Source organism: Marinobacter aromaticivorans (assembly GCF_002806975.1).
GTDB lineage: Bacteria > Pseudomonadota > Gammaproteobacteria > Pseudomonadales > Oleiphilaceae > Marinobacter > Marinobacter aromaticivorans.
Genome location: NZ_NIHD01000016.1, coordinates 1 through 57,671 on the forward strand (window position 1 = coordinate 1; position 57,671 = coordinate 57,671).

Sequence of the window (57,671 nt, forward strand, 5' to 3'; positions counted from 1 at the left end):
CGCCAGGTCAGAAATTGCGAGCCCGTTGGGCCAACGACACTGAATCCGGTGAAGCGTACGGTAGAAAAAGACGCGGCTTAAACACAGAAACAGTGCCAACTATCTTGAAAAACACCGCTTCAATCGAGTCTGCGGAGGTATTTTTATTGCGATTGGAGTTGCACTACCTTTGCGCGCATTATGATCACCTGAGTTTGGAGCAAACACTCTTTTGGCTCGCCCTGCGCAACCTGCTGAACTGGCCCCCGTGCTTGTACTTCTGGCTTCTCAGGCTACCAGGTCATATTCAGATCTGCTGTTCATTATTTAGCCGTTTTTCGCTGTTAACCCGTGCCAGATACCATGATTCAAAAGCCTCCCCTAACAGGGGCTCGCAAAAAAAGAAGCCTTGCGCCTGTGTAAATCCCCTGGACTGAACATAATCGAGGGCCGCAGACGTTTCGGTGCCTTCGGCGATTACTTGAAGCTCCCTTGAAAGCCCCAGTGTAAGCATCGCGTCGGTTATAGCACGACTGTCCGGGTTTGTTTTTAATTTTGAAATCAATGATTTGTCTATCTTTATCTTGTCCAGGGGCAGGCCATTAAGGGATGCGAGGCTGGATTGCCCGGTACCAAAATCATCCAGCGATACGGTGATACCCAAAGCCCTCAGGCGTGACAGTGACGCGATTGCGTGTTCGCGGTTGTGTATCACCGCAGTTTCAGTAAGTTCGAGTTCTAGTAGTGCTGGTTCCAATGAGTGCTCATGGATCAGTTGCTCAAAGCGATCAACGAACTCCCGATGTCGAAATTCGACGGCCGATACATTCACTGCGATGGGAATGGCTGGCAGTCCATTGGCGGTCCAGGCCGCAGACTGGCGCGCTGCCTCCTTCAGGACCCAACGACCTATGGGATTAATGAGGCCTGAAGCTTCTGCAACCGGGACGAACTGCTCTGGACCTAGCTCGCTGTTTTTTATACGTAACAGGGCTTCGACACTCATCAACTTACAAGTGTTGATGTCGACGATTGGCTGATAAAATAGCTGAAGCGAATTCGTATTAAGTGCCAGTTTTAGCGTTTGTTCAATACTGTTTTGTTGTTGTGTGTCGGCAGTAAGCGCTGAGGAATAGAATTGAAAATTATTTCGGCCTTCTTGTTTGGCTTCATACATCGCTGCATCAGCATGGCTCACTAACGTATCAATGTCGTCGCCATTTTCTGGAAACATACTGATGCCGATGGACGTTGAAACTGACAGCGACAATTCCCCAATCTCGTAAGGTTCACTGATGGTTTTGGTAATATTACGGGCCACATCAGCTGCAGAGGCTGAGGTATCTATATCCTGCAGGAGAACGACAAATTCGTCGCCGCCCATTCTGATTACCAGGTCTTCAGCCCGCAAGGTTCGTGAGAGTCTCCTGGATACCTCTTTGAGTACTTTGTCGCCGACATCATGCCCGTGCGTGTCGTTGATAGGCTTGAAGTCGTCCAGGTCCAGAAATAATACGGCTGCACCCTTGGAGGCGCGTTGGTTATGGGGGAGCATGTGAGAGGCATACTCAAATAGCATGGCGCGGTTCGGCAAACCTGTTAGAGGGTCATGCAATGAGGCGTGACGAATTTCTTCGTCGATCATCTTGCGCTCGGTAATATCCCGGAAAAATACTGCAAGCCCGCCATCAAGTGCGGGGTATGCCCTGATCTCCAGCCAGACCTGCTCGCCATCGGGCGGGGCATGCGATACTTCAGTCGTACTTGATTTTCGGGTTTGTCTGACCCGCACATACAGATCTTCCACCGCAGTGCCTTTAAGTTCCGGCCAGACTTCCCAGTGGTTCCTCCCGACCACATCGGAAATGGGGATTTGGGAGATGCGCGATGCTTCAGCGTTGTAATGGGTCATGGTCCAGTCGGCAGAGATGGAAGCGAAACCTTCCGTCATGCTGTCCAGAATGTATTTGCTGTAATCACGCTCACGTCGAAGTTCAGCATGGGCGCGCGCAGACTCAATGGCAGACCATGTTCGGTCCACCACGTCCTGGGCCAGGGTAATTTCTTCCTGGGACCAATGATGAACTTTGGAGTCGTGGAGCCCCAACAAAACTCGCCATGAGCCAGACTTGGTGATAGGAAGAGCCAGCACAGCCTTGATGTCTCTTTCCAGATAGGCATCGGCGTAAGCGACAGACCGTTCGTCTGTGTTAACGTCGCCAAGCGCAAAAGGCTCTCCCGCTCGTATGTGAGAAGCCACCTCTGGGCCAAAATCATCCAACAGGAGTGTTTGGCCAATCATTGATTCTGCGCCATCTCTGGTCCAGCCCGACCTTACGATCACACCATCGCCGGAGTTCGTGAAATCCCCATAAAATACCCGGGTGACGCCCAGAAAGCGACCGAGTAGCTCTGCCGCTGCTACCGCAAGTTCGTCAGGATCATCCAGCGAGCGAAGCCGGTCCGTCAGCTTCAAGCGAAAGCTTTTGCGCTGCTCAATTGCTTTCAGGCGGCGTAATGTAAAGGCCAGTTCGCTGTTGACTCGCTCCAGCTCCTCCTGAACGCGCACCTCCTCGGTAATATCGGTTCCTTCCACGAAAATGGCGTTGACCTTACCATCTGGCCCCAGCACAGGTTGGTACATGAAATTGGTTATACGCTCGGTGACCGGGGCGTCCGGAGTTAACTGTACCTTATAGCTGGCGCGTTCTGCGGTGTACGCCTTCCCGGTGGCAAAGACCCGGTCCATAATGCGCACAAAGCCCTGCTCCACGGTTTCAGGCAAGGCTTCTGCCACAAAGCGGCCAATTACAGGACGGTGCCCTACAACCTGGTCATAACTCGGGTTGAAAAACTCGACTCTGTGATTCGGCCCGCTCGTTAAAGCCATAAACGCCGAGGCTTTGTTAAACATTTGAGTCAATCGGTCACATTTTGCGCGGAGTGCTTTCACGGAGTAGGCAAGATCCGAGTTTTCAGTACACGTCACGACAACGCCCCCGATCCCGTGCGGGGCGGCCTGATCGTCTACCGGGCTGAAGCTGTATGTCCAGTTAACTTCCTCCTGGCCGCCAACGCATGTGACAATATGTGTGCGGCTTACAGGTTCAATTTTGCCTTTGCCGATGATGGCCTGCTCGAAGCTTGAACCGATCATATGCCACAGCTCTTTCCATACCTCTTTTACCGGTTGCCCAAGGGAGCCGGGGTGCTGTTTGGGGGGGAGGGAATTACGAAACGCGTCATTGTAGAGGCAGGCACCGTGTTCGCCCCACATCACCGCCATCGGTTGTGTGCTATTCAATATCAGGCTCACTATGGTGCGCAGGGATTGCGGCCATTGGTGGGGCCAGCCGATTATGCTCTTCGACCAATCGTGGTGACGCATTATTCGGCCCATCTCACCTTCATTCGGAAGAAAATCAAGGGTAGAGGTGGCTGCCAAGCCCGCTTGTTCTGACATCATCCGTTTTTATGCCTCACAATAGGTCGTAATGGCCAGTGTAGTGTTTCGGCAGGTATCAGGCCAAACACTTCGCTCCCGTGTGTGAATGAGCGGGAGCGAAAGTCTGGTGAGGCACCAGTCTGTGAGCGTGGGCAATCCCACCACGGCAACCTGTCAAACCTGAGAAAGAACCTCCAAAATGCGGGCGCAGAACGCGTCCAGGTCCTGCGGATTGCGGCTGGTGATCAGCCCGTTATCATCGCACATTTCTTCATCAACCCATTTGCCGCCGGCATTTTGAATGTCGGTTTGCAAGCTCGGAAATGAGGTCAGGGTTCTGCCTTTCACCACGTCAGCTTCAATAAGCAGCCAGGGAGCGTGGCAGATTGCTGCGACCGGCTTGTGGCTGTTAAAAAAATGCTTCACAAAAGAAACTGCATCCCTGTCCTGCCGCAGAGCGTCGGGATTGGCAACTCCACCAGGCAAGACCAGCGCGTCGTAATCATTCGCGTTGACGTCCGTCACAACTTTATCGACGGGAAAAGTATGGGCTTTATCGAGGTGATGAAACGCTTGAATGTCATCCTTTTTCAACGAGATGAGGTGTAAGTTCGCTCCCGCTCCTTGCAAGTCTTTCCAGGGGCGAGTCAACTCAATTTGTTCAACACCATCCGTTGCCAGAAAGGCAATCGTTTTACTGTTCAGTGGTGCAGCCATAATAGCGTTATCCTCTGATTCGGGTGAAACATAAGCCGTTATTCAGGATATATTCTTATAGCACCGCGATGGTGGTTGTCAAAATAACGTAATGTTAACGGAAGCCAGGAGCATTACCGATGATTCCATTCAAACGTGGATTGGAGCTATAAGCGAGGCCGATTGTTATTGCAGTATTAATTAATTTAAATGTGCTGGGTTTTATTTAGTGTATCAATCATTATTGTAATCGTAATAAAGGGGGACGCTATGCCATATTCAAAAAAATCCGAGCTTCCGGATAGTGTTACTGATAACTTGCCGAGCCACGCTCAGGAAATCTACCGGAAAGCATTTAACTCAGCCTGGGATGAATACAAAGATCCCGAAGATCGTCGCGGGAATGAAGATCGTGAGGAGACAGCTCACAAGGTGGCGTGGGCCGCTGTGAAACAGAAATACCATAAAGATGGAAATCGCTGGGTTCGAACCAAGGGGGAATGACGTCCATATCCATTACCGGAGCGTCATTTGGCCGTAGCCATGTCCTTTGTTAGTTTGAACTGTGTGACGCAGTTGAAGTGCGCCGAATCAGCGGATCCGGCTATTGATCACATATACCTACACCGCCGCTCGTAGCGGAGTTCAGCTTCGGGCGGTAGCAAAAGTAACGTAACGTGATAAAGGAGCAGGATGATGCACAAACTTATTATTCACACAGTCGGTGTCTCTCTCCTCGCAGGCGGAGCGGTTATGAGCCTTCCCGCGTTTGCAGCAGAAGGGCTATATTCCATGGACGATCTTAACGATGCGGACGTATTTGATAGCACTGGTAAAGAGATCGGCGAAGTCGAAGACATCCTGATGGGCAATGATATGTCAGTACATTCCCTGGTCATTGAGACAGGAGAAATACTTGGTACAGGTGGCAGTGTTATCGTTGCCGAGCGCGGCACCTTTACTGTTGTAACCGCCTCGGGAAAGAACAGCTTTGATGACGTTGAGTATGAGGTCCATATGGAAATGACTCAGGACGAACTCAAACAATTACCCGAGTACAACGAGGACTGGTGGAACCAAACGCGCCTTAGTTTGCAAAAGGCCTGGGAAAATACCAAGGACATCAGTGAAAGTGCCTGGGAAAATACGAAAGAGGCAACTTCTTCAGCTTGGTACAACGTCAAGCAAGGCGCTGAAAAAATGGGTGATGAAATCGAACAGGCGACTGAGTGAGCCACACTGTACGGGAGCGCCCACAGGGCGCTTCCAATATCCTCTCTGCATCCTTTCCTTTCTTAAAGGCACGACTGAATGACACCAGAGCGGTGTCGTCAGGATTTACCCCCGGCGAAACCACACCGCTTTGCCGTCAAACGTGGTTCTCATTTACTCAAGAAATTGAAGCTGATCTGTTTTATTCTGGGTATCCTTAGGGCCAATTAAGCTGATGTCCTACAAGCCCGGAGGAGCTTTTTAATGGCCAACCACATTGCCACAGACACACTGGTTATCGGGGGCGGAATTGCCGGTATCGTCACCGCGATGGAACTGCTGCGGGCTGGAAAAACCGTTACGCTGGTGGACAGGGATACGCCGGAGCGCCTGGGTGGGCTGGCATTGTGGGCATTTGGCGGGATGGCTCTGGTTGGTACACCGTTGCAACGTAAAAAGGGCATTCCGGATAGCCCTGAGCGCGCCCTGAAAGACTGGATCAGCTTTGGTGAGCTGGATACCCGTGACGAGCACTCCCTGGCCTGGGCCCGTTACTACGTAGAGAACTGCTGTAGTGAGGTGTACGACTGGCTGAAGACTGAAGGCATCAGATTTCTGCCTGCGGTGAACTGGGTTGAGCGAGGCCGGTTAGGCGAAGGCAACAGTGTACCGCGCTATCACATAGTGTACGGAACATCCCGGGAGCTTACCCGCACGCTGATTGCGGCCATGCGGGATGCCGGTAAGGACAATCGCCTCAAAATTCTTCACCGCCACAGCATTGACTCGCTGGAGTGCAGTGATGGGCGTGTTACCGGCGCCAGCGGCACCAATGACGAAACCGGTGAGCAGGTTAGTTTTACCGCCAACAGAGTAGTGGTGGCGACGGGCGGAATCAACGGCAGCCATCAACAGGCCCGCGTCAACTGGCCGAAAGACCGATCCATGCCAAAAACCATGCTGAATGGGGCCCACCCTTACGCCGATGGCAAACTGCACCACGAAGTAGCCAGCAAGGTGGGCGGGCATATCGTCAACGCAGGAGAAATGTGGAACTACGCCGCCGGTTTTCGCCACCCTTATCCGCACTTTGAAGGCCATGGCTTATCGACCATTCCTTGCAAGTCCGCCCTGTGGCTGGATCATAGAGGCAAGCGGATTGGTCCGGAACCGCTGGTAACCGGCTTTGACACGCACTGGCTTTGCCAGCGTGTTGCCGAGCAGGAACAACCCTGGACCTGGCATCTGTTGAACTGGCGCATTGCAGCCAAGGAATTTGCGATCTCCGGAGCTGAGCATAACCAGCGAATACGGGACAAGCAGTTGGTCCGCTTCGTGTTCGAGACCCTGACCGGCAACCATAACCTGGTCAAGCAGATGGCCCGTGAAAGCGATGATTTTCTCGTTGCGGATACACTCGGTGAGCTGGCCGGAAAAATGAATGCGCTGACCCGCTCCCACGATGTTGCCCCGGCCACATTACAGGCTACGGTAGATGCTTTCGATGCAAACTTTGCCGCCGGCAGCAAGCTGGAAAACGATGATCAGATCCGCCGTATACTGCATGCCCGCCAGTGGGGGCCAGACAGACTACGCACCTGCAAGCCAGCCCCCTTACAAAAGCCCGGCGCAGGGCCGTTTATCGCTATTCGCATGCAATTGATTACCCGCAAAAGCCTTGGCGGTTTGCGTACCGACCTGATGTCCCGTGTGCTTGGCGCCGACGATCAGCCTATTCCCGGGCTCTATTGTGTTGGTGAAGCCGCCGGTTTTGGTGGGGGCGGCTGCAATGGCAAACGCTCTCTGGAAGGTACTTTTTTGCCTGGCTGTATCCTGACCGCTCGGGCCGCAGCACGATCCATTTTATCCTGCATTTGATGCAGAGCAGTTACCAGTCGAACGCCGAGCTTTGTGCTCTGGCGTAACCGCTGATAAACCAATAACAAGGAGATACCCAATGAACGGCGCGCAAGCCCTGATGAAAACCCTGGTGGACGCTGGTATTGAAGTCTGTTTCAGCAATCCCGGCACCAGCGAAATGCACTTTGTAGCGGCGCTGGATGATGAGCCGAAGATGCGCGCCGTGCTGGCACTGTTTGAAGGCGTGGCAACCGGTGCGGCCGACGGTTACGCCCGAATGGCCGATAAACCTGCCGCAACTTTGTTGCACCTGGGCTGCGGGCTTGGCAATGGCCTGGCCAACTTGCACAATGCCCGCAAAGGCAAGGTTCCGGTGGTAAACATTGTTGGCGATCATGCCACAGTGCATGTGAAATATGATGCTCAGTTGCAGTCGGATATCGAAACCGTCGCCCGTAATGTGTCACCGGGTTTTGTCCGCACTTCACAAAGCACCGCCGAATTGTGCAAGGATGCCGTGGAAGCCATCACGACCGCTCGCGGTTTGCCCGGCCAGGTAGCTACTCTGATCCTGCCCGCCGATGTGTCGTGGGGAGAAGGTGGTATCCCCTGCGCCGTTCCGGCACAGGCAGAGTCTCCAGCTGCCGACGACGGCGCCATTCAGTCTGTGCTCGATGCCATTCGCTCCGGTAAAAAGACGGCGCTGCTGCTGGGTGGCCGGGCCCTGAGGGAGCCCGCCCTGATAGCTGCGGCAAAAATTGCCGCTGCCACTGGTGTGAAGCTTTTGGCTGAAACCTTCCCGACCCGTATGGAACGTGGCCAAGGTTTGCCGCCGGTTGAGCGTATTGCTTATCTTGCGGAACTGGCAAGTGTGCAACTGGCCGAAATCGATAATCTGATTCTGGTTGATAGCAAGGCCCCCGTATCCTTTTTTGCCTACCCCGGTAAAAAGAGTTATCTGGTGCCGGATGATTGCACCGTTTATACCTTGTCCCGCCCCGATCAGGACGCCCGGACCAGCCTTGCCAAGCTGGCCGATGCACTGGGCGCCGACAAAGCCCAACCCGAAATCCAGCAGCTACAGAGGCCTTCAGCACCCCGTGGTCGCCTTACGGCACCCAAAGTCTGTAAGGCCGTTGGCCACTATCTGCCCGAGAACGCCATTATTATCGATGAGGCCATCACGTCCGGGCTGATGCTGAACGCCATGACCGCAGCCGCGCCACGCCACGACATGATTACCCTGACCGGTGGCGCCATTGGCCAGGGACTGCCCAACGCTGTAGGTGCTGCGATTGCCTGCCCGGAACGGCCAGTGATTGCGCTGATCGGCGATGGCACCGCCATGTACACCATTCAGGCCCTGTGGACCATGGCGCGTGAGCAGTTGAATGTCACCAGTATTATCTTCAACAACGCCTCTTACTCAGTGCTGAACATCGAACTGGAACGTGTAGGTGCGGAAGAGGCGGGCGCCAAGGCTAAATCCCAGTTGGATCTGAATTGGCCGGTGCTGAACTTTGCCCAGCTGGCACAGGGTATGGGTGTTCATGGCGTGCGGGTGGATACCGCTGAGGCCTTTAATCATGCGCTGGAATATGCCCTGTCGCATCCGGGGCCACACTTGATTGAGGCCATGGTTCCTGAGTCACTGAGCGGATTGAAACGTAAAATCCTGCCCTGGGTGCTGCGTTCACTGCCGAGCCTGCCCGCTTCGGTCACCCGTACCCTGAAAAACAGGATCGCACCCTGACTTTTCTTAACGATTTATTTCGTTGGGTTGGTGGCCAGAATTTTCTTCAGAAAATCCTTGGTTCGGGGGTCTTTCGGGTTTTGGAACATCTCGCTGGGTGGCCCCTGTTCCACAATGCGGCCACCGTCGATAAAGATCACCCGATCGGCCACATCCCGTGCAAACGACATTTCATGGGTGACGACCATCATGGTCTGGTGTTCTGATGCCAGTTGTTTCATCAGCCCCAGTACTTCCTCCACCCATTCCGGATCCAGTGAGGATGTGGGTTCATCAAACAGGATAACCTCGGCCCCCGCGGCCATGGCGCGGCCAATGCCAACCCGTTGTTGCTGGCCACCGGACATGGAAGCGGGGTAGGCATCTGCCTTGTCGGGCAGGCCGATCTGTTCAAGGATCTCCCGAGCCCTTTGGTAAGCCTTTTCTTTAGGCCATTTATCCACCACCAGCAGGCGCTCAGCGATGTTCTGCAGTGCCGTCTTATTGGCAAACAGTGCATAGTTCTGGAACACAAAAGCGGTTTGCCGCCGCATGGCAAGGATATCTGCCCGGGTGGCCCGGTTTACATCCACCGTGAGATCCCCCACGGTCATGGTTCCGGAAGTGGGCTGTTCCAGGAAATTGATACAACGCAGCAGCGTGGATTTACCCGTTCCCGACGGGCCTATGATCACCACAATTTCGCCCTTCTCAATGGTCAGATCGATTCCATCGAGAACCACGGTCTTGCCAAAATGTTTGCTCAGTGACACCAGTTTGATCATCGGTTATAGGCCTTGTTCAGGCGGGTTTCCAGGTAGTTCTGAAGCTTGGAAAGCAGTTCGACCACGATCCAGTACATGATGGCGGCAACAATGAACGCCTCGAAGTACAGGAAACTGCCCGCCGCTTCTTTCTGGGTGGCGCCCATGAGTTCTGTAACGCCCAGGGTGAAGGCGAGCGAGGTCGCCTTGATCATGTCGATGAAGTAGTTCATCAGAGTGGGCAAGGCCACCCGGGTAGCCTGGGGCAGGACAATCCGGCGCATCAACTGGCCATTGGTCATGCCGATGGACAGGGCGGCTTCTGTCTGGCTGCGGTCGACCCCCACAATGGCAGCGCGGATGGATTCGGCCATGTAGGCGGAAAAATGCATGGTCAGGCCCATGATGGTGGCCGTGATGCCATCAATCACTGTGAGTGCGCTGAACAGCTGGGGCAGCCCGTAATAGAACAGGAACAATTGCACCAGCAATGGCGTGCCCCTGAAAAAGGAAATGAACACGATCGTCAGCTGGTTCAGCACCGGAATGCGTAGCACCCGGACAACGGCAAACAGGCAGGCAAGAATCAGAGCAAACAGCATTCCGATGCCCGCCAGTTGCAGGGTGAGGGGCAGGTACCGGAGCAGAACCGGTACCAGGCCAAGCATGTACTCGACGTTCAGCACGTCCATAGGGAATCAGGCCTCGGTGTGCCCCTCAGGGCTTGGTGATGTCCGTGCCGAACCACTTCTCGGAAATGGACGCCAGGGTGCCATTATCACGCAGGGTCTCCAGGGCCTTGTTCACTTCGTCCCGCAGGGCGCGCCCGGCTTCGGTGTCGTGGAACGGGTAGGCGTTGGTGATCTGCGAGAAAGTGGGGCCTGCCAGTTCAAGAGGAAGAGGCTTCTCTCTGATGATCTGGCTGGCGCTGACCCGGTCCATCACGAATGCATCCACGCGCCCCAGGGCGGTGTCCCGCTCCAGGTTGCTCTCATAGGTTTTAATGGTGATCTGATCCGCATAAGGCAGCGCTTTCAGGAGTGCCTCGAAATTGGATCCCAGGTTCACAGCCACGGTTTTACCCTTAAGGTCTTCCACACCACGAATTTCGGTATTGCCCTCCCTGGTGACAACCTGTGCGCCGTCATACACATAGGGATCGCTGAAAACATACGCCTTCTTCCGCTCTTCGGTGATGGTGATCTGGTTGGCAACCGTGTCGATGCGCCCGGATTGCAGCATGCCAAACAGGCCGGAGAAGTTGGCGGTTTCATACTGAATCTTGCGCCCCATCTCCTTACCCAGAGCGTTCATGACATCAACTTCGAAACCTTTGAGCTCATCCTGCTCTACGAAGGTAAACGGGAAATACTGGCCGGACATTCCGACTCTCAAGGTTTTGTCCTGTGCCAGTAAAGGTGCGCTTGTGAACAGGGAAAGCACCAGGACTGTATTGATCAATAGCGTTTTCATAAAGCCTCCGTTCGGTGTGCCTCGTACCTGAAGCATAGTCGGGGAGGGGCGGAGAATCACCCAAATGCCTTTTGCAAGCGCTCGACTGCCTTCGCCAGGGTTTCCTTGTCTGCGGCAAATGACAATCGCATGTGGCCGGGAGCGTTGAATGCCGAACCTGGAACCATGGCGATGCCCAGCTCATCAAGGAGCCAGTCGCCGAGCTGTTGATCATCGCCAACATCGTCGAGCGAATCGATTACCCGCTGAAAATTCGGCAAACAATAAAAGCTGCCCCGGGCGGGGAGACAATCAATGGCATCGATTTTTGCCAGCCCTTCGGAGACCAAAGCGGCTCTTTCTGCAAATGCCTGAACCATTGCATGCACGTCGTCCAGGTTGCCATTAAATGCTGCTTCTGCGGCTTTCTGGGAGACGGCAGCGGTATGGGAAGTACTTTGACCCTGAAACTTCTTCATTTCCGCAATCAGCGGCGCTGGGCCCGCCGCGAAACCCACACGCCATCCCGTCATGGCATAGGCCTTCGATACGCCGTTTATGAGCACTGTCCGGTTTTTCAGCGACGGGCATACATTGAGAATGTTGGCGTAGGGTTCACCGGTAAAAATCAGGTGCTCGTATATATCGTCAGACAGGACGAATACATCCGGATATTTGAGCAGTACGTTGCCCAATGCCGACAATGCTTCCCGAGAGTAAACTTGCCCGGTGGGATTGGTCGGCGTGTTGAGCACCACAACACGGGTTCTCTGTGACAGGCATTCTTCAAGCACCTCGGGCTGAAGAATGAAACCATCTTTCTGAAAGGTGGGCGCATAGATAATGCGGGCCCAGGCGATGGTGGCAATCGAGGGGTAAGTGCCCCAGTTGGGTGTTGGAATAACGATTTCATCCGATGGATTAAGGAGCGTCATAAACGCATTGAACAAGGCCTGCTTTGCCCCACAGGTATGCATGACTTCATCTTCGTCATAATAAAGATTGTTATCACGCTTGAGCTTATATCGAATGGCATTTTTCAGCTCCGGCAGGCCGTCGATCGGGGTATAGCGTGTATACCCCTCATCCAGCGCCTTCCTGGCCGCGTTGATGATGGGGGCAGGCGTGTTGAAATCAGGCTCACCGGCATCAAGGCGAAGAATATCCCGGCCCTTGGATGCCAGCGCTTGTGCTTTGGTGTTGATCCTGAAAATCGATGACCCTGACAAGTCTTCGACGCGTCGCGCGACGCGAAGGTAATGGTCAGCATGACGAGTCATATGTCTGTGTCCTGTTACTGTGGTTCCAGGTATTAAATCCCGGCGGTGACCTGCTTCGCTGCCTGTTTGATCATCCGTGCAGCGCTGGGGTCACCTTTGAGAATTGAGGACAGAAAGCCCTTGGCCTGCTCAAGGTTGATATGGGGTGGAAGCGGTCCGACTTCGGGGTCCACATAGGCATTGATGACCACCGGGCAAGACGCGCTCAGTGCTTCATTCCATACCCTGTCTACATCTTCCGCATTGTTCATGCGCAACCCCTGCAACCCTAACATTGCCGCATAGTCGTCATAGGCGAAATCGGCGATATTCTGCGAGGTCGGATATTTGGGGTCGCCTTCCATAACCCGTTGTTCCCAGGTGACCTGGTTGAGGTCGCGGTTATTGAGCACCAGCACAATGCAGCGGGGGTCTTCCCATTCCTGCCAGTGTTTGGCTATGCCAATCAGTGCCTGATTGCCAAGCATTTGCATGGCGCCGTCACCTACCATGGCTATGCCGGGCCGGTCGGGATATGCGAGTTTTGCTGCCAAAAGGTAAGGGATGCCGTTGCCCATTGAAGCCAACCCGCCAGAAACAGTACCCAGCATACCGCGGCGGATCTTGAGATATCGGGCATACCAGTTGGTGGCAGAGCCAACGTCGCTGGCAAGCATGACATCATCCGGCAGCCGCTGGTTAAGGGACCAGAACACCTGCTGAGGATTAATGGGATTTGCAGATACACCGGCTCGTTCGCCCATGAGCTGCCACCAGTCGCGGGTATTCTTGATAATACTGTTCTGCCATTCGCGATCCGACTTACGGGAAACACGATCTGTTAGCGCTGCGAGTGTTGAACTGGCATCACCATGCAGGTTAACTTCGGTGGGGAAGCGCAGCCCCAGCGCCACCGCGTCTATATCAATCTGAACCGCTCGCACCTTGCTGGCGGATGGGAGGAACTCGGCGTAGGGGAAGCGTGTGCCTACCATCAGGAGGGTGTCACAATCATCCATCATATCCTGGCTTGGGCGGGTGCCGAGCAGCCCCATGGTGCCGGTTACAAATTCGACGTCGTCCGGAACCATCATTTTGGCGAGCAGCGCTTTTGCGACTCCGGCCCCCAGTTTGTCTGCCAGCGCCAGTAACTCGTCCACAGCGTGTTTGCAGCCAGCGCCGGCTAATATGGCAACTTTCTTGCCCTCGTCGAGTATCGCGGCAGCGTCATCAAGATCCTGGGGCGCAGGTAACCATGATGGTTTTCGATAGCCGGTACCCGAAAAGACCGCGCCGTGAGATTCGGGAGGCATTTCCATGGGAAGGTCCTGCATATCATTAGGTATGATAATGCAGGTAACGGTGCGCTTTGCCATGGCGATGCGCATCGCCTGATCAATGAGGTGCCGTGCCTGGGGGGCGTCAGACACCATATGAACATAATCGCCGGCAACGTCCTTGAATAGGGCCCCCAGATCAATTTCCTGTTGATAGTCCGAGCCGATACTCATGCGTGCTTGTTGGCCGACGATCGCCACAACCGGCATGTGATCTTTCTTGGCATCATAGAGGCCGTTCAGCATATGCACAGCGCCTGGGCCCGAGGTGGAGATGCATACACCGGGCTGGCCCGTGAATTTGGCATGGGCGCACGCCATGAATGCCCCGATTTCTTCATGCTGAGGTTGAATCAACCGGATGTCTGGTTCAGCACGTCTCAGCGCCGACATCATTCCGTTAATGCCATCGCCGGAGTATCCGTAAACTCTTTCTATTCCCCAGTTTTTCAGGCGCTCAACAATGAAATCACTTACGGTCTGTCCCATGTGAGTGTCTCCTTTGTATCGTTGCTAAGTCGTTGCAGTTGCGTACAAACAAAGTACAACCAAACGGCTCGATTTGGATTCATACATACCGCGGCGCTTTCAGAACCGCTCTGAGCTCGCTTTCGCCCAGTCTTCGCTGTAGACCGCCGGCACCTTCCCGGTCAGAAAATCGCCCGGGTTTACCTTCGGGTGAAACTCCTGATACGTGCAGGCTGGCCCGGATTCAGAGCGGTGATAAATATGCTCAGGGCCAAGCTGGTCAGGGGAGGACAGCCCGAGTGCACCGGTAATGTCCAGGAACGATTTGATGGTGGCGTGATGAAAGTTTCTGACGCGTATTGCTTTGGAGGGCACATCCAGTGATTTCGTGCGCGCCGGATTCTGGGTGGCGACTCCGGTAGGGCAGGTATTGGTATGACACCGTTGAGCCTGTATACAACCCACGGAAAACATGAAAGCGCGAGCGGCATTGCACATGTCTGCGCCCAACGCGATTTTGGTTACCATATCGAAGCCCAAAGCGACCTTGCCGCTTGCGATCACCACGATTTCGTCACGTTTGCCAATGCCGGTCAGGCAATTGTGCACGAAGGGCAGTGCCTCATTGATATAGGTGCCAATAAAATCCTCAAATTCTGCAGGCGCGGCGCCTGTACCTCCTTCAGCGCCGTCAACCGTAATAAAATCGGGCTGAATGCCGCTCTCTATCATGGCTTTGCAGATGCCCATGAACTCATCAGGTTTCCCCAGGCAGAGCTTAAAACCAACGGGTTTACCGCCACACAGCTCACGGAGGCGGGCTACAAAACGGAGTAAACCGATAGGGGAGTCAAATTCAGGATGCTGTGCTGGGGAAAGGCAGTCTTTGCCTTGCTCTATCTCACGGGTTTCCGCAATTTCCTTGTTTACTTTTGCGCCCGGCAACAATCCACCATGGCCTGGCTTGGCACCCTGAGATATTTTTATCTCGATCATTTTGACCTGATCTGACGATGCTTTTTTTCTGAAATCCTCCGGATCGAATCGCCCATCTCGGGTACGGCAGCCAAAATAACCGCTTGCGATTTCCCATATAAGATCGCCATCATGAACCTTATGATAGGGGCTTATTGCACCTTCGCCCGTATCCTGGGCAAAGTTCCCCAGTTTGGCGCCTTTGTTCATCGCCAGAACAGCATTGCTGGACAAGGCACCGAAGCTCATTGCGGAAATGTTTAATCGGGAAGAGTGGTAAGGCAGACGACATTGGGGACCGCCAATCATAAGTCTGGCGTGGCGCTCATCAACCGTTTTTGGAGCAATTGTATGCTGCGCAAAATCAAATCCTGCGCCTCCTACATCACGCTGGGTTCCAAACGGCTCTGTGTCTGCCTTGCCGTCGGCCCGTTTGTTCACTATCTCTCGCTGCTCACGGTTAAACGGTCGTCCGCTTTGGCCGGATTCAAAAAAATACTGGCGTAACTCCGGGCGCACAAACTCAAGCAGGTAGCGGATATGGCCCAATATCGGGTAATTGCGCAGGACGTTATGTTTTGACCGGAGATCTCTGGCCCCGACCAATGCGAGAAAGAGAAGCAGCATCCATAGCGGAAGCCAGCTTTGTTTCCATGTCAGCACTGCTGCGCCAAAGAGAAGTGTAAACGCAGCGAAGCAAAAATAAATAAGTCGTGGCCACCCGAACATAATGGCTCCTCAGGCAGGCGACAGCCTCAATGATACGCGCGCAAAATGCATTATAGTCGTTTGCAGTCACATCGCTTACCACCGCGTCTGATGGAAAACTGCGGATGTTAAAATGACTACATTCCAGTTTCAGCCTAGTAAAAAATAAACAGGTATACGACCCTCCAGTAGTGACCCTACCGAAGTTTCATTCGATTTCCCGGGTGGTTAATGAAAATTTAATGTGGCAGCTGGTCAAAGAATGGGCGTGCCAGACACTGCAGCCTGGAACACGTCAGATTGCAATCCATTTGTAAATTGCATTGTGGACAACATGAGAGGGCAAAAACTCCTGCTCGAGTCTGCCCCGTTCTGATTGCAGCAGCAAGTTGTAAAGTTCCGCCTCGTTGTTGTTCAAACCGGAAGGTACGGCAGCCGGAGCGGGCTGTGGCTCCTTTACCGCACGCTCTTTTGCGTAGTTTTCAAAAACAGTTAGCATTTGCTGGGCATCCTCAAGCAGGATTTCATTTCGGTTCTGCTCGAGCAATGCCTGCAGACAGCTGAGCACCAGAGGCCCACGGGTGGCGGATAGCAGTTTCCAGGCCGGGTGCTGGTGGCGGGCGACCAGGTAGGAGCGGGTTCTCAGGTGGGCTTGCTCATCCATAACGGGTTCGGATGTTCTTGTTGTCTAAGATTGGTTTTATTGAATGCTGACGCTATGATATCCATCCATTGCGCAGAAGAACAACGACATAACCCGCCAAGTGCCTTCTGTATCCGGGCTCGCAAACTCTGCGACTCTTATACGTGCCCCCTGCATCATCCATTTCCTTACAACTGCAACGCGAGGTTTTCATGTTTTCTGCTCTGAGCACCGTTTTTCGACCTTTAATGCGGCTGGGGCTTGTTGCGCAAATTGCCCTGGGCATTGTCGCCGGTGTGTTGCTGGTCATTATATCGCCTGAGGCTGCGCGCTCGGTGGCGCTGCTGGGCCAGTTGTTTGTCAAGGCATTGAAAGCTGTAGCGCCGGTGCTGGTTTTTGTGTTGGTGGCAGCCGCTATTGCCGGCCATAAGCAGGGGCAGCCAACACACATTCGCGGCGTGTTGCTTCTGTATATCGTGGGAACACTTGCGGCTGCTATGGTTGCGGTGATTGCCAGTTTTCTGATTCCTACGGAGCTTTCGCTGGACCTGAGCGGTGTTAGCGGTAATCCACCGTCAAATATCGGCGAAATCCTGAAAAACCTGGTGCTCAGTGCGGTAAATAACCCTGTCAGAGCGCTTCTGGAGGCAAATTTCATTGCCATACTGGTGTGGGCGGTTGGTCTTGGCTTTATGTTGCGCAATGCCAGCAACTCCACACGCCAGGGTCTCGAGGATCTGTCTGAGGCTATCTCGGGCATCGTTCGCGGTGTTATCCGCCTTGCACCCCTGGGAATTTTCGGGCTGGTTGCCAATACATTGGCGGAGTCGGGCATTGGTGCTCTGCTTGGCTATGGCCAACTGCTTGGCGTTATTGTTGGCTGTATGCTTTTCGTGGCGCTGGTAACCAATCCGTTGATCGTGTTCTGGCAGATTCGTCGCAATCCTTATCCCCTGGTATTTGAATGCCTGCGCGGCAGTGCCATTACCGCGTTTTTTACCCGCAGCTCAGCAGCCAATATTCCCGTTAACCTCGAGTTATCCGAGCGCATGAGTCTGGATCCCGACACCTACGCTATTTCTATCCCGCTTGGCGCTACCGTAAACATGGCTGGTGCCGCCATTACTATTTCCGTGATCACTCTGGCTACCGCCCATACGCTTGGCATTCCTGTGGATTTTGGTACTGCACTGTTGCTGTGTGTGGTTTCGGCACTGGCAGCGTGCGGCGTTTCCGGTGTCGCTGGCGGTTCACTGCTTCTGATTCCTCTGGCGACCAGTCTGTTTGGCATTCCGGCGGAAGTAGCCATGCAGGCAGTGGCAATCGGCTTTGTTATCAGCGTGGTTCAGGATTCCGCCGAAACGGCCCTGAATTCCTCTACCGATGTGTTGTTCACCGCTGCAGCCTGTCATCGGGCCGATGCAAAGCAGGCCTGACAATCAGGCTTTAATTGAAACCAAGGACGAATTGAGATGCTATCAGGTTCCCGAAACCTCATATTTGTCGGTATGCCGGGCAGCGGGAAAAGTACCGTGGGTGTGCTGGTTGCCAAGCGGCTCGGGCTCGGTTTTATCGACACGGATTTGCTGATACAGCAAGAAGCAGGCTCTACCCTCCAGGATATCGTTAACCAGAAGGGCTACCTTGCCCTGCGGCATATTGAGGAAGAGGTCCTGCTGCAGCTGAATGTGGAAAAGCACGTGATCAGCACCGGCGGCAGTGCGGTATACAGTGAGGCGGCCATGCAGCACCTCAAAAACTCAGGTGTCGTGGTTTTTCTGGACATATCCCTCGATACTGTTGTGGCGCGGATCGGTGATTACAGTCTGAGAGGTATTTCCAAGCGGCCTGAACAATCACTGGTAGAGCTCTACCAGGAACGCTCCGCATTGTATTCCCGTTATGCTGATATCATGGTTCAGGGCGACGCTTTGAGCCAGGAGCAGGTTAGTGAGTCACTGATCGATCAGCTGAATGTGTTTGGTAAGGATGTCCCATGAGTGAGGCGCTTTTTCAACGTGATTTAGAGTTATATGTACCAACCCCTTCGTGTTGCAGCCCCTGGAGCCCCCGGCATTTGCATGGCGGGCCGGTAGTTGGGTTGATGGCCCACGCCCTGGAGCAGGCTCTGGGGGGAGCAAACCTGAACCTTGCAAGGCTAACCGTGGATTTGTTGCGGCCGGCGCCCTATGCGCCGTTGCATGTGTCCACAAGGGTGGTCCGTGATGGCAAACGGCTCGGGATTCTGGAGGCTTCGCTAATGGCAGATGATACTGAGGTTGCCAGGGCAACAGGACTTTTTCTGGAAACCAGACCGGTAAGGGTTCCGGATTGCGGCCGTTTTCCCGCGCCCCAATTCGAGGCTCCCTCGTATGCGGTCCACACCAGCGTTTCCGAGGCTGCCGGTTGGCAAAACCTCTATAGCCCGGTAGGCCTGCACAGTACCGTTAAAGCCGTTATTATCGATGGCGTTGAGGCAAAAGGGCAGGGGGTTGCCTGGCTTAAACTGCCAATGCCACTGGTTCAAGGGGTTAAAACCAGCCCCACAGTTATGGCAGCTACGCTCAGTGATTTCGGGAACGGCGTTGGTCAACTCAATCTGAGTGGTGACCTGGGTTGTATTAACGCTGATGTCAGTCTCTACCTGCACCGCACCCCGGTTGGCGAGTGGCTGGGGGTGGATGCCCGCAGCCACATGCATGATACCGGTGCTGGTCTGGTGGAAACGACACTGTTCGACAGCCAGGGCCCGGTAGGTAAAGTTTTGCAGGCTATCATCACCATGACGATGCCCGGGGGCGGGCATTAGCCTGTAAACCTGCGGTGCTGCTCCAGATACTGCGCAGCATCGCTGCGCAAGGGCAGGCTCATGGCGGAGAACAAGTCTGTTCTGGAATATCCCAGGTCTGACAGCACATCGTCCTTTTCTGACAGTAATGAGTGGGCCATCCGCTTGAACTTCTGGCGCCGGGAATAGGATTCCATCCAGGAGAAGCGCCTTGGCTCAGTGATCTGCTCGTTCTTTCTGACGCCTAACATTGTTTCCACCTGCTTCAGGCTGTATGTGGCTTGATTCATTTGCGCTGTATCCGCTACCCATGGCGGCCATGGGCATTGTCAGGTTGGACGACCAATCGCCTTCAATCAAACGAAAAGAATTTAACTCTGCCTTCAGTTATGCTTAAGTCATGACATCGTAAGCGCTTATGTTGAGGTGCTGTTCCATGACAATTCCGCTGCTTGATAATGACGTACTTCGAACCTTCGTTGCTATTTCAGAATGCGGTACATTCACTGGCGCCGCAAAGCTGGTGCATCGCACGCCTTCGGCTCTGAGCATGCAAATCAAACAGCTGGAAAACACCCTTGGTAAACCCCTTTTCATTCGTGAACCCCGGCAGGTCCGGCTGACAGCAGAGGGCGAGGCACTGCTGGATTACAGTCGCCGTCTGTTGCGATTGAATGAGGAAGCGGTTCGGTATTTTCTGTCTCCAACCCTCGAGGGCAAGGTTGGTATTGGTACTTCGGACGATGTTGGCACACGAATTTTGCCCGAGGTGCTTGCGGAGTTCGCGCGCTCCTACCCGGCTGTTGCAATAAACGTGGTTGTGGGGTCAAGCAAGCAGAACCTGGCAAGACTGGATGCGGGTGAACTGGACATGGCGCTGGTAACTGTTGCGGAAGAAACGCACGACATCCGTGGCGAGGTGGTGCATGAGGAGCCTTTGGTCTGGGCCGGGTGGGAGACGTCATCTGCCTTTTCCCGAACGCCTTTGCCGCTTGCCGTGGCTCACGAGGGTTGTGCCTGGCGCAGGATGGCATTGCGGGCACTTGAACAGTCCGGTACGCCCTACCGGATTGCCTACACCTGCGAACATTGTTCAGGGCAGGAAGCAGCAATGGCGGCCGATCTTGCGGTTGCGCCCTTTCCAAAAAGTCTTGTGCACTCGCCCCTCAGGGAGATCGGAAATCAGGGTCTGCCGGAAATAGGCGCCTATCAACTGGCATTGGTGCGGCGCGGTTCCAACCAGTTGAACGATGCCCTGGCACGCCATGTAAAAGAAGCCTTTCAGCGTATTCAGTAAAACGCATGGCTTCTGGTGCTTCGCACCAACACCATAAGGCAAGAGCGCAGGCGGGTTAAAGCCTGGCGGCTGGACTTATGCCTTTCGCAGGCATATGGTTTTTAATCGTGGTGCACAGGCGTTTAACTTGTATCGCACACACTAGCCACGATCGCCGGTGGGGCGGTTGTATCTCTCTTCTTACCGCCAGGATATGTCAGGCCACTGATGTTAATCGCCTTATCCGTTTTAACTCTTGCCATTGCGCTGGCGACCTTGTTGCCTCTTTGGCAAAACACCCACTGGAGCGTTCGCAGCTTTGATTTTCCGCGTTTGCAGTTCGCGATTACCGCCGCCGCTCTGCTGGCTGCCCAGCTTGTCTTTCTGGATATGGACCGGTTTTCCGACTGGATACTGGTTCTTGTAACGGTCGGCTCTCTGGTCGCTCAGCTCTGGTGGATATTGCCTTATACACTGTTCTGGCCCAAGGAGGTCAAGGATGCGCTGGGCGCAAGTCCGGAACAGACGTTGACAATACTGACCGCCAATGTACTGACCCCTAACCGTAATGCGCGGGCATTGCTGACGCTGGTTGATGAGCACAAGCCGGATATTCTGGTAACGCTGGAATCGGACCAATGGTGGGAAGAACAGCTGTCGGCACTTGAGCTCACCATGCCCTTCAGTATCAAGTGCCCGCTCGATAACCTTTATGGCATGCATGTGTTCTCAAGGTTGCCACTGCATGAAACCGAGGTGTGTTTTCTTGTTGAAGAACAGGTGCCGTCTATGCACGCTCTGGCCGAGCTGCGTTCCGGGGAAAGGGTAAGGATTCACTTTGTACATCCTGCGCCGCCGAGTCCTACGGAAAATGATGAATCGGCGGAACGGGATGCGGAACTTGTGATTGTTGGACGGCGTGCTGCAGACAGTGACGAGCCTGTAATTGTAACGGGAGATCTTAACGACGTAGCCTGGTCGCCGACTACGCGTCTGTTCCGGAAAGTCAGCGGCTTGCTGGACCCACGGGTAGGGCGAGGTTTTTACAGTACATTCCATGCAGAATATCGACTGTTAAGATGGCCACTTGACCATCTGTTTCACAGCCATCACTTTACACTTGCATCTATTACCCGGCTCCCATACATAGGGTCAGACCATTTCCCGTTATTGACCCGTGTGGTGTTTTCGCCAGTACGCGGGCATTCGCAGGAAGCCCTCAGCCCGGACCACGATGACCCGGGCCGTGCCAGGGAGATCGCCAGGGAGCAGGGTGTGAGTAAACACGATGTACCTGAGCCTGGCGAATAGTACTATTGAAATAAAACCAACCTGACGACAGGGGTTTCCGGAATGAAAAAACACAGCCTGCTTGCGATTGCCTTATCGGCTACGCCGTTGATGTCTCAGGCGGAGATCACAGCGGTAACCTTGTATCCGTCCCATGCAGAACTCACCTGGGCGCACAGTGAGGAAGTGGCTTCCGGCACTGGAACCCTTGAAATAGAAGGATTACCCGTGAGCCTGCAGGATCAGAGCCTCCAGGTAGGGCTCGAAGGAATCGTAAACTCGCAGATCCGGCAGGTTCAGGTCAGTCGTGTGGAACAGGCTGAATTTGTGGCGGGGGAAACCCGACGCCTACGGGATGAGCTGGCAGTGGTCAGCTTGCGGATTCAGGAGCAGGAAGATGCTATCCGCGCCTGGAATCAGCAGGTTACGCTTATGAGCAAGGCCGCAGAGTCTCCCCATGAACTATCGGCCTCGGAGCTCAATGACATGGCCACTGCGTTGAAGAATACAACCCAGAGCGCGCTGGCCGAGATTCGGACCATTCGCGAGGAAATGAAAAGCGATATTGCCTTGAGAGACCGGTTAACCCGGGAGTTATCCCGCATTAAGCAGGGTGCCAGGGCAACCAAGAAAGTGCGAGTGCACTATGAGGTACCCAAGAGTGGTGAACTGCAAGTCACCCTCCGCTTTCAGTCACCGGAAGCCAATTGGCACAGTGAGTACACGGCTCGTTTGCAGACGGAGATGGAGGGCCCGTCAGGTGGCGAAGTGGCACTGGAGCACCTCGCCGTGGTGCAGCAGACCACAGGTGCCGACTGGAACAATGTTGATCTGCAGCTTTCCACTGCAAATGCCAGGCGAGGCACGAGAATGCCGCCCGTTTATTCGTGGGTTGTCAGCCCGGAACAACCCCAGCCCTATCGTGCCAAGTCGTCTGTTTCCATGGCCGACAGGCAGGAAGAATCCATTATGGGGAGTGCTGCTGTCGTCGAACGCCAGAGTACGTTTACCCAGAGCTATCGGCTAAAGCAATCGGTTGATATTCCCAGTAGCACATCGGGCCAGAGGCTCACAGTGGCAGAGCATCTCATACCCGTTGATGTTGCCACCTGGGTTGCGCCGGTTATGGATACCACCGGGTATTTGCACGCGACCGGGGTTTTCAGGGCGGAAGCACCCGTCCCTGCCGGTCGGGTCACGCTTTTCCGTGATGGCCAGAGTGTGGGTGAAAGCCATTTGCAGGAACTGGCGGATGGCGAAGAACTGACCCTCGGGTTCGGCGTGGATCAGGGCATCCGGGTTGCCGTGGTGAACGAGCTTGAGCGCAGCGGTGAAGAAGGCATCTGGAAGAGTGAAAATGTCCAGCGGCGACAAAACCGCTTCGACATTACCAATCACCACTCGAAGGACGTTCAGGTTCGCGTGTTTGACCGGCTTCCTGTGTCACAGCAGGATACTTTAACGGTCAAGCCGCTGGAGATAAGCGAGCCGGTGGAACGGAATGTTGATGACAAAAAAGGGGTTTTAGCCTGGGATCGCAATGTGCCGGCCGGCGAAACGGTCAGTGTGAAATCCGGTTTTGAGATTCGGGTTCCTGAAGGAGTAGATCTGCCTCCTCTGTAATTATGGTTCAGGGTAATTATGGTTCGGGCTTGTGTCCGTCGATAAGTACCGGGGAGAAGAACCCCTGTTCTCCCCGGTATTCATTACATTATTCCCGCTCAGTTACTCAGGGTGGTTTCAAATGAGCTCGAAGCCCAGCCACTTACTGGTATGTTGTTACGGGGCAGAGGTTCGCCGCCAAAAATAACCTGCTCTGCATCTCCGTACTGTAGCCAGGTAATTGTTTCTGTTGATCCCACCGGCTTCTGCCTGTAGTCACAAACGCCATCGGGAAATATTTTCCGTACTTCGGCAGCAAAGTCATTGCTGCTCAGAAAACCACCTGTCAGCGTTACGGGGTAGTCAGCCGGATCAACAGGCTTCAGGGCGCATTTGTTATTCAGCGTCGCAATGTCATCGCCTGCTACTGTGCGTGGGGTCCCAAACCGGGTTTGCACAACCCTGGCCTGCAGTTCCCTGACCGGCCCCGTAATCGGGGCTAACACATTATCCAGAAACTCCGGCAGACCCGCTTCCGCCAGATCCAGGCCACACACTTGGCCCGTTACCACATCGACTATTTGCCCAAGCTCTGCTGGCAAGGGGTTCAAAATGGCAAGGTCCAGACCCGGGAGAATGGGTTTAGGGTAAGTAAGGTTGCCTGTTAAGGGGATTTTCGGCCCGTCATCAGAAAACAGCGCTGAGACGGAGAGGCATCGGTCTCGTGCCAGGCCGGGTTTGTTCACTCGGATTTTTTCGGGCAGGGGCGCGTCCGAATCATCAGACTCAATTTGGCCAAGCCAGTCATCCATAACCAGTAGGGCTTCGGTTGTGAATATTGAATCGCCAGCCAGGGGGAGCGCCCCAAACCAGATAACCTGGTTGTTGGCATTGCCGTGAGCCTGCTCCAGACGTTCGCGCACCTGCCATGAGTGGAACGCATCGTGGGCGATACCTGGGTCAGGACCTCTCAGATCAATAATGGGAACGGTATCCAAGTGTTCAGCTGTATTGATCGCACCTGTGCGATACGCATTCTGTATGGCCGAAACGTCACCTTGCGTGCGCCCATCCTGATAATCAATATCAACGTTAAACCCGCCAATATCCCTGTTCAGAGCCAGAAACTGCTGCCCTGTGATTGCGCCATTTTGCAGGGCACCAAGGCCATACTGAACACCAACATTATCAAGTGGAATACCCGTAAATCCCCGGCCAAGAAGCTGTTCGTTTGCGGACCAGACCTCGGGAGGGCGTTCGCCAAACTGATTGCGCATATAATCAATAAGCCCGCAGCGCAGACCGTCAGGCCGCTCAGTTGGGTGATAGACCGGTATGTCCGCATCCAGGCCCGGGCAGCTTTCCTGATCCGGGAAAGCGGCTGGGAAGAAAGCAGCGTCGGAAACCAGAGGGTTGATGGGCAGGTGGCCATAGATAGCAGGCCATTGCGCAGCCAGAGTAGGTGCCGTCAGGATGCTCTCCACGAACTCCAGAATGCCCTCAGGCTTCGATGGAAGCTTATAGCTGAAATACTCATTGATGAGGTTGTAATCGGCAAACTGCACGGCAGTTGTCCAGACGTCAGGGTAAGAGCATTGTACGATCAGGCCCTGATAGATACCTGGATAAGCATTCGCAATATGCTGCTGGGCAATGGCACCCCCAGAGCAGCCGGTTCCAATGGTATATCTCAGCGGCCCATATTGTTCTATCACGTGTTCTTTTGACATAAGCAGGGATTCGGCAGCCGTCACCAGATTGGCGTTATGCCCCAGGTTGGCTTGCGCTGTAGACAGGGTAACAAACCCTCTGGCCAGCCCGGTGGTAATACTGTCGCCCAACAGAAGTTCCGTACCTTCCGGCGCAGTGCCAGCAATATCTCCGTTGGGGGCGTGCCCCATGCCGAAACTGACACCTACGTTACCACCATGGTGAATGAGTAGCTTGCGATTCCACTGGGGTTGAGGGGCCAGGGCATCCCAGGGCTGGCCCGGCTGAAACAGTGCCATAATCTGATAGCGGTCACGGTTGATAACCCCGTGCTCAACGCGAACGATGAATGGAACGGTTGTACCGTTATCGGTTGTTATGCTGGCGATGTCCTTATCTGCTGGCGGGTTTTCCGGGTCGTAGGGCATAAACGCGCCAGGTAATCCGGGCGACTCCGGATCAAATTCGGCAACGAATTGCTTGAATACGGAGTCCGGCATGTACTTGAATTCAAACGTAGGCGCCTGATTACATTGTTCGTCAACCGCTGCTGAGTTTGTGCAGTTCCAGGGCGATACCTGGGGGCCCGAGAATACGGGTCCGCCGATGGGGTGGTTTGTTACAGTCGTTGTCAGGTGTTTATTATTCGGGAACGTGACTTCCAGCAGGTTTTCACCGATTTCAAGTCCCTCGACAAGGCCGACCCACTCTGTCGTAGACGTGGAGAACGGGATGCTCTCAACCTCCGAGCCATTAATCAGCAGTTGTCCTGGCTTGCCTTCGCTGGTTCTGATGCGAACAAGTGCGTTGCCGCCACTGATCAGATCTTTACGGTTCGACATGATTTCGATCGCGCCAGAGGCGGGCATTTGCGCCGGAGGTGATACGGTTTCATCCTGATCATTAACGGTGGAGCCTGGTGAAGCCAGGTTGTCATTGCTGTTGTTATCGGACCCGCCACCACAAGCGGATAACAAAAATCCGGTACACATGAGAACGGCTGTGAGTCGTGCTCTATAGTCAGCCATGGTATTCACTCCTGTTTTGCGAGACTGGATGGGGAAGGCGTGGTTACGCCCGCCCCGGGCGATGACGGATTACAAGGGTGCTTTTTCGATGCGCTCCCACATCCGCAAGTAGGCTTCTGCGGACGTAAACAGCTGATTAACGGCCTCGTCTATTGTTTCAGCGTCACGATCACTGTTCAGAATCATGTCGGCGATCTGATCGGCATAGAGACCGTAATGGGCAACGCCACGGCCATCATAGAGACCAAATTCCCGATCGCCTGTGCGTTGCTTGTCGAAGCGAACCCGGCCGTCTACCGATTCGAACGGATACAGTTTTGCATCGTCCTCCGGTACACCGGGATTGCCTGCAAGTGCGGCAATGCCATTTACATCCGAGGAAAGCCCGGCGCCACCGAAAGGGCCCACTTTGTAGGCATCTGAACGCGGTCTCTGGCCATTCCGGATCAACTCATCAACCCAGCCGCCGCGGGTTCCTCCGAAGGAGGCCGTTACGCCTCCCTGCGCAGCAATGCGATCTCGCAGGGCCTCGGTGCCGCCCCAGCCGCCGTGACTGTTGATAACCGGATACCCAAGGGGCCCGGTAAGCTCCAGGATGCGGGCGGCAGCTTTACGACTAATGTGATCTGTCTCAATCATCATTTTGCGACGGATCAGTTCCTGGACAAGAAAGTCGCCCAGATCGGAGAGGCCGCGGCTATTACACAACTTGTCAGTGCCTCGGCGGGGGTCCATGGCTTGCAGTTGCTCCGGGGTTTCAGGGAAGCGGTCACCGATATAGTCGAGTTGAAACAGCAACTGATCAATCAGGCCAAAAGGCTTGAGCGCTGCGTTCTGATCCGGCTCAAGACCCGAGTACTCCGTTCCTTCAGGGCATTCTTCAAACTCTGGCAGGTGGCCGGTTTCCAGCATGTTACCGGCATAGAGAATGGGGCCAATCCCGATGCCCGAGCTGAGATCCGGCAGGTGGCCACCAAAAGCGTTATCAAATTTGTGAACCGGGAAAATACTCCGTACGCCTAACTGGTAAAGCTGATCCAGACGGTCAGTAATATCCTTGCGCGAGCATTCCGCCACATTCAGAAACTCACCGCAGCCCAGAACCTTGGACATTTCGATGCCGAGTACAACAGCCAGTTTGCCTTGTGCAATCACATCACGGGCTTCGCCGGGAGACATCACGATGCGAAACCAGCCCTGGCCGGGCCCGCCATGTTGTGCATCAATATAATCCTGCATTTCGTACATGCGCTGAATCTGTAACAGAATCGCTTCCATGGGATCGCAGTCGTTCTGTTTCTGCGGGTTTATCTGGCAAAGCACCTCGTTATGAACCAGATGATTCACAAGGATCTTCATTCCTGACAGATGAACCCTCTCTAGCCAGCGATAATAGCTCTGGTGATGTTGCAGCGAATCGTTGCGCGGCCAGTCATTGAAGCTGGGCCAACCCTGGGTTTCATGGGAGACTGTGCCACTGGTGGCAATTTCCAACAGCCCGGTTGTGCCTTGGGGGCCATGATTGACTGCACAGTCCTCAAGCGCGTGGGTAATACCGAAACGGTGAAAAGGATCGCCATAGTTTATGCGGCCCCCAATGAACTCGTAAGCCGAGATATGGGAGTGGGCGTCAACAAATCCGTATATGTCATCATCGTCCAGGCCCTCGACGTTACGGAAACGATCGACCTCTTTCAGATAAATGGCCGGGCCGTCTTCGTGCAAAACCTCCGCGTTAAGGCCCGCCTCGGGATAGGCATCGCAACCCTCACTCGGATTGAAGCGAAAGTGGTTGGCCTCGTCTTGCAGAGAAGGTGATCTCAGCGTCAGTTCGTTTGAGTCCACTCCGAGTAATAACCCGGTTACCCGGGATGCAAGTGTGTAAGCCCCGTCTTCTGTTTTGTTCAGTTGCCATACAGCAAGATCGTTAGGGCGGTTTACCATCGCAAGCCTGGGGAGCATATTGACGTTGCCCACTTGATCACCGAAAAAATCCAGGCTTTCGCCAAGCGCCCTGAGTATGCCGCCCAAGGGCAGAATGGGGTCAAGAATCAGGCCGGTCGTATCGCCGAGCCCGGCCACCAGATAACTCAGCTCTCCGACAAACCTGCCACCCGCATCCAGAAATTCGCCGCCGGGGTCGGTGATCCCGAGAAGCTCAAAATCGCCTTTGCTGTTTTCTACCCTCTTGAAGCCCGACATGAGCAGGTATGAGCCCAGTTCTGTTGGTCGCATATAAAATCGCGCTGCATCGGTTTCAGAACTGGCAATGCCGTATGTGCCGTCTGGTTGGGCAGCAAGAAAGCCATCGTTTGAGCTAACGGTGTAACAGGCGTTGGCAAACTGATAGCGGGAGTTTGCGTAGGGGTTTACCCTGGGCTCGCGAGATTGGTTGGAGTCGGCAGATTCAGAAGAATCTGAGGATTCGTCAACATTCACATTGCTGTCTGCCTCTGGGGCTGAATTGGATGCAGTTTCTGACGATTCAGATCCGCCGCCGCAGCCTGCAAAGAGGCCAAGAACTAAAAGTAAGCTGAACAGAAGCGTCCGCTGCCCGGGAACGGACTCGGAAGTGAATTGCATGGCATTCTCCATTCGGACATAAGGCGATGAGCCAGCCCTTTTCTTGTAATTTGAAATTGAGAATTAACAAGATATCGGAGTGAGGGTTTCCTGATCCATGGCACAGTTGTCACAGGCCCCTGCCTAAGGATCATTGACGTACGCAGGAATTTATGGTGGGAGCTCAGTCTATTCCGGGTACCCGGTGATATCCCGGATTTTCTGGTACAGCGGCTGAAGCTGCGGGTACATGCGTAGATAGACCTCATGATAGAGCCGTTCGTACAGCTTACGGGCCTCCGGGTTGGGCTGGAATACATCACCAACCCGGGTCATTGCAGCCACTGCCGTTTCAAAATCCGGGTGCAGGCCAAGGCCGACAGCCGCATCAATGGCCGCCCCCAGCCCCGAGGTTTCATAGGTGTGGGGCCTTTCAGCGGGCAGGCCGAACAGGTCAGCAGTTAACTGCATGGCTGCATCACTCTGGGAGCCGCCACCGGCCACCCGGAGTTTGCGTATTTTTACGCCACTGCGCTTTTCGATTTTTTCCTTGCCTTCCCGCAGAGCGTAAGCCAAGCCTTCAAGAATCGCCCGGTAGATGTGGGAGCGGGTGTGAACATCGCCAAAACCAATGATCGAGCCTTTGGCCTCCGGCCCCGGTTGCCGCACCCCTGGTGACCAGTAGGGCTGCAGCATCAGCCCCATGGAGCCGGCAGGAACATCGTTGACCAGTTCATCAAACAGCGCCTCCGGCTCAATATTTCGCTCCTCGGCAATCTTTTGCTCCCTGAGGCCGAACTCTTTTTTGAACCAGCTCACCATCCAGAATCCCCGGTAAATCATGATTTCTGTGGAGTAATACCCGGGCAATGCGGAAGGATAGGGCGGCATCAGGCGCACCGGCTCAACATAGCGTTTGCTGGTGGTGTTTATGGTGGCGGTTGTGCCATAGCTCATGCAGCCTACATCGGGTGTTAAGCCGCCAGAGCCGAGTATTTCGCAGGCTTTGTCGGAGGCCGCAGCAATGACCGGCAAGCCTTCCGGTAGCCCGAGATGAGCGGCGGCCTCCGGGGTGAGATGGCCCAGGGTAGACCCGGGGCTGACCAGTTCCGGCAGCATGGATTTCTTCACCGGCATGACCTGCCATTTGAAATCCCGGGGGCCGGCCCAGCGGTGTTTTTTGTAGTCAAACGGCAGGTAGCCGACCTGGCTGCCCGTCGAATCCCGGAACTGGCCGGTAAGACGGTAATTCAGGTAGCCGGATAACAGCAAAAAGTGCCGGGTTTTTTTCCAGATTTCGGGTTGGTTCTGGGCAATCCAGTTGGCCTGGGTGTTTTCCCGGAAGCGGTTCACCGTGTCCTCCAGTTTTGCCAGCTTGAACAGCCAGCCCCAGGGGCCTTTGACCGGGCCATCGATTCTTGCATGGCGCTGGTCCAGCCAGATAATGGCCGGGCGCAGCGGTTTGCCTTGTTCGTCCAGATTAATCACCGTGCCACGCTGGGTTGTTACGGTAACGCCAACCACTCTTCCGGGCCTGGCATCGGTGGATTGCCATAGCCGGGCGCAGGCCTTTCCCAGATTCTCCCAGAAATACTCCGGGTGCTGTTCCGCCCACCCCGGTTGTTCGGAGAAATACGGCTGAATCTCCTGCTTGCCCTTGGCAATCAGATTGCCCTGGGCATTGAAAAGCAGGGCGCGAATACTCTGGGTACCGTTATCAATCGCCAGTATCAGGGGATCAGAATGCATGCCCGGGCTCCGTCTGGGGTGGCAGGGAATAGGCATTACGCCAGAGGGAAAGATACCTTGTTTCCTCCGAGCGCCATTGCTCGTCATCCCAGCCCAGGGCACTCTGGCACTGTTCCTTCAGCTCCGGTAACAGGGCTTTGCCACCCTCGGGCAGAACAAGACCAAGCCGGGTGCGGCGCAGCATCAGATCATCCAGATGTTTTACATCTTCCTGTTTGCAAGCCCAGATAACTTCTGCCCACAACAGTTCGCCGGGCACGGAACCTGCCACCGCGCAAACCTCAACCGGTTTGACGGGCCCGGCTTGCAGAACTTCCTCCAGGTCTGATCCGTAAAAACCGCGCAATCGCTGCCAGTTCTGGTGGCCTATGGCAGAGGGTCGCTGGTACCCGGACCACGGCCTGAAAACGGGCTCACTGGCCGGGCGCAGCCGCTCCTCGCCGCCAAGCCCCCGGGCAAGGGCTTCCCGCGCTATAAGCCGGAAGGTGGTGAGTTTACCGCCTGCAATACTGATCATTCCCTTGTATTCCCGGAACTCGTGTTCCCGGCTTTCCCTGGATGGATCTTTCGGGCCTGCAGTGGGTTTGCTGGCAGTTACAACCGGGCGGACACCGGCCCAGGTGGATATTACGTCGGCTTTGGACACACCGGCACCGGGAAACAGGCGCCCGGATATCTTCAGGAGATACTCAACCTCTTCAGCGGAAATGCGCGGCTCATGGTCCAGGTTGCCGGTGTGATCAAGATCCGTTGTACCCAGGACTGTTGTACCGGCCCAGGGAAAGGCAAAGACGGGGCGTTTGTCATCCGGGTGCAGCAGCGATACAGAGCAGGATACAGGGAGCTTGTGCCAGGGGATAATCAGGTGGCTACCGCGCAATGGCCGGATGTGCATGGGCTCCGGTTCGCTGCCTTTCTGCTGCAGCCGGTCTGCCCAAACCCCGGTGGCGTTTATAACCAGCGGTGCATGCACTGGGAAGGTTCGGGTTTCATCTTCGGCTTGCAGTTCAAGCCCGCTTACATGCCCGTTGCTGTCCCTGAGAACCTTCACAGCTTTCACGTAATTCAGGCACACAGCCCCGTCTTTTCGGGCTTCGGCCAGAACGCGCTGCACAAGGCGTGCGTCATCCGTTACTGCATCAGCGAATCCGCTGGCGCCGGTAAGCTTGTCTGTATTCAACCCGGGCACCCATTGCATGGTCTGGCCCGGTGTCAGAAAGTGGCGTGAGCGAAAGCCGGCTATCCGGTCGTACACCCGCAGCAGAATCTGAAACAGCCGTGGGCCGGGGAACTGGCGTTGAAAGTGGGGCATGATAAAACGCAGCGGGTCGATAAGCCCCGGCGCCTCGCTCATCAGTCGCTGGCGTTCGGTAACGGCATCCCGGGTCAGCCCGTACTGGCCACTGCCAAGATACCGCAAGCCGCCATGCACCATCTTGGAAGAGCGGCTGGACGTTCCCCAGGCGAAGTCCTTCTGTTCAACCAATAAGGTGTTCAAACCGCTGCCGGCGGCCTCTCTTGCGATGCCGGCACCGGTTATGCCGCCGCCAACCACCACAACATCAAAGTTCTGAGTGCCGTTCATCAGATCGCTGAGCAAGGTATCTCGAGGCTTCATCGGGTTTGCTCCGCTCATTCGATCAGTGTTTTCGGGTTGAGAATGCCATCGGGGTCAAAGGTCTGGCACAGGGAGCGAATGGCCAACATGCCCAGTTCACCTTTTTCAACGGGCAGAAAGGGGGCGTGATCCTTGCCAACGCCATGCTGGTGACTGATGGTGCCCCGGTTGCGCACAATCAGTTCGGATGTTGTGTTCTTGAGGTGTTGCCAGCGGGCCAGAGTCTCATCATAGCTGTCGGCAACCCGGAAAACGTAGGTGGTGTAGATGCTGCAGCCCTGTCCGTAAAAATGAGAGAGGTGAGTGAACACATGAGCCCGCTCATTCCGGCTCTCTTTGCGGGCCTGAAGACCTTCCCGCAAACTGGTTTCCATCAGGCCGAGCAGATTATCTACGTTGTCCCAGTCGGTGGCAGTTTCCAGCGTATCCACGGCGTAGCCCATTTGCCATAGGGCTTCCCTGAGGTAGGGCATGGTAAAGCGTTTTTCAGCCCACTTTTTCCCCAGCCGGGTGCCTGTGTAAATGCCTTTGTATTGCGAACAGATACGTTTTGCTTCCTGCCTGACACTGCTGCACTGGTGCTTGCTGCCAGTCAGCCCGAAGGTCATCATGCATTTGCCGTCATCGGCGCCACGCAGGGACAATACTTTTTCAAGCATGCCGATAAGGTGCGGGTGGCCTGCCAGCGCCAACTGGGTCTCGGTTTCCATGGCGTTGCTCAGCCTTAGCATGGAAAGCTGGGTGCGGTTCTGCACCAGCGAGCGACAGGCATTGCGGGCGCTGTCCCAGTCTGGAAAAAATACCACATGAAAGCTCTCATGTTCCGGCAAACGGGTAACCCGCACTTTTACTTCCGTGATCAGGCCAACCCGGCCCTCGGAGCCCAGAATCATCTCGCGGATATCGGGTCCGGCGCTGGAGGCGGGTATGGTTGGCAGGTCCAGTGTGCCCTGAAGCGTTTCGACACGCCCGCCGGCAAATAGCTGTTCGATCCGACCGTAACGCAGTGACTGCTGACCGCTGGAGCGGGAGGCAACCCAACCCCCGATGGTGGAGAGTTCAAACGACTGCGGGAAATGCCCGAGCGTGTAGCCATGGGCGCGCAACTGGGACTCGACCAGGGGGCCGGGCGTACCGGCTCCGAATGTGGCTATCTGGCTTTCGCGATCCAGATCGATGAGGCGGTTCATGCCGCCCATATCCACCGTGAGCACCGGCCTGTTGCTGGCAAGGGGGGTGATATGACCCGCTACGCTGGTGCCACCACCATAGGGGATAAGTTCAACGTTGCTGGCCCGGGCGTACTGCAGAAGCTTCTGCACCTCCATGCTGCTGTGGGGGCGGGCGACGCCGTCGGGGAAGACCCCGAATTCACCACTGCGCATGGCCAGCCAGTCTGGCAGGCTTTGGCCGCGGGCGTGGCGAACGCGGGTTTCCGGGCTGGTGTCGATCAGTTCATCAACACTGGCATCCGCAGGGAGGCGGGTATCCGGGACTTTTTCGCAAACGGATTCAAGGGAAGCATCGGTCAGAGGCTTGCCGGAACCTACCCGTTCAGCAAGAAAGCTTTGCCCCTGTGCCGGTAGTTCCAGATTAAACTGCTCATCGCCCCAGCCATTCCAGCGTCGCATCAAAGTACACTCCCGTTTTCCATTGGATGGGCCGTACTTTATCGGTTTGTCTGAAGATTACCTATATCCCATGGCGACACTGGTGGTGTCATTTGCCGACAGGCGGGCGGCGTCGGATAAATTCTCAGCCGTTAGTGCGCAGGCGTTCCCGGAGCTGTTCAAGGCGTTTACGTATTTCTTCGCGGCGTTCTTGCTCGTTTGCGGGCGGACCGGAAGGGGCGGTCCGGTTAGACACGGCGGGGCTCTGAGGCTGCGGGGAAGCCTGTTGAATATTGTCAGCATCGGAAGAGAAGGAGATTCCCGAGCGATTGTCCGTTTCCGGAAAATACAGGTTTTCAAGCTTGCCGCCGCGGTCGAGAACCACCCGGTTTGGGTGAACCGATCTGAGCCTGGCGTTGCCGGGCAACTCATCGCCGATCAGAAATACCTCGGTTTTGCTTTTGTCGTCTTCAATCAAGGCGCTGCCGGGAAAGTCGCCATCGGCAGCGAGAACTCCGCGCAGGAAAAGCCGAAGGTTGGTTTCCGGAAGATCTTCAGTGTTTGCTACCGGCTCATCGCCCGACTCCTGCGGGCTGCCGAAAAGCTCCAGTGATGCGAGTGACAGTGCAGGCACGCTGGGCTTTTCTGCAATGTGCCTGGCGGTAACCCGGTTGCTCTGTGTGGCCTGCAGGCTTTCGTTTTGCCAGAAAACATATCCCTGCCAGGCCGTAGCCCCCACCATGGCCATGCCTGCTACCAAAGCAAGAAACAAAGGAACCCTTGGATTCATAGAAAGCATTGACTGTCCTGAGTGCAAGTTCGCAAGCTGCCGGTGAAATGGCTAAAGTCCCACAGGTTATCAGAATACCGCCTTTTATTGGGAGTATACTGCAAGGAGTTATTCAGCAGACCAGGCTCCTGTGGTAGCCTTCCTGCATTTACCGACACGACAGCGAGGACAACCTTGGCCACAGAAACCGAACTTCAGCCGAAGGATGCTCAGCTGGGTCGTCTGCCCTTTACCTTTGCAAAGCGTAACGGCGTTATTCTGACCCGCTCGGAAGAAGGTGAGCCGGTTATCCTGGTTAAGCCCGGTGCGCCTCATTCTGCCCTGGCGGAAGCCAACCGGATCAGCGGTGGCCGGGCACGGTTTACCAGCATTGACCCCGACCACTTTGATCATGCCCTTAATGTGGCCTATCAGAACGACTCTGCAGAAGCCATGCAGATGGTTGAAGGCATCGGCGACGACATGGATCTGGCTTCGCTTGCCGACTCGGTTCCGGAAACCGAGGATTTGCTGGAACAGGAAGACGACGCACCGATTATTCGGCTGATCAACGCGATTCTGACAGAAGCTGTCAAAACCAGCGCCTCGGACGTACACATAGAAACCTACGAGAAGCGCCTGGTGGTTCGGTTCCGGGTGGATGGTGTATTGCGCGAAGTTGTGCAGCCGAAACGGGCACTTGCACCCTTGCTGGTCTCGCGTATCAAGGTTATGGCAAAGCTGGATATTGCCGAGAAACGCGTGCCCCAGGATGGCCGGATCGCCCTTCGCGTCGCTGGCCGTGAGGTGGATATCCGGGTGTCTACAATGCCTTCATCCAGCGGTGAACGGGTTGTATTGCGTTTGCTCGACAAGCAGGCGGGGGCTATCCATCTTGAATCCCTGGGCATGGCCGCCGGTGATCTCAAAATACTGCGTAGGCTCATTCATCGGCCCTACGGCATATTGCTGGTTACCGGCCCCACGGGCTCAGGTAAATCGACGACACTCTATGCCTCCCTGCAGGAAATAAACGACCGTTCCCGTAACATTCTTACAGTCGAAGACCCCATTGAGTACAACCTGCCGGGTATTGGCCAGACTCAGGTAAACCCGAAGGTTGATATGACCTTTGCACGAGGGCTGCGTGCCATTCTGCGCCAGGACCCCGATGTGGTGATGATCGGTGAAATCCGCGATCTCGAAACCGCCGAAATTGCCGTGCAGGCCAGTCTCACCGGTCACCTTGTATTGTCCACGTTGCACACCAATACTGCGGTGGGTGCGATTACCCGTCTTATGGATATGGGCATCGAGCCTTTCCTGATTTCATCAAGCCTGGTGGGGATTGTGGCCCAGCGCCTGGTGCGAGTGCTGTGCAAGGAGTGTCGGGAGCCCTATACGCCCACTGAAGAACACTGCGAATTCCTGCAGCTGGATTCTGCCAATCCACCCGCTATTTACAGGGCAAAAGGTTGTGATCATTGCAACCAGCTTGGGTACCGGGGGCGTATTGGTATTTATGAAGTGGTTGAAGTAACCGAGGAGATCAGCGCGTTGATTCACAAGCGTGCAGGTGAACTGGACCTTGAGTACCAGGCGCGGCTCAAAGGCCCCAGTATTCATGCAGACGGTGTCCGGAAAATACTGGATGGTGTTACCACTGTGGAAGAGGTGCTCCGCGTAACGCACCGGGGCCAGTAAGCCATGCCTGCCTATGAGTACAAAGCCCTGGATGCAAGGGGCAAGCAGAGACAGGGTGTGGTGGAAGCCGACGCACCCCGCGCCGTAAGGCAGCAACTCCGGGAAAAGGGCCTGACTCCTCTGGCTGTTGAACCCGCCGCCCAGAAAACTGCCCGCAGTAATCCGCTCAGCGGTCGTGGGTCGCTCAAAACCGCAGATCTTGCTCTGGTTACGCGCCAGCTGGCAACCCTGATCCAGTCCGGTATTCCCATTGAGCAGGCGTTATCAGCCGCCGCCCAGCAAACTGCCAAACCCCGTACCCGCGGTATGCTGATTGCCATTCGAGCCAAGGTTATGGAAGGCTACACGCTGGCGGACAGTCTTGGCGAGTTTCCGAAAGCCTTCCCCCGGCTATACCGTTCAACCGTGGCGGCGGGAGAACATGCGGGGCACCTGGATCTGGTGCTGAACCGGCTGGCTGACTACACTGAAAGCCGGCAGGAAGCGCGCCAGAAAATCCAGCTGGCCGCCATTTACCCGATTATCCTGAGTTTTGTCGCCATTGCGATCGTGGTGTTCCTGTTGACCTATGTTGTGCCGGATATTATCGAGGTGTTTGTCAAACAGGGCCAGGAATTGCCCGGGTTAACCGTGGCTATGCTGGCAATGTCGGAATTTCTCTCAAATTACGGTGTCTATCTGCTGATATTGCTCGTAGCCGGCATTTCGGCGTTCCGCTTCGCGCTAACCAAACCACCTGTGCGGCTGCGTTTTCACAAGCGCCTGCTGCATCTGCCTCTGTTCTCCGGAATGGTAAGAGGGGTGAATACGGCGCGCTATGCAAGCACACTGAGTATACTGACCACCAGTGGTGTGCCGCTGGTGGAGGCCATGAGAATTGCCGGGGAGGTGCTTTCCAACGACTATTTGCGCCAGCAGCTCAAGGAAGCCGCACGCAAGGTCAGTGAAGGAGGTTCTTTGCATCGGGCGCTGGACCAGTCTGGCTACTTTCCTCCGATGATGTTGCACATGATTGCCAGTGGGGAAGCCAGTGGTGAGCTCGACAGCATGCTGGAGCGCACCGCAAGGATGCAGGAAAACACCCTGCAAGCAAAAATTGCCGCCATTGTCGGGCTTTTCGAGCCTATGATGCTGCTTGTGATGGGCGTGGTCGTACTGATTATAGTGATGGCCATCATGCTGCCCATACTCAACATGAGCAATCTGGTCGGTTAGCAGGGTTTTACAAAAGCCACTTATTAAATGCCATTCAGATCGATAACGAGTGAACCAATGACGATGAAAAAACTGAACATGCCGCAATCCAGCCGGGGTTTTACCCTGATCGAGATCATGGTGGTGATGGTGATTCTTGGCCTGCTGGTAGCGGTTGTGGCCCCGAATATCATGGGCCGGAGTGACCAGGCCAAGGTGACCGTAGCCGAAACCCAGCTCACCAATATTTCCAAGGCACTGGATATTTACCGGCTGGACAATAGCCATTATCCGTCCACCCAGCAGGGGCTGGAAGCCCTGAAATCCCGCCCCAGTGGCAGCCCGGAGCCGAAGAACTGGAATCCCGACGGCTATATGAAGAGCATTCCCAAAGATCCCTGGGGTAACGACTTCCAGTATGTGAGCCCGGGCGTTGAAGGCCCCTATGACCTCTATTCCTATGGTTCCGACGGCCAGGAAGGTGGTAGCGACGATGCCGCGGACATCAGCATCTGGAATATCGGCGGCTGATTGGTGGTGCAGGCGGGTTCAGGAAACAACAGCAGCGGCTTTACGCTGATCGAGATACTGGTTGTCCTGATTCTGGTGGGGCTGCTTGCGGCACTGGCTGTCTTTACCATGGGTGGAAACTCCCAGCAGCGCGAGCTTCAGAACGAGGTGAGAGAACTCTACCTGTTGATGCAGACAGCATCGGACCAGGCGGTTCTTAATAATCAGGAACTGGGGTTGCTGCTTGAAGAAAACGGATATCGTTTCGTGGCTTTCCAGAGTGACACAGGTGACTGGAAAGCTTCCGGCGAGCGCATATTCCGGGCCAGGGAGTTTCCGGACTGGCTGGTGGCCACAGAGTTCATTGAAAGTGACGCGCCCCGCCTTGCCTCGGCTGAAGACAAGCTCCGGCCCGATGTGGTGTTTTTTTCCAGCGGGGAGACAACGCCTTTTGAACTGGAATTCACTGTTGGCAGCCAGACAGACTACACCCAGGTTCTGGTGTCCGACGGTGTTTCACCCATCGAATGGCGCCGCCCCGGTGACGAGGGGGCTGACTGGTGAGTTTGCCGGGGTCCGCAAGTCTTCCGAAGGCCACAACGAAAAGCCAGAAGGGCTTCACGCTGATTGAAGTCATGATTGCCTTGCTGGTGTTCGGATTGATTGCCACCGCTGCCGCAGAGGTGGGTAGCCAGTACATTTCAAGTTACGAACGTATTCGTGACAAAACATTTGCCGGCTGGCTTGCTGATAATCGCATTAACGAAATCCGGCTGGAAAAGAACCTGCCGGGAATATCCGAAAATTCGAAGGATCAGGATTACGGCCCTTACCGTTGGCAGGTGACAACAAGAGTGCTAGCCACCGCAGAGCCGAAAATGCGACGGGTTGAAGTGCAGGTATCCCGTTACAGTGAAGGGCAGTCAAAGCCATACCCGGTACACACGCTTTCCGCCTTTGTAGGTGAGAAATGATCCGGGCCGTGGGCCAGCGGGGCTTTACGCTGCTCGAGGTGCTGGTCGCCATCACCATTACGGCGGTTATTGGTATTGGCGTGTGGCAGGTTCTCAACGGTGTAATCCTCTCGCGTGATCGCGTAGATGAGCTTGCCGAAGACTTCGACGGGCTGCAGAGAGCAATGCTGCTGCTGGAGCGGGATCTCACCCAGATAGTGAACCGCCCGGCAAGGGACATCTACGGAGATTTCAAACCCGCGCTGACAACCCGTGAAGACGACTTTGCCCTGATGCTGACGCGGCAGGGCTGGCGCAATCCGCTGGGTATCCGGCGCAGCAGCCTGCAGCGAGTGGGCTGGGAGTACACCGGCACTGAACTGCGCCGCCGTTATTGGCCGAACCTGGATCAGGGCCAGGAGGACAACAGCCGTGATCTGTTGCTGCTGGAGAGAGTTACCGGGTTCGACCTGAGATTCCTGAACCAACAATATACCTGGCAGCCCGAATGGCCGCCTGATGATGTTATGGCGGCGTTAACTCCTGGCAGTCGCCCGGATACAGACTTTCCCCTGGCGATTGAAGTCACCCTTGAACATGAGCGTTTTGGGGAACTGGTGCGCACCTTCGTATTGCCTGACTTTGACCCTGCCAACGCCCAGGGGTTGGTGAATCAGGTAAACGAAGCCCGTGATAAAACCAGCGAAGAAGACGCTGACGACGGGCCGGATGGCCAGACAGCGGGGCAGGGAGGCTAGCTGATGATGCGCGGTTACTGTATTCACAAACCTCAAGGCCCCGCTCGCAAGCAACAGGGTGTTGCGCTGATCATGGTACTGCTTGCGATGGCACTGGTGGTCATGCTGGCCTCTGGGATGACACAGCAGCAAAATATACGAGTGTTCAAAGCCGGGCATTACCTGGCGCAACAGCAGGGCCAGAGTATTGCCCTGGGCGCCGAGGCCTTTGCCCGCCAGATTCTTATGCGGGACTTTGAAGAGGACAAGGAAGACAGCCTGATGGTGGATAGCCTGGATGAATTCTGGGCCATGAATGCGGCGGTTCTGCCCGTGGACAACAACGGCGTTGCGGAAGTACAGATAGATGATCTGGGTGGGCGCATCAATCTCAACGACCTGGTAGCGGCAAACGGCCAGGTAGATCCGCTGACCAGGGATCGGCTTACGCGCCTGTTCGTCGTTTTGGGTATTACCGGAGTCTCCGTGGATGCCCTTGTGGACTGGATTGACCCTGATGATCAAACCATCAGTGCCTATGGCGCGGAAGATGGCCAGTATCTGATGGCGGAACCCGGGCTCCGGGCCGCGAATCAGCCTTTCGTGAGTGTGTCGGAGCTGCGGTTGATTGAAGGCATGACCGAAGAAATATACGTAACATTGCGGCCACATGTGTCCGCATTGCCGGTAAACGGACTGGGCATCAACGTGAATACAGCGTCTGCTGAAGTATTGATGTCGCTCTATGAAGAGCTGACGTCTGCCCAGGCGGAGTCTATTCTGGAGAAGCGGAAGGAAGAACGGTTTGAGAACCTGCAGGATTTTCTCGCATTGCCGGAATTTGCCGGGTCAGGCATGAAACCTGTCGGGCTGGGCTTGCAAACCCGTTTTTTTGAAGTTGTTTCGCGGATTACCTACGATAACCGTGTTGTGAATATGGTAAGTACAGTTTTCCGTAATCAGGAAGGCGATGTCCGGACGGTTCACAGGGATACCGGCCAGAAGAACCGAATTACCAAAGAGCCCTACACCATTTCGGAAGGATAACCATGTCTTATCGCCTTTATGTGCGACCCCTGCCTCCCTATACGGAGCCCGGAGAAGACCCGGAAGCCCGCTTTTTTAACTGGGTGCTATACGATGCAGGCGGTGATGCTCAGGCCCAGGGTAGCCATGATGTCCAGAGCACCATCGAGCAGACACTCAGCCAGAACGGGCTTGAGGATGTCCTGCTGGTGGGCTTGATTCCGGGCGACGAAGCCCTGTTCTGCGTGGCCGACATTCCCGCAAAGCAGAGCCGTTTTATCAATCAGGCGCTGCCCTATGCGGTTGAAGAACAGATAGCGCAGGATATTGATAGCGTGCATCTGGCACTCGGCATGCACACTCCGGAGGGTTATCGGGTGGCCGCGGTTGATCGTATGCGTATGGCCCAATGGCTTGAGCTGTTCAGTGGCTGGTCACACACCCGCCTGGACGCCATTTATCCGGATGCTGCATTGCTGCCGGTGACAGAGGGCGGATGGACGATTTGCCTGGATGGCGAATTCGCCATGATGGCCAGTGATCGTGGCGAATGGTTGAGTATGCAATCTGCCAACCTTGGCATGTTTGCCCAGACAATGGCGGCGCCACCCTCGGAAGACGTGGTGGCTGAGGTTCCCGTGGTCATTTATGGCACCGATACCGAGTTGGAAGAGCAGCAGGCGCTTCTTGGTGAACTCATGGTGCCAGGGCGGCTTTCCGTTCGCCGGGAACCCCTTGAGTTGATGCCTTTGGAGTTGCTGGCGCATGCTCATCATCACAATCTTTGCCGCCCCATCAACCTTTGCCAACGGGATTTCTCGGTAAAAGGTGGCAGGGACAGTGCTTTAAAACCCTGGAAACCGCTGATTGCCGTAGCGGCTGTCTGGTTTGTGGTGCAGCTGGCGCTAGAGGCGGGGATGGGTTTTTATTACCAGCAGCAGGCCGATGACATGCGACAGCAGGCCATGTCGATATACCGGCAAGCCTTCCCGGGTGACCGCAGAACCCACGCGGGTAATGTAAGACGCGTTATAGAAGGGCAGTTGCGGGTGGCCGGCGCAGACGGCCCTGAGGCCGATTTTGTCACCCTGATGAAATATACCGGCGAGCAATATTCCAAAGTGGCCACCACCGGCTCGGTGACTTTTAATTCCATCAATTTCAGCCAGTCCCGAGGGGAGTTGGTGGTGGATGTACGTGCGCAAAGTTACGATCGCCTGAGCGCCCTGCGAAATGGTCTCACTGCCCAGGGGCTTGAAGCCAGAATCGGTTCGGTTGTAAATGAATCCAGCGGCGCCCGTGGTCGCCTCACGGTATCCGGAGGGTAAGGCGATGTTAAGCAAACTGAAAGAGCAGCCCGCTGTGGGCAAGCTGATTGCTCAGTATGACCAGCTCCCCAGGAGGGATCAGCAGGCGCTTACAGTGCTGGCAATTGCTGTCTTTCTCGGGTTTCTCTATTTTGCCGTATGGAATCCGGTTGCGAGTTTCCACGATCAGGCCGCTGCCAGTAAGGAAAACGCGTCAGAGCTTCTGGCATGGATGCAATCCAACGAGGCGGTAATAAGGCGCCTGAGCGACAGCAGCGCCGGGCCTGCCAGCGCGACCGGGGAGGTTCCCGCCGATGGCCGCGCACTGATGGGGCTGGTAACCCGGTCGGCAAGGGAGTCTGGCCTCACACTTCAACGCTTCGAGCCCAGCGGTGAGAATGCAATCCGTGTGTGGCTGGAAGCCGTTCCTTATTCGCAGGTTGCAGCCTGGCTTGAAATGCTCAATGGTAAGCATGGTGTTGTGATTGACCAGGCTGCGCTTGATCGCGCCGGTGAACCCGGCAGGGTGTCTGTTCGTTTAACACTGGCAATCTGATTTCGAATTACAGGGTTCCGGGGTGGTCTCTCCGGACGGCAGCAGGAGAGAAAGCATGAACAGCGACAGCCATAACAAGCCGGAGCCGGTTATTGTCCGGCTGGATATCACTGCTTTGAACGAAGCCAGATCCATTCTGTATGACGCCTACCTCAGCGAGCCAACCTTCCAGTATCTGTTCAATCACCGCAAACCCGGATATAAACAGCGCGTGCGCGCAACTGTGCGCGAGCTGGTCGACCTGTATTTTGATCTGGAGCAGGAGGCGGTTGGCGTCATGGTAAATGACACCCTGGTTGCTGTGGCTTTTATTGGCGACCCGGATTTGCGCCTGAACCTTGCGGATCAGTTCAGTTGGAGGATACGCATGGTGCTGACGGCAGGGTACGCCTCTACGCGCAGGTACCTGAGTTACCACGAAAGAATACGTGCCATGTTGCCACAGCCCCTGGCGCATCAGTTGCCATTGATGGGTGTGAACCCCAAGTACCAGAACCGAGGGTACGGTCGGCTATTGCTCAAGGCCGTGCAGCGGTTGTGTGCAGACAATCCGAGGGGAAGCGGGCTTGTATTGGACACGGGGAATAACCGGTATCTGCCATTTTACGAATCTGAAGGCTTTCGCAGTCTTGGCAAGATACGCCTTGGTGGTTTTGAAGACCACATACTGTTCCGCGAGATTCACCCGGAAGCCAAGGCAACGGCAGCCCAAAATTAACGTTTTAATGAACATCAGGAGACATTGTGTCTGACAGCCACGAATTTGATCTTATTGTTATTGGTGCCGGTTCCGGCGGAGTCAGGCTTGCCCGCATGTCGGCTGGTCGGGGCGCCCGGGTAGCAGTAGTGGAATCCCGCTACCTCGGCGGTACCTGCGTTAACGTGGGTTGTGTGCCGAAAAAACTGTTTGTTTACGGGGCCCATGTCAGCGATGAACTGGAGGACGCTGCAGGTTATGGCTGGAGTGTTCCCATGGACGATGTCAGTTTCGACTGGCCGACACTTGTAGCCAATAAAAATACGGAAATAGAGCGGCTTAACGGCATTTATGGCCGCCTGCTCGAGAATGCCGGCGTCACAATTATTGAAGGCACTGCTTCTATCAGGGATCCGAATACGATTGTGGTGGGCGACAGGGAATACACTACCGCCCACATCACCGTTGCCACAGGCAGCTGGCCGGTGGTGCCGGACATTCCGGGTAAGGAATGCATCCTCACGTCCAACGAGATGTTCTACCTGCCTCAGTTGCCCAAACAGGCGGTTGTGTGGGGTGGCGGCTATATTGCTGTGGAGTTCGCCGGTATTCTGGCTGGCCTGGGGGTTGAAACCACGCTACTGTACCGGGGTGATCTGTTTCTCCGTGGTTTTGACAACGATATCCGCAGGTTCACCGAGCAGGAAATGCGCAAAAAAGGCGTGCAACTGGAGTTCGGCGTAACCATTGAGTCGGTGGCAGCCGAGAACTCCCATTACCGGGTCAAGCTCAGTAACGGTTCCGTGATGGAAACAGGTCTGGTTATGGCTGCGACGGGCAGAAGAGCACTGGTTGATGGCCTTGGTCTTACTGAGCTGGGAATCGAACTGAGTGATTCGGGGCATGTGGTGGTGGACGATTATTTCCAGACATCAGTGCCCTCCATAACCGCTCTGGGCGATGTGATTGGCACCCCCCAACTGACACCGGTAGCTCTGGCCCAGGCCATGGTGCTTTCCCGCCGGATGTTCGGGGACGGTAAAGGCGAGATGGATTACAGTGCAATACCGACAGCGGTGTTCTGCCAGCCAAATATAGGAACCGTGGGCTTGACGGAAGAAGAAGCGCGGGAAGCAGGGTATACCCTGAGGATCTACCGTTCTGAATTCCGGCCAATGAAATACACACTCAGCGGGCGCGATGAGCGCTGCCTGATGAAGCTTGTGGTTGATGACAAAACAGATCGCGTGCTCGGTGCCCACATGGTGGGCCCGGATGCCGGCGAAATTACCCAGGGGCTTGCGGTGGCCATCAAGGCTGGTGCAACCAAGGCGCAGTTTGATTCTACCCTGGGAATACACCCGACTTCCGCCGAAGAGTTTGTGACCATGCGTGAACCGGTCACCTGACTTCGAAAAAGGGCACCCATTTACTCAGAACCTCACGCAGGTGTTCCTTGCGCACCGGTTTGGACAGATAATCATCCATACCGCTCTCAACACAGCTTTGCTCGGTGCCGGGCAGTACATCGGCCGTCAGGGCGATGACCGGTGTCCTGTGCCGGCCATTTTTGGTTTCCCATTCGCGGATATAGCGAGTCGTTTCGTAACCGTCCATGACCGGCATCTGGCAATCCATCAATATGACATGGTATCCCAGTTGGCTGGTGCGGACCTTTTCAAGAGCTTCCTTGCCGTTTGTAACGGCTTCTGTATGAAACCCCAGCCGGTTGAGTAACGCAACAGCAACGCGTTGGTTTACCGGGTTATCTTCCACCACAAGCGCACGCATAGATAGGGGCAGTTCTGCCTGCCTGAGGGGTTCCGTGGGTTTTGACGGGGTGGCGGTAGGAGCGAGTTCCAAAGGCAGCTCAAAGCGGAACGAGGACCCTTTCCCCAGGTCTGTTTCCAGCTGAATGTGGCCCCCGAGCAGCTCAACCAGTCGCTGAACAAGCGATAAACCCATGCCAGCTCCGCCAAAACTCCGGGTATCACCCATCTCCAGTTGCTGGAATGAGCTGAAAATATCGGTGATCCGTTCGTGAGGTATGCCACTACCCGAATCACTGACAGAACAGTTAATGATGATATAACCGTCTTCAACACCAAAGCAGCCCATCTGAACGTTTACAAATCCTTCTCTGGTATATTTGATCGCGTTATCGAGCAGGCAGGCAAGGATCTGTCGTAAGCGCGGTGCATCGCCCTGTACCAGGGTATGTTCGGGCCAGTCACCATAGAAATTCAGAGTCAGGGCCAGCCCCTGCTCTTCCGCCACATGGCGGTAGGAGGCCACGCAATTGGTTACGAGCGTGTGCAGGTTGAAAACCTGGTTTTCCAACACAGCCGATCCGCTATCCATGCGTGCGTAGTCAAGGATATCGCTTATAACGGTGAGCAGATCTTCCGTTGACTGGCGGGCGGTTTGCAGGTAATCCCGTTGGCGTGGGGTCAGAGTCTCCTCCTGAACCAGGTCAATCATACCCAGTACGCCGTTCAGCGGTGTGCGTAACTCGTGGCTCATGGTTGCCAGAAACTCGGATTTTGCTCGACTGGCCGTTTCTGCTCTCTCCCGGGCATGTTCGGAAGCCGCCAGTGTCTGATCCCGGGAGGTCTTCAGCGTTTCAAGATGCTCCGCCAGTTCGTTGAGTTGCTGTTCGATGTCTATAATTTCCCGGGAGTTGCCCCGCCTGTTCACCCTGGCTACACGGTAATCTCTTTCAATGAGACGGTTTATTCTCCCTGACACCTGATTCACGGGAGAGAGAATCGCGTTCAGGGTATGCCTGATAACCAGAATGGAAAACAGCAACAATGTGAGCCCTACTGCCACCGACGACCAGAGTATGTTGTTGCGTCGTTGTACAAGCGTCCTGTCGTTAACGCCAACCTGAACTCTGCCAACTCGTAATGCACCTGAGCTTTGACCGAACTCCGGCTCGAACCACTGGGTTTGGCGGTCGGTTTCAAAATTCAGGGGCTTTTGCAGGATTTCTGCTTCGTATATCTGGAAACCCTGCTGCAGTTCGTTGGCTGGACTGTCACTGTGAGTGGCGAGGCCAAGCTGTTCGCCGGTTACATCGGTAACCCGAATCCAGTCGGCTTTGCTGTACCGGATGGACTGAGAGAGTATTTCCTGCAACGCCACGGTGTTACCGGATACAACAGCGTACTCGAGCGAGGGTGCGAGACTATCAGCCAGCAACTGGTTGCTGTAGGAAAGGTCACGCCTGGCGTCTTCAAGGCGGGCGGATGTAAAGAACCCTATAAGGGTTATAAACATCACGACAGCAGGCAATGCTCCGAGAACAAGAAGCTTGCGGGAAAGCGGCGTACCCGCCGGCTTGTGTTTACTCATCATTCGCCCCCCCCGGATCGTTCAGCCGGGCTTCCACTGTCCGGGCGATTTGCTCCGGTGGTGCCAGAGGAATATTCAGTGAGCGGGCTACCTGCTGGTTAACTTCCACACGGAAGTCAGGCACATAATCCGGTTCCGGAAAGTGCCCGGTTTCAGAAAATACTTCCAGATAGGTTCCTGCCATCTCGGCGATGGCAGGCAAGGGCGAATAACCGGAGGCCAGTACACCCGCTTTAACATAAGCCCGGCTTGGGCCTATTACGATTCTGTTTCTGCGATAAGCGGTCAGCAGAATGTGTTTTATTGTCCTGGGGTTGTATATATCGTTATCGGGCGCCGCAAGCAGGAAGTCACCATAGCTTAACGCACGGATGAGGGTAGGAATGAGCTGCTTGTTGTCATCCACAATGAACAGCCGGGCCTCAAGATTGTATGCCGGTAACTGATCGATAAGTCTGTCGTAGAGTTTTGCGCTATTGGTCGTTGCAATCAATGCAATCCGGGTTGCTTGCGGGAGTATGGCTTTGCCTGTCAGTGCCTGCTTCAGAAGCGGAGCGCCGTGGTAGATACCGGATATGCGCCCCGGAGAGCGGCTGGCAAACCCCTCAAGAAAATGCTGTTCGGTCAACAGAGCAAGAACAGGGGCGCCCCGATTGGTTTGTCGTATACGGGAAAAGGCTCCGGAACCAAGGGTGATAATCGGCGCGTCTCCGGTGAGTGCGGCTTGCTGATCAGAAATCAGAAGCAGATCCCGTTGCGCCCCCAGCCTCTTTTCAAGAAGGCTTTGCATATGCTGATCCAGAGCAACATTGCCGGACCCGACCAGATAGACAGTTGAGCGCTCGTTGTCCTGTGCCAATGCAGAGCGGGGCCCGGCAGCCAGCAGTATCAGAACCAGAACTGCCCAGACGGGCGCCATCATGGCGGCTGATATCGGCGCCGACTCCCGCAGGTACATAATTGAAAGCAATTTGACTGTCATACCATCCTGGGACAGAAACATTCCGTTATTGGCGATCAGAAGCGTACACCGGCTTCCAGGAAGAACTGGTTTTGATCTTCGATATTATTATCGGAACTCAGATCAGGCGTATTATTTATATAATGTTGCATGGTCAAAGCCACTTCCGCGGAATACCGTGGCTGGAAAAACCTCTTGGCCAGGCGAAAATCAATACGTTCGAAGCGGGAATTTCGGAATTTGTCCGCCCAGTAGTACGCCGTAGAGCCTTTCAACCCAAAAGGCAGATCCCGGATAAGCGCCAGGCTACCTGAATGCCTTACCGAGAGGCGCCCTAACAGTTCAACGTTATACTGTTTTTCATGGTCGTTAATGCTGCCGTCGTCGTTATAGATCTCGGCACCGGTGTACCAGCCATCCTGGTCCAGATAGCCGTAGCTGGCTCTGAACGTGGTTCCGGGATACTCAAGAGCGGCCTCTACCTCAACACCTTTTTGATCAAGATCCACATTATTATCAATGGACCAGTCATCGAACTGAATAACGCCACTGATCATGTCCCGTAGCTCGTCCTTGAACAGGCGTACTTCCAGCGAAACTTGACCCTGTTCCATAGGAAACAGGCCGAAGTAGCTGATTTCCCTGGATGTTATCCTTTCTTCTTCAAGATGCCTGCCTAACGTTACAAGGTTAGGGTGTTGCCAGACGGCCGTACTTTCAACACGATAACCTTCATAGGCTGAGTATTTTCCGGGCTCCACGTTCCTGAGTGTAAACCCGTAATCCGGATTTTGCTCAAATCCGTCCGGCGTGCGCACAGCTTTCGAGTATACAAACCGGATGGCATGGTTGGTGCCGAGAGTAAAGTTTGCGGCGACCCGGGGTGAAAAATACCCCTCATCTGTAGTTGTTGTGCGTTCCCAGTTGCCGCCACCATTCAGCGTAAGCCAGGTGATGGGTGTGTACTCCAGGTTGCCGAATAGCCGGGACTGGTAGTTATTTCCGCGCCCGTTAAAAAAGGTTTCAGAGCGATAGGTGTCTTTGCGGAAGCCTGCACCGGATACCAGTTTCAAATCGTTGTTGAAAAAATAGGTATCCTGGAGTTCCAGCTCCAGCCTGGAATCTTCGGAATCCGCGTTTATATCAGCCAGAAGGGGCGTTCCACCCGGCTGGAAACAGACAGACCGGTTGGGGCGGTGAAATACCAGTATGTTGTTCGCGAGGCAATCAATTGCAGACTCAGGGACCGAAATTGGCCAGCGTTGCCTGCGGTCATAGTTTTCGAAACTGACCTGAACATGAAAAAAGTGGCTTTCAGATGTCTCGAAGTTAAGTTGTGTCTGAAGGTAGTAATCCCGAACGTCGATGTCCGGATTCCCGGTGGCGCCGAGCTCGCCATTTTTATAGATGTCCTCTTCATTGATTCCATCAACAACGCCAATGCGGATATCGGCATTGAAGCCGGAACTGACCTTCAGGCGCGAGTCATAATTAAAGATGTTGAAGTCATGGCCGTTGTGAAAAGGCGTGCGTTCACCCTCTTCAAGTTGATAGTCAAAACCGCCGAATTTCCGTTTTTCATAAGCCAGGCGCCAGTCGTAGCTTTCACTGACATCACCTACCGATGCAAAAGTGCGCAAGTAGTCTCTGGAGCCCCGAACAACGCGAATCTCGGTGCCCGAGGTGTCTGCGGGGTTTCGGGTAATAATATTGATTGTGCCCAGAAAGGCGTTAATGCCATAAGCTGCCGAATTGGGCCCCCGGCTTACTTCTATTCGTTCTATGATTTCCAGGGGTACGGGCATGCTTTGCCAGTCCATATCTGAAAGCGTGGCCCTGTGCGCTGTGCGACCGTCTACCAGAACCTGCATGCGACGCTGTTCATAGTGCACAGTACCGTGGTAAGTCGTTACGGGAGTATTGCTGCCCACTTCTGCCACCACCATGCCCGGAACCAGCCGGAACACCTCAACCAGGCTCATGATGCCAAGATCCCGGATCATCTCGCCTTCGATTACTGTGGTGGTGCCGGGGACACGGGTTTTAGGCTGCCGCAGCCGGGTTGTGGTCAGTACCTCAGGAATCTCGTCGTTGAATCCGTAGAACCCTACGGACTCCGGGTCATCAGAGCCTGGCTGCGCTGCAGAGGTGGTTGGGCCTGATAACGTGGAAACCATCAAGGCTGCAGCGGCGACGTAACGGGAGCCGGGTACTGGGAACCGTGATGTGGTTTTTCCAGGATTCGTAACGGGCATGGGTGTCGTTCTATAATGTGCCTGGTTGAAGGCTAAGCCGTAGCGTTTTGTTGTTTGATGCTATCGTATTTGACTACAGGCTGTTTGTCTCTCAAAAACGTAATGAATTGCAAGAGTGGAGTAAGCCTTATATGGGCGGCAACGCAATTGAAAGGGAGTTGGACGCTTCGGAAAGCCAGGTCGTCCGCGAGGTGATGATTCAGGTCAAAGCGCTTCTGAATGACGCTGGCAGAAGCGGAGATGTGGGTATTTGGAAAGCCATACTCTGCGAACCGCCGGCTGATCAAATGCCATTGCGCCGGGAAATTGGCCGGCAACTGGAACCCCAGCTTCGGCCGATGGCCGAAAACGGCAGTTTTCCCTCCCCGGTTGTGCGCTTCCTGAGTGAATGGTTTGACTGGTACAGCCTGCAGGATTCCGTCGCCGAGCAAGACGAGCCTGTGTATCCGGAGCCGGATATGGGCGGTGATACGCCGGAATCAGAGCCGCCACAAATGGTTAATTTCTGGCCTGCAGTCATAGGCTGGATTATCGGGCTTGTCATACTTGCAGCGCTTTTCGGCGGAATGGGCGGAGGCGGGGGCTGAAGCCGCCACTCGCTCATCCGGCGTCGGTTTGCACTGAATTGTGTTCGGCGATCCGGTCCCGGTACTTTTGCGCCAGAATAGCACCGACAATTACCTGAACCTGGTTGTAGCACATGATCGGCAAAACGATCATGCCAAAGCCGGGGTGCCCGGAAAACAGCACTTTTGCCATGGGCAAACCGGAGGCCAGGCTCTTCTTGGAGCCGCAGAAAACAACGGCGGCCTCATCCTCCAGGCTGAAACCGAACCGCCGTACCAGAAACCTCGCGAAAAACATAAACAACGCCAGCAGGCCGATGCACAGCAGTATGGTAAGCACAATGGCTTTTACGGGGAGGTTTTGCCAAAGGCCACTTTCCACCGAGTGTGAGAAAGCAGAGTACACAATCAGCCAGATTACGCATTTGTCGTACCCCGCCATCAGGCTTTCGTTCCGCGCGAGATAGCCGCCAAGGTACGGGCGCATGGCGTGGCCAACCGCGAAAGGCAGCAGAAGCTGTAAAACAATGTCTTTAAGTGCTTCTCCCACCGAAAAATCCCCACTGCCGGCTGAGCTCACCAGCAATAACAGCAGGAAGGGAGTCAGCATCATGCCAAATACGTTGGAGGCGGCCGCGCTGCAAATCGCTGCGGGCACATTGCCCCTGGCCATGGCGGTATAGGCGATGGATGATGATACTGCAGAAGGCAGGACGCCAAGATAGAGAAAACCAAGCCCGAGGTCCGCTGGCATCCAGGAGGGTGCAAAACGGTGCATGCCGTTGATCGGGAGTACCACGAGCGGGAAGAACACGAACGTCAGGGTGGTAATGAGAATGTGTAAGCGCCAGTGTGATGCGCCTGCCACAATCTGCTCACGGGACAAAGCCGCACCGTGAAAGAAGAAGAGCAGGGCGACAGCTACCGTGCCGGCAGTGGCCAGAAAATCCCCGGCGGCGCCTGTTGCTGGCAGGAATGACGCCAGCACAATGGCGCCAAGCAGTAACAAAGTGAAGGTGTCTGGCCGAAATTTCACGGTTTGGAGCCTCGCTTTCCAAGTGCCTCAAGGCTGGGTGCGAGAAGATCCCGCGCAAGCTTTTCCGCTTTTACCGAATCCTGGCGGCGAACCGCCGCCAGCAGCAATTCATGATCCTCCTGTGAGGGTTCCGGCAGGTCGGCGTCGTGTTCGGTGCGTTCAATTGTCTGGGTTATGGCATGGGAGAAGTAATCGTAGAGTTCCGCCAGGGCAGAGTTATGGGATGCGGCTACCAGTGCATGGTGAAAGGACTCGTCGTGCCGAATGCGTGCCTGCAGATCCGTATCGGCCTTGCCTCGGGCATCGAGCGCAGCAGTCATGGTGCGCAGATCCTCCTCATTACGCCGTTGCGCGGCAAGCTTCGCTGCTTCCGTTTCCAGCATAATGCGCACTTCCAGTTGGTCTTTAAGCTGTGTGCGGGCGATGCGTTTGAGCGTTTCACCGGCATCCCGTGTTGCCCTGACGTAGGTTCCGTCTCCCTGCCGGGTTTCCAGCATGCCTACATGAGCCAGTACACGCACGGCTTCGCGCACTGTGTTCCGGCTTACCCCCAGGGCGTCAGACAGGTCGGATTCAACAGGTAGTTTTCCTCCTACCGGCCAGTGGCCTGTTTCTATGGCGTGTCGCAGGCTTTCTATCGCCGTTTCTACAAGTGAGCCTTTCTGGATTCTCTCAAGCATCGGTCTATCATCCGTTTACCCAATCACCGAATCATCCTATGAATTTTGAAAATATGCAATGGCGCGTGTTTGAAAAGGAGGGGTAGTACTAAGAGAACCAAGCCTAAAGCCAGCAGATGGATTGCGAGCCGGGTCATCACCCGGCTGCCTCGAGAAATTGATAGTCCGTGGGGTCTACATTGCGTGTGGAAAGGCGATAGGAGAAGGTAAAGCCGGGCCAGTTCAGTGTGTTTTTGCCATTTTCATCCAGATACCAGGATGAGCAGCCTGAGCTCCATACGCTGCCTTCAAGCCCTTTTTGCATCATGCTGGAGTAACGCTCCCATTGGTCTTTACGAACATCCATGGCTGTGCCCGGGTGGTTTTGCAGTGCATCCAGGGCGCTGAGCACATACTGGAACTGGGATTCAAGCATGTAGAGAATCGAGTTGTGTGCCAGGTTCGTATTTGGCCCGTACAGCATAAACAGGTTCGGAAAGCCGGAGACCGTGATCCCCTTGAAGGCGGCAGCGCCGTTGTTCCAGGCCTCATTCAGCGTAATGCCCCCGCGCCCGGTAACACGAATTGGCGACAAAAACTCCGACGCACGAAATCCGGTGCCAAAAATGATGGCATCCACAGGGTAATGTTTGCCGGAGCGGGTCTGAACGCCTTTCGCATCGATTTTTTCGATCGGATCTGTAACCAGGTCCAGATTGCTTCTGTTGATGGTCGGATACCAGTCGTTGGAAATCAGAATACGCTTACAGCCAATCTGGTAATCCGGAATGATGTGTTTGAGTTTGTCCGGGTCGGTAACGTATTTGCGTGCTTCTCTTTTTGCCTGCCGGGCAAAGATATCCAGGAGCCCGCTGAACTTTGTGAAGGCCAGGCCGCGGCTTTCGTTCTTCCAGTAAATCAGGTAACGGTAAAGCCTGTCCCATGCGGGAATGGCTTTGAACAATGTCTGTTCCCAGGGCCTGAAGGCACGGTCCGGCTTGGGCAGCACCCAGGCGGCAGAGCGCTGGAACAAGGCCAGGGATTCCACTTTTCCGGCAATCTCAGGAACAAACTGAATGGCGCTGGCGCCCGTACCTATGACGGCAACGCGCTTGCCTTTCAGATCGTAATCATGGTTCCAGCGCGCAGAATGAAAAACCGTGCCTTCAAAACTGCCCATGCCTTTAATATCTGGCCAGGCTGGCTGGTTCAGTTGCCCGGTTGCGGTGATGACCACCTGAGCTTCCAGCTTTTCACCGCTAGCCAGCGTTAGCGTCCACCGGTTGCGGGTGTCGTCAAACGCTGCCTCAGCCACTTCGCTGTTAAACCGGATATGTTCCCGGATACCGTACTTGTCGGCGCAATGCTCCATGTATTCAAGAAGTTCATGTTGCAGCCCGAATTTGCGGGACCAGTCGTGTTTGGGCTCGAAAGAGTAGGAATAGAAGTGGGACTGAACATCGCAAGCCGCGCCGGGATAGGTGTTGTCCCGCCAGGTGCCACCCAGCTGGCCTGCTTTTTCCAGCAACATGACGTTTGTGAAGCCGGCTTTCTTTAGCTGGATTGCCATGCCCAGCCCACCAAATCCCGTTCCGATTATGATGATTGACGGTTGTGCGTTGTTACTTTTTTGAGTCATATCTGACAATCCGACCGGGTGAAAATAATGACGAGCTGTTTATTGTACGTATTTTGTGGCAGCCCGATCATGGCTATTTGAGCCATAATGGCTGGTCAGAACCGCCAGTTCAGGGCCGCATCATGAAATCCTCAACCGGCTGTGACAGCAGTTCACGCAGGGCAGGGGTTTCAAATCGGCGCTGTATACTGATGGCATAGAACTCCTCGTAAACGCCGGGCAAGGCACCGTAATCAAACAGATCGCCGTTTCTGAGTTCATCTCTCACCACCACCGGCGGCATAACTGCAAAGTGCCCGGAATCCCGCGCGAGCAGCCGCATCATGGCCATGTCATCGACTTCCGCCACCATTCTGGGGCGCACTTTATGGTACTCGCACAGCTGGTCAAACGCCTGCCGGATATTGTTGTCAGCGCCCGGCACAATCAGGCTGCGCCCTTCGAGAAAGCCCGGGAAAGTCACCTGTTCGCCGGATTCCGGTGGCCCGATAATGCTGACCGGTTGTTTCGAGATCAGTCGGGAGCGCCAGGGATTGGATTCATCTCCGCGTACGGACTGGTTAGACAGGATAAGATCCAGCCTGTGTGCCGATAAGCGCCTCAATAGCTCGTCAATGTCACTGCTTTGCAGGCTGAGCTCAAGATTCTCCCGGCCCAGTAGTGGGTGCAGGAAAGCTTCCTGAAAATTCCTTGACAGGGTTGCTACAGCACCAATACGCAGTGTTTCCCTGTTTGCCTGGTTGCCCGAGGCAAACAGGGCTGTGAGCTCTTCGCCCTGGCGGAATATTTCTTCGGCGTAGGAAAATGCCATCCGGCCAGCTTCGGACAGTTTGAGCCGACGGCCTTCGCGGATAAAAAGATCATGCCCAAGGCTGTCCTCCAGTTTGCGTATCTGCCCTGATAGCGCTGACTGTGAAATGTGCAGTGTGTCGGCGGTGCGGGTCAGGTGCCCGGTTCGGGCGACCATCCAGAAGTAGTACAGGTGATGATAATTGAGCTTCATTACTGAATTCCTATGATCGTTCTTTTAAAAAGAACGTTTGATTCAGTATAAACCATTTTTTATATCAGTCCATTGCCGGCAAAGTGTTTGGGGACGAATATGGAGATCAGGAGAAACAACCCATGCACGAGGTCGTATTGTTTTTATCATCACTGGTATTGCTTGCCTGGTTAGCAGTACCGGCCGCTTTACTTGCCCTTGCCGGATTCAGTGGCTGGACCCGCAACCCGTTGAAACAGAACCATTGCTGGCGGCTGGCAGAAAAGCTGCTGGTGCTCTCAATGATTACCACTCTTCTGATTGCAATCGTGTTGCTCGTTGATCTCCAGAACGGTGCTGCAAGCGGCTCTTTTGCCACATCTGGCTCGTGGTTTGGCCTCTATCCTGCCGGAATTGCCTGCTGGATGGCGTTGATGGTGGGCTTTATCGGCTGGGTTATTTTGCGTTTCTCCGAACGCTACCTCCGGGGCGACCCCGGTCGCGAGCGCTTCCTTCCCTGGTTTCTGCTGACAATCGTATGTGTGTTGGTGCTGGTTATGACCAACAACCTGCTGGTTCTGGCCGGTGCCTGGGTGGGCGTTAGTGTTTCGCTGCATCACCTTCTTACCCTGTATCCTGAGAGGCCGCAGGCGCGGATGGCGGCGATACAGAAATTTATTGTCAGCAGGGCAGGCGATGCTCTGGTTGTGGGAGGCGTGGTGCTGCTTTACGTTCACCACGGCACCTTTTATCTGCCAGAAATGATCCAGGCTCAGAGTGCACAACCTTCATCATCTTTGGCGCTGACAATGGCCTCGGTTGTTCTGGCTCTGGCAGCCCTTCTCAAGTGCGCCCAGATCCCATTTCATGGCTGGCTTTTGCGGGTCATGGAAGCACCGACTCCGGTATCCGCGCTGCTGCATGCTGGTGTCATAAACCTCGGCGGGTTTCTCTGGCTAAGACTCTTCCCGGTGTTTGACGGTTTCACTGCCGGGCATCTGATTCTGCTGACAGTCGGGGGGCTTACTGCCGTCATCGCAGTGCTCACCATGATGACCCAGCATTCGGTCAAGCACGCACTTGCGTGGTCTACCTGTGCGCAGATGGGTTTCATGCTCTTCGAGATAGGCATGGGCGCCTATACCCTGGCGCTTCTGCATCTTTTGGCCCACTCGCTCTACAAAGCACATTCGTTCCTGGCCTCTGGCCGCACTGTCAAGGCATCTGCAGTTGGCATTTTCATGCAGCAGCGTGCGCCGGCAGGTGGTTTCTGGGCGTTGTTAACCGGAGCACTTGCCGCAGCGATTCTGCTGCAGGTTCCCGGGCTGGTTGAAGGCAATCTGGTGTTTGGAATCTTGCTGATACTTGCTGTCGCAAGTGCGGTCGTTGCCATGCCGGCGGGCGCCAGTGTTATGTCCAGGGCACGTCTCTCGCTCCTCGCTTTGCTGCTGGTTCCTGCCTACGGGGCATTGCATGCCCTGTTGGGCCCTGCGGTGCCGGAGCACGTTAACTTCGAGATACCTGTTTATGCCTATGTGGTCGCAATGGCGCTTCTGATGCTGCTGGCGGGGATTTCAGCGCCGCTGCTTTTCGGTGGCCAGGGCAGGGTTTCCAGAAATCTCTGGAGGCACTTCAGCAAAGGGCTTTATCTGGAACTGATGTTTGACCGGGTTACACACCGCCTGGCATCTGAAGCCCTGAACGCTCCGGGCGTGCTGAAGAGAATTCCCCATCATCCGTTCACCATGGAGAAAAGATCATGATGGATTCATGTGCGGCTGCCTCGGCAACTGTTATGGAAGAAAAGGATTGGAAGCGTGCCATCACCAATGCCTGCGAGCTGATTGCACCCATCTGGCCGCTGGATCAGTGGATTGCCGTGAACCCTTTCTGGGGCCTGCGTGACCGTCCCGCAAAAAGCGCAGAGCGGCTGTTGCAACAAAGAGCAGGTTTCTCCTTCCTGATGCCGGCAGCATTTTACCGGGAGGCCTGGGAGGGCGGCAGAATCTCGGATGCCGACCTGAAGCTCAGTCTGGAAGAGAGCGGTATGCCGCCGGCCCTGCAACCCCTTTATGATGCGCTGAAGAAAAGCGGGCAGCCGGGTGAGTCGCTCCCGTACTCCATTCTGGATGTGTTGCCTGAAAACTCCGAAGGCGTGAAAGCCGCTGATGCCGTGTGTGCTGAAATCGGGCGACTTTGTGGCGCGTACTTTGACGGTCGCCAGGCCAGATGGTCAGGCACGGGTGGCTCTGGCGACCATAGTGGTTTTTTCAGGTTTTGGCTGGAGGCCGCACGGCAGGATCTTTCACTGGATTACAGAACCGGTATCGCCGGTGCTCGCAAGCGGCTCAAAGCGCTCCCTGAAGATCGGCGGGAGGCGGTAGAAAAAGCCGTAGAATCTATTGATCTGAGCACTGAAGAACTGGAAGTGCTTGGCCATAAGCTCCTGATGCGGATACTTGGCTGGGCATCCTGGGCAAGTGGCCTGGACTGGAGGGCAGGTCTGGCAGGCGAGGCTTCAGAAGCCAGGGAATCCCTGCTATCCGTCCTGCTGGTATGGGAGTCTGTTGCCCTGGCATGCGCGTCGCCGGAACAGATCGCCGCGAGGGCAAAGGCCTGGGCCCAAATTCGTCAGGGTATGCAAGGTCACGGCCCTGGGTGCGGTAACGGTCCGGATGCTGCAAACGACGCCGGAGAGAAGTTGCTCTGGATCTGGCACCGTGCCTACGAAATCGGATATCAGCGTAAGCTCAGGCAAATACTGCTTGAGGAACCCGAAGCAACGGCAGAGAGTTGCTCCGCAGGCTCTGATAGCGATACTGGCTGCAATGCGCAATACAACATTCAGGCGGTCTTCTGTATTGATGTGCGCTCTGAATTAATGAGGCGCCATCTGGAAAACCACAACTCCCGGCTGAATACTCTTGGATTTGCCGGTTTTTTCGGGTTGCCTGTTTCACACCAGAGTCACGGCCCGTTTTCAGAGGTTCAGCGGTTACC

47 protein-coding genes (1 of these 47 running past the window's edge) are annotated in these 57,671 nt (G+C 55.1%); 24 read left to right on the forward strand and 23 right to left on the reverse strand.

Features of this window, described 5'->3' with window-relative positions:
• Positions 1 to 286: 286 nt before the first annotated feature.
• Positions 287 to 3,445 (reverse strand): EAL domain-containing protein, encoded by a 3,159-nt coding sequence (locus CDH48_RS16815; protein WP_100689899.1) that lies wholly within the window; start codon positions 3,443 to 3,445, stop codon positions 287 to 289.
• A gap of 153 nt (positions 3,446 to 3,598) precedes the next feature.
• On the reverse strand, positions 3,599 to 4,141 hold the full coding sequence (locus tag CDH48_RS16820) for a type 1 glutamine amidotransferase domain-containing protein (RefSeq protein ID WP_188437803.1): 543 nt from the start codon (positions 4,139 to 4,141) through the stop codon (positions 3,599 to 3,601).
• Between the two features lie 249 nt (positions 4,142 to 4,390).
• Here CDH48_RS16820 and CDH48_RS16825 point away from each other — a divergent pair, with 249 nt between their 5' ends.
• The 4 genes from CDH48_RS16825 (at position 4,391) to CDH48_RS16840 (ending at position 8,945) form a co-directional block, all read left to right on the forward strand.
• The gene (locus tag CDH48_RS16825) at positions 4,391 to 4,624 is read left to right on the forward strand and encodes a ChaB family protein (protein WP_100689900.1); all 234 of its coding nucleotides are present in this window, start codon (positions 4,391 to 4,393) and stop codon (positions 4,622 to 4,624) included.
• Positions 4,625 to 4,813: 189 nt separating this feature from the next.
• Complete coding sequence (locus CDH48_RS16830) at positions 4,814 to 5,353, forward strand: PRC-barrel domain-containing protein (RefSeq protein WP_100689901.1); 540 nt, start codon at positions 4,814 to 4,816, stop codon at positions 5,351 to 5,353.
• A 243-nt stretch (positions 5,354 to 5,596) separates the two neighbouring features.
• Positions 5,597 to 7,210, forward strand: coding sequence for an FAD-binding dehydrogenase (locus CDH48_RS16835; RefSeq protein WP_100689902.1), 1,614 nt, complete (start codon positions 5,597 to 5,599; stop codon positions 7,208 to 7,210).
• A gap of 79 nt (positions 7,211 to 7,289) precedes the next feature.
• Positions 7,290 to 8,945 carry an acetolactate synthase large subunit gene (locus tag CDH48_RS16840; protein ID WP_100689903.1) on the forward strand — a complete coding sequence of 552 codons (1,656 nt, stop codon included), beginning with the start codon at positions 7,290 to 7,292 and terminating at the stop codon, positions 8,943 to 8,945.
• A 14-nt stretch (positions 8,946 to 8,959) separates the two neighbouring features.
• Here CDH48_RS16840 and CDH48_RS16845 read toward each other — a convergent pair whose 3' ends face one another.
• From CDH48_RS16845 to CDH48_RS19250, 7 genes are all read right to left on the reverse strand, one after another.
• The gene (locus CDH48_RS16845) at positions 8,960 to 9,709 is read right to left on the reverse strand and encodes an amino acid ABC transporter ATP-binding protein (protein ID WP_100689904.1); all 750 of its coding nucleotides are present in this window, start codon (positions 9,707 to 9,709) and stop codon (positions 8,960 to 8,962) included.
• On the reverse strand, positions 9,706 to 10,380 hold the full coding sequence (locus CDH48_RS16850; protein ID WP_100689905.1) for an amino acid ABC transporter permease: 675 nt from the start codon (positions 10,378 to 10,380) through the stop codon (positions 9,706 to 9,708). The genes CDH48_RS16845 and CDH48_RS16850 overlap by 4 nt, the downstream gene beginning before the upstream one ends.
• Positions 10,381 to 10,405: 25 nt before the next feature.
• The gene (locus tag CDH48_RS16855) at positions 10,406 to 11,161 is read right to left on the reverse strand and encodes an amino acid ABC transporter substrate-binding protein (protein ID WP_100689906.1); all 756 of its coding nucleotides are present in this window, start codon (positions 11,159 to 11,161) and stop codon (positions 10,406 to 10,408) included.
• A 56-nt stretch (positions 11,162 to 11,217) separates the two neighbouring features.
• Positions 11,218 to 12,420 (reverse strand): pyridoxal phosphate-dependent aminotransferase, encoded by a 1,203-nt coding sequence (locus tag CDH48_RS16860; RefSeq protein ID WP_100689907.1) that lies wholly within the window; start codon positions 12,418 to 12,420, stop codon positions 11,218 to 11,220.
• 32 nt (positions 12,421 to 12,452) lie between these two features.
• The gene (locus CDH48_RS16865) at positions 12,453 to 14,225 is read right to left on the reverse strand and encodes a thiamine pyrophosphate-requiring protein (RefSeq protein WP_100689908.1); all 1,773 of its coding nucleotides are present in this window, start codon (positions 14,223 to 14,225) and stop codon (positions 12,453 to 12,455) included.
• A 99-nt stretch (positions 14,226 to 14,324) separates the two neighbouring features.
• Positions 14,325 to 15,908, reverse strand: a complete 1,584-nt coding sequence (locus CDH48_RS16870; RefSeq protein WP_100689909.1) for an FMN-binding glutamate synthase family protein — start codon at positions 15,906 to 15,908, stop codon at positions 14,325 to 14,327.
• Between the two features lie 274 nt (positions 15,909 to 16,182).
• Complete coding sequence (locus CDH48_RS19250; RefSeq protein WP_198515523.1) at positions 16,183 to 16,551, reverse strand: DUF3375 family protein; 369 nt, start codon at positions 16,549 to 16,551, stop codon at positions 16,183 to 16,185.
• 191 nt (positions 16,552 to 16,742) lie between these two features.
• On the opposite strand from CDH48_RS19250, the gene sstT reads away from it, so the two are divergent.
• From sstT to CDH48_RS16890, 3 genes are read left to right on the forward strand one after another with little or no spacing between them, the layout of a single operon-like run.
• On the forward strand, positions 16,743 to 17,966 hold the full coding sequence (gene sstT, locus CDH48_RS16880) for a serine/threonine transporter SstT (RefSeq protein ID WP_100689910.1): 1,224 nt from the start codon (positions 16,743 to 16,745) through the stop codon (positions 17,964 to 17,966).
• Positions 17,967 to 18,002: 36 nt separating this feature from the next.
• The gene (locus CDH48_RS16885; RefSeq protein ID WP_100689911.1) at positions 18,003 to 18,530 is read left to right on the forward strand and encodes a shikimate kinase; all 528 of its coding nucleotides are present in this window, start codon (positions 18,003 to 18,005) and stop codon (positions 18,528 to 18,530) included.
• Positions 18,527 to 19,339: a thioesterase family protein gene (locus CDH48_RS16890; protein ID WP_100689912.1), complete on the forward strand. Its 813-nt coding sequence runs from the start codon at positions 18,527 to 18,529 to the stop codon at positions 19,337 to 19,339. The genes CDH48_RS16885 and CDH48_RS16890 overlap by 4 nt, the downstream gene beginning before the upstream one ends.
• Here CDH48_RS16890 and CDH48_RS16895 read toward each other — a convergent pair.
• Entirely contained in the window at positions 19,336 to 19,608 is a 273-nt protein-coding gene (locus CDH48_RS16895; protein ID WP_227521142.1) for a hypothetical protein, read from the reverse strand. The two genes, CDH48_RS16890 and CDH48_RS16895, sit on opposite strands and share 4 nt — an antisense overlap.
• Positions 19,609 to 19,754: 146 nt before the next feature.
• On the opposite strand from CDH48_RS16895, the gene CDH48_RS16900 reads away from it, so the two are divergent.
• The 3 genes from CDH48_RS16900 to CDH48_RS16910 all read left to right on the forward strand — a co-directional run bounded on the left by CDH48_RS16900 (position 19,755) and on the right by CDH48_RS16910 (position 23,507).
• Positions 19,755 to 20,615 carry a LysR substrate-binding domain-containing protein gene (locus CDH48_RS16900; RefSeq protein WP_100689913.1) on the forward strand — a complete coding sequence of 287 codons (861 nt, stop codon included), beginning with the start codon at positions 19,755 to 19,757 and terminating at the stop codon, positions 20,613 to 20,615.
• 207 nt (positions 20,616 to 20,822) lie between these two features.
• Complete coding sequence (locus CDH48_RS16905; RefSeq protein WP_100689914.1) at positions 20,823 to 21,905, forward strand: endonuclease/exonuclease/phosphatase family protein; 1,083 nt, start codon at positions 20,823 to 20,825, stop codon at positions 21,903 to 21,905.
• A 42-nt stretch (positions 21,906 to 21,947) separates the two neighbouring features.
• On the forward strand, positions 21,948 to 23,507 hold the full coding sequence (locus CDH48_RS16910) for a DUF4139 domain-containing protein (RefSeq protein ID WP_100689915.1): 1,560 nt from the start codon (positions 21,948 to 21,950) through the stop codon (positions 23,505 to 23,507).
• A 98-nt stretch (positions 23,508 to 23,605) separates the two neighbouring features.
• Here the strand turns inward: CDH48_RS16910 and CDH48_RS16915 are convergent, their stop codons facing one another.
• The 6 genes from CDH48_RS16915 to CDH48_RS16940 all read right to left on the reverse strand — a co-directional run bounded on the left by CDH48_RS16915 (position 23,606) and on the right by CDH48_RS16940 (position 34,562).
• The gene (locus tag CDH48_RS16915; RefSeq protein WP_188437801.1) at positions 23,606 to 26,224 is read right to left on the reverse strand and encodes a DUF6351 family protein; all 2,619 of its coding nucleotides are present in this window, start codon (positions 26,222 to 26,224) and stop codon (positions 23,606 to 23,608) included.
• Between the two features lie 69 nt (positions 26,225 to 26,293).
• The gene (locus CDH48_RS16920; protein WP_157807857.1) at positions 26,294 to 28,807 is read right to left on the reverse strand and encodes an amidohydrolase family protein; all 2,514 of its coding nucleotides are present in this window, start codon (positions 28,805 to 28,807) and stop codon (positions 26,294 to 26,296) included.
• 168 nt (positions 28,808 to 28,975) lie between these two features.
• On the reverse strand, positions 28,976 to 30,535 hold the full coding sequence (locus tag CDH48_RS16925) for an FGGY-family carbohydrate kinase (protein ID WP_100689916.1): 1,560 nt from the start codon (positions 30,533 to 30,535) through the stop codon (positions 28,976 to 28,978).
• Positions 30,525 to 32,153 (reverse strand): glycerol-3-phosphate dehydrogenase/oxidase, encoded by a 1,629-nt coding sequence (locus CDH48_RS16930; protein WP_100689917.1) that lies wholly within the window; start codon positions 32,151 to 32,153, stop codon positions 30,525 to 30,527. Before CDH48_RS16930 ends, CDH48_RS16925 begins: the two co-directional genes overlap by 11 nt.
• 14 nt (positions 32,154 to 32,167) lie before the next feature.
• Positions 32,168 to 33,784, reverse strand: a complete 1,617-nt coding sequence (locus CDH48_RS16935) for an FAD-binding oxidoreductase (protein WP_100689918.1) — start codon at positions 33,782 to 33,784, stop codon at positions 32,168 to 32,170.
• A 124-nt stretch (positions 33,785 to 33,908) separates the two neighbouring features.
• Entirely contained in the window at positions 33,909 to 34,562 is a 654-nt protein-coding gene (locus CDH48_RS16940; protein ID WP_100689919.1) for a type II secretion system protein N, read from the reverse strand.
• Between the two features lie 165 nt (positions 34,563 to 34,727).
• Between CDH48_RS16940 and gspE the strand changes: the two genes are divergently transcribed.
• From gspE to gorA, 11 genes are read left to right on the forward strand one after another with little or no spacing between them, the layout of a single operon-like run.
• Complete coding sequence (gspE, locus tag CDH48_RS16945) at positions 34,728 to 36,236, forward strand: type II secretion system ATPase GspE (protein ID WP_100689920.1); 1,509 nt, start codon at positions 34,728 to 34,730, stop codon at positions 36,234 to 36,236.
• Between the two features lie 3 nt (positions 36,237 to 36,239).
• Complete coding sequence (gene gspF / locus CDH48_RS16950) at positions 36,240 to 37,451, forward strand: type II secretion system inner membrane protein GspF (RefSeq protein ID WP_100689921.1); 1,212 nt, start codon at positions 36,240 to 36,242, stop codon at positions 37,449 to 37,451.
• Positions 37,452 to 37,508: 57 nt separating this feature from the next.
• The gene (gene gspG / locus CDH48_RS16955) at positions 37,509 to 37,961 is read left to right on the forward strand and encodes a type II secretion system major pseudopilin GspG (RefSeq protein ID WP_227521143.1); all 453 of its coding nucleotides are present in this window, start codon (positions 37,509 to 37,511) and stop codon (positions 37,959 to 37,961) included.
• 6 nt (positions 37,962 to 37,967) lie between these two features.
• Positions 37,968 to 38,504 (forward strand): type II secretion system minor pseudopilin GspH, encoded by a 537-nt coding sequence (gene gspH, locus CDH48_RS16960; protein WP_227521144.1) that lies wholly within the window; start codon positions 37,968 to 37,970, stop codon positions 38,502 to 38,504.
• Positions 38,501 to 38,914, forward strand: a complete 414-nt coding sequence (gene gspI, locus CDH48_RS16965) for a type II secretion system minor pseudopilin GspI (RefSeq protein ID WP_227521145.1) — start codon at positions 38,501 to 38,503, stop codon at positions 38,912 to 38,914. Before gspH ends, gspI begins: the two co-directional genes overlap by 4 nt.
• Entirely contained in the window at positions 38,911 to 39,651 is a 741-nt protein-coding gene (gene gspJ, locus CDH48_RS16970; RefSeq protein ID WP_100689923.1) for a type II secretion system minor pseudopilin GspJ, read from the forward strand. Before gspI ends, gspJ begins: the two co-directional genes overlap by 4 nt.
• A 3-nt stretch (positions 39,652 to 39,654) precedes the next feature.
• Positions 39,655 to 40,677, forward strand: a complete 1,023-nt coding sequence (gspK, locus tag CDH48_RS16975) for a type II secretion system minor pseudopilin GspK (protein ID WP_227521146.1) — start codon at positions 39,655 to 39,657, stop codon at positions 40,675 to 40,677.
• Positions 40,678 to 40,679: 2 nt separating this feature from the next.
• Positions 40,680 to 41,984 (forward strand): type II secretion system protein GspL, encoded by a 1,305-nt coding sequence (gene gspL / locus CDH48_RS16980; RefSeq protein ID WP_100689924.1) that lies wholly within the window; start codon positions 40,680 to 40,682, stop codon positions 41,982 to 41,984.
• A 4-nt stretch (positions 41,985 to 41,988) separates the two neighbouring features.
• Positions 41,989 to 42,519 carry a type II secretion system protein GspM gene (gspM, locus tag CDH48_RS16985; protein WP_100689925.1) on the forward strand — a complete coding sequence of 177 codons (531 nt, stop codon included), beginning with the start codon at positions 41,989 to 41,991 and terminating at the stop codon, positions 42,517 to 42,519.
• Positions 42,520 to 42,574: 55 nt separating this feature from the next.
• Positions 42,575 to 43,237: a GNAT family N-acetyltransferase gene (locus tag CDH48_RS16990; RefSeq protein WP_100689926.1), complete on the forward strand. Its 663-nt coding sequence runs from the start codon at positions 42,575 to 42,577 to the stop codon at positions 43,235 to 43,237.
• 26 nt (positions 43,238 to 43,263) lie between these two features.
• Entirely contained in the window at positions 43,264 to 44,625 is a 1,362-nt protein-coding gene (gene gorA, locus CDH48_RS16995; protein ID WP_100689927.1) for a glutathione-disulfide reductase, read from the forward strand.
• Here gorA and CDH48_RS17000 read toward each other — a convergent pair.
• From CDH48_RS17000 to CDH48_RS17010, 3 genes are read right to left on the reverse strand one after another with little or no spacing between them, the layout of a single operon-like run.
• On the reverse strand, positions 44,618 to 46,576 hold the full coding sequence (locus CDH48_RS17000) for an ATP-binding protein (protein WP_227521147.1): 1,959 nt from the start codon (positions 46,574 to 46,576) through the stop codon (positions 44,618 to 44,620). The two genes, gorA and CDH48_RS17000, sit on opposite strands and share 8 nt — an antisense overlap.
• The gene (locus CDH48_RS17005) at positions 46,566 to 47,555 is read right to left on the reverse strand and encodes a type 1 periplasmic-binding domain-containing protein (protein ID WP_227521148.1); all 990 of its coding nucleotides are present in this window, start codon (positions 47,553 to 47,555) and stop codon (positions 46,566 to 46,568) included. The genes CDH48_RS17000 and CDH48_RS17005 overlap by 11 nt, the downstream gene beginning before the upstream one ends.
• 35 nt (positions 47,556 to 47,590) lie before the next feature.
• Positions 47,591 to 49,789: a TonB-dependent receptor plug domain-containing protein gene (locus CDH48_RS17010; protein WP_100689928.1), complete on the reverse strand. Its 2,199-nt coding sequence runs from the start codon at positions 49,787 to 49,789 to the stop codon at positions 47,591 to 47,593.
• Positions 49,790 to 49,920: 131 nt separating this feature from the next.
• Between CDH48_RS17010 and CDH48_RS17015 the strand changes: the two genes are divergently transcribed.
• Positions 49,921 to 50,376: a hypothetical protein gene (locus CDH48_RS17015; protein WP_227521149.1), complete on the forward strand. Its 456-nt coding sequence runs from the start codon at positions 49,921 to 49,923 to the stop codon at positions 50,374 to 50,376.
• A gap of 13 nt (positions 50,377 to 50,389) precedes the next feature.
• Here CDH48_RS17015 and CDH48_RS17020 read toward each other — a convergent pair whose 3' ends face one another.
• The 4 genes from CDH48_RS17020 to CDH48_RS17035 form a co-directional block, all read right to left on the reverse strand.
• A complete protein-coding gene (locus CDH48_RS17020) occupies positions 50,390 to 51,391 on the reverse strand; it encodes a bile acid:sodium symporter family protein (protein WP_100689929.1) in 1,002 nt (333 codons plus the stop codon).
• Entirely contained in the window at positions 51,388 to 52,071 is a 684-nt protein-coding gene (locus CDH48_RS17025; RefSeq protein WP_100689930.1) for a FadR/GntR family transcriptional regulator, read from the reverse strand. Before CDH48_RS17025 ends, CDH48_RS17020 begins: the two co-directional genes overlap by 4 nt.
• A 136-nt stretch (positions 52,072 to 52,207) precedes the next feature.
• Positions 52,208 to 53,689 (reverse strand): flavin-containing monooxygenase, encoded by a 1,482-nt coding sequence (locus tag CDH48_RS17030; protein WP_100689931.1) that lies wholly within the window; start codon positions 53,687 to 53,689, stop codon positions 52,208 to 52,210.
• A 109-nt stretch (positions 53,690 to 53,798) separates the two neighbouring features.
• Positions 53,799 to 54,692 carry a LysR family transcriptional regulator gene (locus CDH48_RS17035; protein WP_100689932.1) on the reverse strand — a complete coding sequence of 298 codons (894 nt, stop codon included), beginning with the start codon at positions 54,690 to 54,692 and terminating at the stop codon, positions 53,799 to 53,801.
• A gap of 122 nt (positions 54,693 to 54,814) precedes the next feature.
• Here CDH48_RS17035 and CDH48_RS17040 point away from each other — a divergent pair, with 122 nt between their 5' ends.
• Together CDH48_RS17040 and CDH48_RS17045 are read left to right on the forward strand one after the other, a co-directional pair.
• Positions 54,815 to 56,434, forward strand: coding sequence for an NADH-quinone oxidoreductase subunit L (locus tag CDH48_RS17040; protein WP_100689933.1), 1,620 nt, complete (start codon positions 54,815 to 54,817; stop codon positions 56,432 to 56,434).
• Positions 56,431 to 57,671: the 5' portion of a YbcC family protein gene (locus tag CDH48_RS17045; RefSeq protein WP_100689934.1), read on the forward strand. 1,294 nt of this gene lie beyond the right edge of the window; 1,241 of the gene's 2,535 nt are visible here — the first part of the coding sequence; the start codon lies at positions 56,431 to 56,433; its stop codon lies beyond the right edge, outside the window. Before CDH48_RS17040 ends, CDH48_RS17045 begins: the two co-directional genes overlap by 4 nt.

What these genes read in the sequence shown, in the direction of transcription:
- CDH48_RS16890 (WP_100689912.1), top strand. Translation starts at nt 18,527, where the DNA reads ATGAGTGAGGCGCTTTTTCAACGTGATTTAGAGTTATATGTACCAACC.
- CDH48_RS17035 (WP_100689932.1), bottom strand. Translation starts at nt 54,692, where the DNA reads ATGAAGCTCAATTATCATCACCTGTACTACTTCTGGATGGTCGCCCGA.
- CDH48_RS16935 (WP_100689918.1), bottom strand. Translation starts at nt 33,784, where the DNA reads ATGCGACGCTGGAATGGCTGGGGCGATGAGCAGTTTAATCTGGAACTA.
- gspG (WP_227521143.1), top strand. Translation starts at nt 37,509, where the DNA reads ATGACGATGAAAAAACTGAACATGCCGCAATCCAGCCGGGGTTTTACC.
- CDH48_RS16830 (WP_100689901.1), top strand. Translation starts at nt 4,814, where the DNA reads ATGATGCACAAACTTATTATTCACACAGTCGGTGTCTCTCTCCTCGCA.
- CDH48_RS16910 (WP_100689915.1), top strand. Translation starts at nt 21,948, where the DNA reads ATGAAAAAACACAGCCTGCTTGCGATTGCCTTATCGGCTACGCCGTTG.
- CDH48_RS17040 (WP_100689933.1), top strand. Translation starts at nt 54,815, where the DNA reads ATGCACGAGGTCGTATTGTTTTTATCATCACTGGTATTGCTTGCCTGG.
- CDH48_RS16870 (WP_100689909.1), bottom strand. Translation starts at nt 15,908, where the DNA reads ATGTTCGGGTGGCCACGACTTATTTATTTTTGCTTCGCTGCGTTTACA.
- gspM (WP_100689925.1), top strand. Translation starts at nt 41,989, where the DNA reads ATGTTAAGCAAACTGAAAGAGCAGCCCGCTGTGGGCAAGCTGATTGCT.
- CDH48_RS17005 (WP_227521148.1), bottom strand. Translation starts at nt 47,555, where the DNA reads ATGACAGTCAAATTGCTTTCAATTATGTACCTGCGGGAGTCGGCGCCG.
- CDH48_RS16925 (WP_100689916.1), bottom strand. Translation starts at nt 30,535, where the DNA reads ATGCATTCTGATCCCCTGATACTGGCGATTGATAACGGTACCCAGAGT.
- gspL (WP_100689924.1), top strand. Translation starts at nt 40,680, where the DNA reads ATGTCTTATCGCCTTTATGTGCGACCCCTGCCTCCCTATACGGAGCCC.
- CDH48_RS19250 (WP_198515523.1), bottom strand. Translation starts at nt 16,551, where the DNA reads ATGGATGAGCAAGCCCACCTGAGAACCCGCTCCTACCTGGTCGCCCGC.
- gspJ (WP_100689923.1), top strand. Translation starts at nt 38,911, where the DNA reads ATGATCCGGGCCGTGGGCCAGCGGGGCTTTACGCTGCTCGAGGTGCTG.
- CDH48_RS17010 (WP_100689928.1), bottom strand. Translation starts at nt 49,789, where the DNA reads ATGCCCGTTACGAATCCTGGAAAAACCACATCACGGTTCCCAGTACCC.
- sstT (WP_100689910.1), top strand. Translation starts at nt 16,743, where the DNA reads ATGTTTTCTGCTCTGAGCACCGTTTTTCGACCTTTAATGCGGCTGGGG.
- CDH48_RS17030 (WP_100689931.1), bottom strand. Translation starts at nt 53,689, where the DNA reads ATGACTCAAAAAAGTAACAACGCACAACCGTCAATCATCATAATCGGA.
- CDH48_RS17025 (WP_100689930.1), bottom strand. Translation starts at nt 52,071, where the DNA reads ATGCTTGAGAGAATCCAGAAAGGCTCACTTGTAGAAACGGCGATAGAA.
- CDH48_RS16905 (WP_100689914.1), top strand. Translation starts at nt 20,823, where the DNA reads ATGTTAATCGCCTTATCCGTTTTAACTCTTGCCATTGCGCTGGCGACC.
- CDH48_RS16820 (WP_188437803.1), bottom strand. Translation starts at nt 4,141, where the DNA reads ATGGCTGCACCACTGAACAGTAAAACGATTGCCTTTCTGGCAACGGAT.
- CDH48_RS16860 (WP_100689907.1), bottom strand. Translation starts at nt 12,420, where the DNA reads ATGACTCGTCATGCTGACCATTACCTTCGCGTCGCGCGACGCGTCGAA.
- CDH48_RS16930 (WP_100689917.1), bottom strand. Translation starts at nt 32,153, where the DNA reads ATGAAGCCTCGAGATACCTTGCTCAGCGATCTGATGAACGGCACTCAG.
- CDH48_RS16845 (WP_100689904.1), bottom strand. Translation starts at nt 9,709, where the DNA reads ATGATCAAACTGGTGTCACTGAGCAAACATTTTGGCAAGACCGTGGTT.
- CDH48_RS16825 (WP_100689900.1), top strand. Translation starts at nt 4,391, where the DNA reads ATGCCATATTCAAAAAAATCCGAGCTTCCGGATAGTGTTACTGATAAC.
- CDH48_RS17015 (WP_227521149.1), top strand. Translation starts at nt 49,921, where the DNA reads ATGGGCGGCAACGCAATTGAAAGGGAGTTGGACGCTTCGGAAAGCCAG.
- CDH48_RS16915 (WP_188437801.1), bottom strand. Translation starts at nt 26,224, where the DNA reads ATGGCTGACTATAGAGCACGACTCACAGCCGTTCTCATGTGTACCGGA.
- gspF (WP_100689921.1), top strand. Translation starts at nt 36,240, where the DNA reads ATGCCTGCCTATGAGTACAAAGCCCTGGATGCAAGGGGCAAGCAGAGA.
- CDH48_RS16840 (WP_100689903.1), top strand. Translation starts at nt 7,290, where the DNA reads ATGAACGGCGCGCAAGCCCTGATGAAAACCCTGGTGGACGCTGGTATT.
- CDH48_RS16900 (WP_100689913.1), top strand. Translation starts at nt 19,755, where the DNA reads ATGACAATTCCGCTGCTTGATAATGACGTACTTCGAACCTTCGTTGCT.
- gspK (WP_227521146.1), top strand. Translation starts at nt 39,655, where the DNA reads ATGATGCGCGGTTACTGTATTCACAAACCTCAAGGCCCCGCTCGCAAG.
- CDH48_RS16885 (WP_100689911.1), top strand. Translation starts at nt 18,003, where the DNA reads ATGCTATCAGGTTCCCGAAACCTCATATTTGTCGGTATGCCGGGCAGC.
- CDH48_RS16895 (WP_227521142.1), bottom strand. Translation starts at nt 19,608, where the DNA reads ATGAATCAAGCCACATACAGCCTGAAGCAGGTGGAAACAATGTTAGGC.
- CDH48_RS16850 (WP_100689905.1), bottom strand. Translation starts at nt 10,380, where the DNA reads ATGGACGTGCTGAACGTCGAGTACATGCTTGGCCTGGTACCGGTTCTG.
- CDH48_RS16855 (WP_100689906.1), bottom strand. Translation starts at nt 11,161, where the DNA reads ATGAAAACGCTATTGATCAATACAGTCCTGGTGCTTTCCCTGTTCACA.
- CDH48_RS17000 (WP_227521147.1), bottom strand. Translation starts at nt 46,576, where the DNA reads ATGATGAGTAAACACAAGCCGGCGGGTACGCCGCTTTCCCGCAAGCTT.
- CDH48_RS16940 (WP_100689919.1), bottom strand. Translation starts at nt 34,562, where the DNA reads ATGCTTTCTATGAATCCAAGGGTTCCTTTGTTTCTTGCTTTGGTAGCA.
- CDH48_RS16865 (WP_100689908.1), bottom strand. Translation starts at nt 14,225, where the DNA reads ATGGGACAGACCGTAAGTGATTTCATTGTTGAGCGCCTGAAAAACTGG.
- CDH48_RS16835 (WP_100689902.1), top strand. Translation starts at nt 5,597, where the DNA reads ATGGCCAACCACATTGCCACAGACACACTGGTTATCGGGGGCGGAATT.
- CDH48_RS16815 (WP_100689899.1), bottom strand. Translation starts at nt 3,445, where the DNA reads ATGATGTCAGAACAAGCGGGCTTGGCAGCCACCTCTACCCTTGATTTT.
- CDH48_RS16920 (WP_157807857.1), bottom strand. Translation starts at nt 28,807, where the DNA reads ATGCAATTCACTTCCGAGTCCGTTCCCGGGCAGCGGACGCTTCTGTTC.
- CDH48_RS16990 (WP_100689926.1), top strand. Translation starts at nt 42,575, where the DNA reads ATGAACAGCGACAGCCATAACAAGCCGGAGCCGGTTATTGTCCGGCTG.